Annotated in this window: 45 protein-coding genes and 1 pseudogene (1 of these 46 running past the window's edge); 35 read left to right on the plus strand and 11 right to left on the minus strand. The window is 61.2% G+C overall.

The window, feature by feature from the left end; all coding sequences use genetic code 11:
* From IRZ77_RS10905 to IRZ77_RS10920, 4 genes are all read right to left on the minus strand, one after another.
* Positions 1 to 285: the 5' portion of a fimbrial protein gene (locus IRZ77_RS10905; protein WP_181381610.1), read on the minus strand. Its footprint begins 672 nt before the window's first position; 285 of the gene's 957 nt are visible here — the first part of the coding sequence; it begins with the start codon at positions 283 to 285; its stop codon lies off the left edge, out of view.
* A 116-nt stretch (positions 286 to 401) separates the two neighbouring features.
* The gene (locus IRZ77_RS10910; protein WP_408003937.1) at positions 402 to 2,945 is read right to left on the minus strand and encodes a fimbria/pilus outer membrane usher protein; all 2,544 of its coding nucleotides are present in this window, start codon (positions 2,943 to 2,945) and stop codon (positions 402 to 404) included.
* A gap of 297 nt (positions 2,946 to 3,242) precedes the next feature.
* The gene (locus IRZ77_RS10915; RefSeq protein ID WP_196173493.1) at positions 3,243 to 8,288 is read right to left on the minus strand and encodes an RHS repeat domain-containing protein; all 5,046 of its coding nucleotides are present in this window, start codon (positions 8,286 to 8,288) and stop codon (positions 3,243 to 3,245) included.
* Positions 8,285 to 8,755 carry a hypothetical protein gene (locus tag IRZ77_RS10920; RefSeq protein WP_108480080.1) on the minus strand — a complete coding sequence of 157 codons (471 nt, stop codon included), beginning with the start codon at positions 8,753 to 8,755 and terminating at the stop codon, positions 8,285 to 8,287. Before IRZ77_RS10920 ends, IRZ77_RS10915 begins: the two co-directional genes overlap by 4 nt.
* Before the next feature lie 265 nt (positions 8,756 to 9,020).
* Between IRZ77_RS10920 and IRZ77_RS10925 the strand changes: the two genes are divergently transcribed.
* The 6 genes from IRZ77_RS10925 to IRZ77_RS10950 all read left to right on the plus strand — a co-directional run bounded on the left by IRZ77_RS10925 (position 9,021) and on the right by IRZ77_RS10950 (position 22,339).
* The gene (locus IRZ77_RS10925) at positions 9,021 to 10,844 is read left to right on the plus strand and encodes a hypothetical protein (protein WP_108480081.1); all 1,824 of its coding nucleotides are present in this window, start codon (positions 9,021 to 9,023) and stop codon (positions 10,842 to 10,844) included.
* Positions 10,845 to 11,001: 157 nt separating this feature from the next.
* Positions 11,002 to 13,395, plus strand: a complete 2,394-nt coding sequence (locus IRZ77_RS10930) for a hypothetical protein (RefSeq protein WP_146190363.1) — start codon at positions 11,002 to 11,004, stop codon at positions 13,393 to 13,395.
* The gene (locus IRZ77_RS10935) at positions 13,385 to 16,225 is read left to right on the plus strand and encodes a hypothetical protein (protein WP_108480083.1); all 2,841 of its coding nucleotides are present in this window, start codon (positions 13,385 to 13,387) and stop codon (positions 16,223 to 16,225) included. The genes IRZ77_RS10930 and IRZ77_RS10935 overlap by 11 nt, the downstream gene beginning before the upstream one ends.
* A 208-nt stretch (positions 16,226 to 16,433) precedes the next feature.
* Positions 16,434 to 18,452, plus strand: a complete 2,019-nt coding sequence (locus IRZ77_RS10940) for a hypothetical protein (protein WP_146190364.1) — start codon at positions 16,434 to 16,436, stop codon at positions 18,450 to 18,452.
* A 252-nt stretch (positions 18,453 to 18,704) separates the two neighbouring features.
* A complete protein-coding gene (locus IRZ77_RS10945; protein WP_258229912.1) occupies positions 18,705 to 20,831 on the plus strand; it encodes an autotransporter outer membrane beta-barrel domain-containing protein in 2,127 nt (708 codons plus the stop codon).
* A gap of 50 nt (positions 20,832 to 20,881) precedes the next feature.
* Positions 20,882 to 22,339, plus strand: a complete 1,458-nt coding sequence (locus IRZ77_RS10950; RefSeq protein WP_108480087.1) for a hypothetical protein — start codon at positions 20,882 to 20,884, stop codon at positions 22,337 to 22,339.
* Positions 22,340 to 22,352: 13 nt separating this feature from the next.
* Here IRZ77_RS10950 and IRZ77_RS10955 read toward each other — a convergent pair whose 3' ends face one another.
* The 3 genes from IRZ77_RS10955 to IRZ77_RS10965 all read right to left on the minus strand — a co-directional run bounded on the left by IRZ77_RS10955 (position 22,353) and on the right by IRZ77_RS10965 (position 24,247).
* Positions 22,353 to 23,081, minus strand: a complete 729-nt coding sequence (locus IRZ77_RS10955) for a fimbrial biogenesis chaperone (RefSeq protein WP_108480088.1) — start codon at positions 23,079 to 23,081, stop codon at positions 22,353 to 22,355.
* A gap of 62 nt (positions 23,082 to 23,143) precedes the next feature.
* A complete protein-coding gene (locus IRZ77_RS10960; RefSeq protein ID WP_108480089.1) occupies positions 23,144 to 23,674 on the minus strand; it encodes a fimbrial protein in 531 nt (176 codons plus the stop codon).
* Positions 23,675 to 23,851: 177 nt separating this feature from the next.
* Complete coding sequence (locus IRZ77_RS10965; protein WP_108480090.1) at positions 23,852 to 24,247, minus strand: PA2817 family protein; 396 nt, start codon at positions 24,245 to 24,247, stop codon at positions 23,852 to 23,854.
* A 41-nt stretch (positions 24,248 to 24,288) separates the two neighbouring features.
* Here IRZ77_RS10965 and IRZ77_RS10970 point away from each other — a divergent pair, with 41 nt between their 5' ends.
* The gene (locus IRZ77_RS10970; RefSeq protein WP_108480091.1) at positions 24,289 to 25,278 is read left to right on the plus strand and encodes a hypothetical protein; all 990 of its coding nucleotides are present in this window, start codon (positions 24,289 to 24,291) and stop codon (positions 25,276 to 25,278) included.
* Positions 25,279 to 25,303: 25 nt separating this feature from the next.
* Positions 25,304 to 25,921, plus strand: coding sequence for a hypothetical protein (locus IRZ77_RS10975; RefSeq protein ID WP_146190365.1), 618 nt, complete (start codon positions 25,304 to 25,306; stop codon positions 25,919 to 25,921).
* Positions 25,922 to 25,996: 75 nt separating this feature from the next.
* Here the strand turns inward: IRZ77_RS10975 and IRZ77_RS10980 are convergent, their stop codons facing one another.
* Positions 25,997 to 28,444: an acyl-CoA dehydrogenase gene (locus tag IRZ77_RS10980; RefSeq protein WP_108480093.1), complete on the minus strand. Its 2,448-nt coding sequence runs from the start codon at positions 28,442 to 28,444 to the stop codon at positions 25,997 to 25,999.
* Between the two features lie 285 nt (positions 28,445 to 28,729).
* Here IRZ77_RS10980 and IRZ77_RS10985 point away from each other — a divergent pair, with 285 nt between their 5' ends.
* The 3 genes from IRZ77_RS10985 (at position 28,730) to IRZ77_RS10995 (ending at position 31,206) form a co-directional block, all read left to right on the plus strand.
* A complete protein-coding gene (locus IRZ77_RS10985) occupies positions 28,730 to 29,353 on the plus strand; it encodes a glutathione S-transferase (RefSeq protein WP_046617068.1) in 624 nt (207 codons plus the stop codon).
* Between the two features lie 144 nt (positions 29,354 to 29,497).
* The gene (locus tag IRZ77_RS10990; protein WP_153671226.1) at positions 29,498 to 30,430 is read left to right on the plus strand and encodes an ABC transporter ATP-binding protein; all 933 of its coding nucleotides are present in this window, start codon (positions 29,498 to 29,500) and stop codon (positions 30,428 to 30,430) included.
* On the plus strand, positions 30,427 to 31,206 hold the full coding sequence (locus IRZ77_RS10995; RefSeq protein WP_046617070.1) for an ABC transporter permease: 780 nt from the start codon (positions 30,427 to 30,429) through the stop codon (positions 31,204 to 31,206). Before IRZ77_RS10990 ends, IRZ77_RS10995 begins: the two co-directional genes overlap by 4 nt.
* A 9-nt stretch (positions 31,207 to 31,215) precedes the next feature.
* Here IRZ77_RS10995 and IRZ77_RS11000 read toward each other — a convergent pair.
* A pseudogene (locus IRZ77_RS11000) lies at positions 31,216 to 31,722 on the minus strand (DUF2062 domain-containing protein); the annotation flags it as partial.
* A gap of 143 nt (positions 31,723 to 31,865) precedes the next feature.
* Here IRZ77_RS11000 and IRZ77_RS11005 point away from each other — a divergent pair.
* The 8 genes from IRZ77_RS11005 to murB all read left to right on the plus strand — a co-directional run bounded on the left by IRZ77_RS11005 (position 31,866) and on the right by murB (position 38,838).
* Entirely contained in the window at positions 31,866 to 34,082 is a 2,217-nt protein-coding gene (locus IRZ77_RS11005; RefSeq protein WP_196173494.1) for a DNA internalization-related competence protein ComEC/Rec2, read from the plus strand.
* 217 nt (positions 34,083 to 34,299) lie between these two features.
* Positions 34,300 to 34,935 (plus strand): MotA/TolQ/ExbB proton channel family protein, encoded by a 636-nt coding sequence (locus IRZ77_RS11010; RefSeq protein WP_003259970.1) that lies wholly within the window; start codon positions 34,300 to 34,302, stop codon positions 34,933 to 34,935.
* Complete coding sequence (locus IRZ77_RS11015) at positions 34,932 to 35,366, plus strand: ExbD/TolR family protein (protein WP_046617071.1); 435 nt, start codon at positions 34,932 to 34,934, stop codon at positions 35,364 to 35,366. The genes IRZ77_RS11010 and IRZ77_RS11015 overlap by 4 nt, the downstream gene beginning before the upstream one ends.
* A complete protein-coding gene (lpxK, locus tag IRZ77_RS11020; protein ID WP_196173495.1) occupies positions 35,366 to 36,367 on the plus strand; it encodes a tetraacyldisaccharide 4'-kinase in 1,002 nt (333 codons plus the stop codon). Before IRZ77_RS11015 ends, lpxK begins: the two co-directional genes overlap by 1 nt.
* A 44-nt stretch (positions 36,368 to 36,411) precedes the next feature.
* The gene (locus IRZ77_RS11025) at positions 36,412 to 36,597 is read left to right on the plus strand and encodes a Trm112 family protein (protein ID WP_003247142.1); all 186 of its coding nucleotides are present in this window, start codon (positions 36,412 to 36,414) and stop codon (positions 36,595 to 36,597) included.
* Positions 36,594 to 37,358, plus strand: coding sequence for a 3-deoxy-manno-octulosonate cytidylyltransferase (gene kdsB, locus IRZ77_RS11030; RefSeq protein WP_108480096.1), 765 nt, complete (start codon positions 36,594 to 36,596; stop codon positions 37,356 to 37,358). The genes IRZ77_RS11025 and kdsB overlap by 4 nt, the downstream gene beginning before the upstream one ends.
* Positions 37,358 to 37,822: a low molecular weight protein-tyrosine-phosphatase gene (locus IRZ77_RS11035; RefSeq protein ID WP_153671227.1), complete on the plus strand. Its 465-nt coding sequence runs from the start codon at positions 37,358 to 37,360 to the stop codon at positions 37,820 to 37,822. Before kdsB ends, IRZ77_RS11035 begins: the two co-directional genes overlap by 1 nt.
* Positions 37,819 to 38,838, plus strand: a complete 1,020-nt coding sequence (murB, locus tag IRZ77_RS11040) for a UDP-N-acetylmuramate dehydrogenase (protein WP_108480098.1) — start codon at positions 37,819 to 37,821, stop codon at positions 38,836 to 38,838. Before IRZ77_RS11035 ends, murB begins: the two co-directional genes overlap by 4 nt.
* Positions 38,839 to 39,024: 186 nt before the next feature.
* On the opposite strand, the gene rne is transcribed toward murB, so the two are convergent.
* Complete coding sequence (rne, locus tag IRZ77_RS11045) at positions 39,025 to 42,348, minus strand: ribonuclease E (RefSeq protein WP_196173496.1); 3,324 nt, start codon at positions 42,346 to 42,348, stop codon at positions 39,025 to 39,027.
* Between the two features lie 799 nt (positions 42,349 to 43,147).
* On the opposite strand from rne, the gene rluC reads away from it, so the two are divergent.
* From rluC to sppA, 3 genes are read left to right on the plus strand one after another with little or no spacing between them, the layout of a single operon-like run.
* The gene (rluC, locus tag IRZ77_RS11050) at positions 43,148 to 44,104 is read left to right on the plus strand and encodes a 23S rRNA pseudouridine(955/2504/2580) synthase RluC (protein ID WP_013971570.1); all 957 of its coding nucleotides are present in this window, start codon (positions 43,148 to 43,150) and stop codon (positions 44,102 to 44,104) included.
* Between the two features lie 3 nt (positions 44,105 to 44,107).
* Positions 44,108 to 44,782, plus strand: coding sequence for an HAD family hydrolase (locus tag IRZ77_RS11055; RefSeq protein WP_108480100.1), 675 nt, complete (start codon positions 44,108 to 44,110; stop codon positions 44,780 to 44,782).
* Between the two features lie 6 nt (positions 44,783 to 44,788).
* Positions 44,789 to 45,778 (plus strand): signal peptide peptidase SppA, encoded by a 990-nt coding sequence (sppA, locus tag IRZ77_RS11060; protein WP_046617001.1) that lies wholly within the window; start codon positions 44,789 to 44,791, stop codon positions 45,776 to 45,778.
* A gap of 135 nt (positions 45,779 to 45,913) precedes the next feature.
* Here sppA and IRZ77_RS11065 read toward each other — a convergent pair whose 3' ends face one another.
* Positions 45,914 to 46,492 (minus strand): Maf family protein, encoded by a 579-nt coding sequence (locus IRZ77_RS11065; protein ID WP_196173497.1) that lies wholly within the window; start codon positions 46,490 to 46,492, stop codon positions 45,914 to 45,916.
* A gap of 96 nt (positions 46,493 to 46,588) precedes the next feature.
* Between IRZ77_RS11065 and IRZ77_RS11070 the strand changes: the two genes are divergently transcribed.
* From IRZ77_RS11070 to IRZ77_RS11130, 13 genes are all read left to right on the plus strand, one after another.
* Positions 46,589 to 47,116 carry a YceD family protein gene (locus tag IRZ77_RS11070; RefSeq protein ID WP_012313431.1) on the plus strand — a complete coding sequence of 176 codons (528 nt, stop codon included), beginning with the start codon at positions 46,589 to 46,591 and terminating at the stop codon, positions 47,114 to 47,116.
* Positions 47,117 to 47,129: 13 nt separating this feature from the next.
* A complete protein-coding gene (gene rpmF, locus IRZ77_RS11075; protein WP_010223221.1) occupies positions 47,130 to 47,312 on the plus strand; it encodes a 50S ribosomal protein L32 in 183 nt (60 codons plus the stop codon).
* A 3-nt stretch (positions 47,313 to 47,315) separates the two neighbouring features.
* The gene (gene plsX, locus IRZ77_RS11080; protein WP_196173498.1) at positions 47,316 to 48,326 is read left to right on the plus strand and encodes a phosphate acyltransferase PlsX; all 1,011 of its coding nucleotides are present in this window, start codon (positions 47,316 to 47,318) and stop codon (positions 48,324 to 48,326) included.
* Positions 48,327 to 48,453: 127 nt separating this feature from the next.
* Positions 48,454 to 49,392: an ACP S-malonyltransferase gene (fabD, locus tag IRZ77_RS11085; protein WP_080958534.1), complete on the plus strand. Its 939-nt coding sequence runs from the start codon at positions 48,454 to 48,456 to the stop codon at positions 49,390 to 49,392.
* 15 nt (positions 49,393 to 49,407) lie between these two features.
* The gene (gene fabG / locus IRZ77_RS11090) at positions 49,408 to 50,148 is read left to right on the plus strand and encodes a 3-oxoacyl-ACP reductase FabG (protein WP_003247160.1); all 741 of its coding nucleotides are present in this window, start codon (positions 49,408 to 49,410) and stop codon (positions 50,146 to 50,148) included.
* A 203-nt stretch (positions 50,149 to 50,351) separates the two neighbouring features.
* On the plus strand, positions 50,352 to 50,588 hold the full coding sequence (gene acpP, locus IRZ77_RS11095; RefSeq protein ID WP_013971576.1) for an acyl carrier protein: 237 nt from the start codon (positions 50,352 to 50,354) through the stop codon (positions 50,586 to 50,588).
* 188 nt (positions 50,589 to 50,776) lie between these two features.
* Entirely contained in the window at positions 50,777 to 52,021 is a 1,245-nt protein-coding gene (gene fabF, locus IRZ77_RS11100) for a beta-ketoacyl-ACP synthase II (protein WP_015269411.1), read from the plus strand.
* Entirely contained in the window at positions 52,021 to 52,836 is an 816-nt protein-coding gene (gene pabC, locus IRZ77_RS11105) for an aminodeoxychorismate lyase (RefSeq protein WP_196173499.1), read from the plus strand. Before fabF ends, pabC begins: the two co-directional genes overlap by 1 nt.
* Positions 52,837 to 52,840: 4 nt before the next feature.
* Positions 52,841 to 54,049, plus strand: a complete 1,209-nt coding sequence (gene mltG, locus IRZ77_RS11110; protein WP_085601468.1) for an endolytic transglycosylase MltG — start codon at positions 52,841 to 52,843, stop codon at positions 54,047 to 54,049.
* Between the two features lie 9 nt (positions 54,050 to 54,058).
* Complete coding sequence (tmk, locus tag IRZ77_RS11115; protein ID WP_046616995.1) at positions 54,059 to 54,691, plus strand: dTMP kinase; 633 nt, start codon at positions 54,059 to 54,061, stop codon at positions 54,689 to 54,691.
* Positions 54,684 to 55,670 carry a DNA polymerase III subunit delta' gene (locus tag IRZ77_RS11120; protein ID WP_085601469.1) on the plus strand — a complete coding sequence of 329 codons (987 nt, stop codon included), beginning with the start codon at positions 54,684 to 54,686 and terminating at the stop codon, positions 55,668 to 55,670. Before tmk ends, IRZ77_RS11120 begins: the two co-directional genes overlap by 8 nt.
* Positions 55,671 to 55,700: 30 nt before the next feature.
* Positions 55,701 to 56,483 (plus strand): TatD family hydrolase, encoded by a 783-nt coding sequence (locus IRZ77_RS11125; RefSeq protein WP_046616993.1) that lies wholly within the window; start codon positions 55,701 to 55,703, stop codon positions 56,481 to 56,483.
* A gap of 492 nt (positions 56,484 to 56,975) precedes the next feature.
* On the plus strand, positions 56,976 to 57,611 hold the full coding sequence (locus IRZ77_RS11130) for a TetR/AcrR family transcriptional regulator (RefSeq protein WP_003260720.1): 636 nt from the start codon (positions 56,976 to 56,978) through the stop codon (positions 57,609 to 57,611).
* Positions 57,612 to 57,671 lie beyond the last annotated feature (60 nt).

Genomic DNA, 57,671 nt, shown 5'->3' on the forward strand with positions numbered 1-57,671 from the left:
GTTCGCCGTACCCGTGAAGGGTGGGCCCACGGTGACGATGGCACCGATACCGTCGATGTTGGTGCGTAGCACTCTGTCGGCAAAACGCTGACCCTGAACAGGCACACCCAAGGCCATGGCCGTTGAGGCGGGCATGCTGAAGGTCGTAGGGGGCGAGGCCTCATAAAAACAGTTCAGTGCCGCCCTCGAGTCGTTCGGAACATTCAATCGGATGCTGGCAATCTCGCTCCCGATTGGGGCGTCCCGTGGTACCCAGCGGGTGCCCACGTCAAGATTGAAGCTCATGTAGGTAGCGCCCGTTTCCCAATCGCATCTGGCCTGTGCCTCGCTGCAGAGCAGCCCCAATGCCAAGGCGCAGGCAGCGGTGACGGCAGGGCGCGGTGCCGTGCATCGAAATGTGCTCATGAGGTGTGTTCCTGGTGATTCATGTCGGTTTGGGTTGAAGACGGTGCATGCCGGGGTTGGCACGTTAATGTTTTCAGGCGGTAGCCATTGACCTGGGGAATTTCGCCGGGGTTGACCGTCACCTGGCATTCGCGGGTGGCTTGGTCTGCCCACCGCGCTTGCAATTGCTGGAGCCCCGGTACATCGCTGGCGACCAGCGCCTGGCCGGCCTGGCCGACCACCGCCAAGACATTGCCCTGGGCATCGCTTATCTGTGTGCCGAATGGCAATGGGCGGCCGTCCGCCTGCTGCAGGGTCAGGACCATGCGCATCACCTGGCGGCTGGGGAAGCTGGCTTTGACGATGGCGCCCCGGCGTGGCACAACCTGTTGCGTGGCATTGTCGATGATGGTCTCCGGCGAAAGCTCGTCGGTATCCAGCAACAGCGAATTCAGCCGGTAAGGGCGCAGGTTCGATGCCAGCAGGTAGCCCTGGCGGTTGGCCTGGCTCGACGGCGTGTTTGCCAGGGTGATGCCGGCAACGTCAGGCACGTGCACCAGGGCGCCGGTCTCGCCCATGTAGGGGCCCAATACGATGCCAGAACCGTGGGCCAGCAGAGCACCGCTGGCGTTGAGCGACACACTGCGGTAGTCGGCACCCTGGGTGTAGCCGCCCCCGTAGCTGACGTTGGTCCCTTGATGGGCCAGGGACAGTGCGCCGCTGGTGTTGTTTTGCTGGTCGTTGCTCAGCGATACCTGGTAGCCGAGCTGGTTGTTCATCATCCCGCCGCTGAGGCTGGCACGCTCGCTGTAGCGGCCGTCATAGCGTTGCAGGTCGAAACTGGCGGTATGGCGGCGGCCAAAATCCAGGGGCAGCGACAGGCTCAGGCCGAACATGCGGTTATCGCCGGTGTTGTCGGTCAGGGCCTGGGAGGCGAACAGGTTGATGCTCACGTCACGCCAGCGCGTGTTGTACTGCACCTGGTACTGACGGCGTTGGGCAGTGCTGCCCCAGTAATCATCCTGCGAGAACGTAAGGCTCAGCGAGCCATTGCCGACATTCTGGTAGACCGAAGCTTCCAGTCGGCTGCGGCGGTTGCCCAGGTAATGCGCGGACTGGTTGCGTTCCCGGACGGCCTCGACAAAATCGTGGTAGCCTTCGGTCGAATAACGGTAGCCGGCGAAGCGCAGATTGGTACCGGTTGCGAAGCTCTTGCCATAACGCGTGGTAAAGCTCTGCCCTTGCACCTGGCCTTTCAAGCTGCCGAGGTCGGTGTTTGCGTGGGTGACGTCGAACGACAGCGCACCCAGATCGGCGAAGTCACGGGCGACACCCAAGGCGCCGGCGCGGTAGTAATCGCTGGTGAACACACCGCCATACAGCGTGCTGTCCCAGACCCCGCCCCGGGCCAGCGTGCCCTCCCAGAACCGTGGCCGGTCCAGCTCCTCGGCGCCGTTGTAGCGACCCACGGTTGCGCTGTAGCGCCATACACCCTCGCGCAGCAGGTTGCCCAGTGACGAATAGGGTTGGGTGAAACGGCGTACCTGCCCATCGGCTTCTGTAAGGATCACCTCCAGTTCACCATGGCTGGCACCGACACTGAGGTCATCGATGGCGTATGGCCCGGGTGCCACGTAGGTGGAGTAGATCGGGTAGCCGTTGTGCAGCACCTCCAGTTTCGCGCGGGTCTGGGCTACCCCGCGGATCACCGGGGCGTACTGTTGTTCGGTGTCGGAGTACATGTCCAGGTCCGAAGCCAGCCGTGCGCCGACGAAGGGCACGCTGCGAAACACTTCGTCGCCAGTGGAGGTTTCGCCCAGGGTGATGTTGGCCCGCAGCCCCGGCACATCGCTTTGCGCATAAGTGTCGCTGTGGCGACTGTCGAATTGGCCATCGGTGCTGTCACGAAGCGCCTGGGTGCTGCGCAGGCGCCAGCCGGCGACATTGATGCCGCTGTTCAGGTACAGGTCCTGGCTGCTGCGGCGGCGGCCGCTGTCGCTGCTGTAGTGCTGTGCCGATGCCTGGTAGTTGACGAACGCGGCAGTGATGCCGGCATCCCAGCGCGCTTCGGGTACTGACCCTGCGGTGTGTCGGCGCATGGCGATCTGGGGGATGGACAATGCCAGGTGCAGGCGTTGCGGGTCGAAGTCGGCCTGCGCCTCGGGCACCAGGGTGGCCAGGTCCAGGCAGGTGTCGTCGGTGGGCAATGGCGTATCGAGGGCTTCTTCGCGCAGGTCGAAGGCGCGCAGCAGCTCGCCGGTCAGGCAGGCCTGCAGGCCCTGCCCGTCGTTATTGTGAATGTCGATCTCGCGCGTGTAGGGCGTGGTGTCATTGACCACGACCTGCACGCGGTAGCGCCCGGCTGCCAGAGGGGTTTGCTCGGCCAGCGCTTGCAGGGCAAAGGCACCGGCCTCGCTGGCCTGGCCTGCGGCTTGGTGCATGAACTCGGCCTGGAAGCGCGGCGTAGCGGCGAAGGTTGGCGTGATCGACAGCAGTAGTAATGAACTGCCCACCAACGCGGGCAGTGGAGGTGTCAAGGCAGGCCTGCGGCAGTGAAGCATGGGCATGGAAGGTCCCTATGGCACCCTTGGCTCCTGGGCTGAGGCAGGAGCTGGGGCTTGGCTGTATGCAGAAAGCGGCATGCATCAGGGGGGCTGACGGCGCCGGGTTCGGGACAGACAGGGTAGGGAGGGAGGTCTGAGGTGGATGTAGGAACAGTCTTGCGCGCTGCAGAGAGATATGGACAGGGAAGGGGTGGTGACTCCCGGCGAATATTGCTGCCGGGAGCGCCGTCTGGTTGAAAACCTATGCGTCTTGGAGTGTGAGGGCGGTAAAGCGTGTCGGGTCGGGTTTGAGGATCAAGGCCAAGGCCGGACCGTCGGTTTATTTACGTAAACGGGCGTCCTTACATATCGATAGTCTCCTTGACTACCAGAATTAGACGTTGACAAAGATGACGCGGATACCGGTGCAGATGAAGGCGGTGTTTGCAGCACCGGGGTGTTTCCGGACGATAAGTTACCCATCTCTATGGCCTCATTGTAAGATGGCGGTGCTACTGTTTCGTAAGATGGAGGTGGAAGTCTTGCATTCAAACGAGCTGCCAGTGAACGGTTGTGCGCTGCTGAAAGACGGCTCTGCATGTTTGATGCGTGGTTTGTCGCCATAGGATTGTGGTTCGCTTGAGGAGGGTAGGATAGCCGGCTTGGGAAACTTGAGGGTCCAGAACGATATAGTCGAGGTCTGGCCAGGCCCCCGAAAGTAATCGCAACGCCGATGAGGCTAATTACCATGCCAGCATAATAGAGTGCGTCGGAAACCTTAGGTTTTTCCTTTGCAAGTTTTGCTCCCGCGATTTGCACGCCCAAGCCGATACCTTGTACAGCTATACCGACCCAGGCTATGGGAGATATGGCTGCCAAAGGGATACGCGATTTTGTGGCGATGACCATTCCAATTAGTATGGCAGCAGAAAAAACAACTACAAGCCACTTCAACTCGGTCTTCGTGGCCCCTGTCTCCTCTTCGTACTCAGCCACGCCACTGTCAGCGAGCGGCTGAGCCTTATGCCCGGTAGGGTCCCCCCACTTGACTGGGTTGCCCAGGGCATACAGGTAGGGGTTGATCCCGACCTCTTCCGGTGGCATCGAGTCGGGACTGTTGAAGCCGTGTTCCGGAGTGTAGGCGCGGTAACCGCTGCCCAGCAGGTAGCAGCCCGTGGCCTCCTCGCGAAGCTCGCCGTTGAATGCCAGCAGGCAGTGCATGCCGTTGTCGTCCTGGCGTTCGCCATAGGCGGTGTAGCTGGCGGGGCGGGTGCCTTCGGCGTCCACCTCGGTGACGATGCTGCCGGCATTGTCGGTCAGCAGCAGCAGCGGGTCGGTGGGGGCGTCCGAGCGCTGCACCGCCAGGGCATGGGTGTCACCCAGCAGGTACTGGGTCAGCAGGCTGCCTTCCCGGGTGGCCTCCAGCCGATGGTCCTGGTATCGCCGCTGCACCTTGCGGGCCTCGTCACCGTGCACGCTGGCCAGCAACTGGTCATGGCCGTCGTACAGGTAACGCACCCGTTCACTGCCGTCGGTCTCGCGCACACGCTCCAGGCGGCCTCGCAGGTCGTACTCCAGCGGGCGCCCTTGCTCGTCGTTGAGCCTGTTGCCGCGCAAGTCATAGGTGAAGGCTTGTGTGGCCGGGTAGTCTTCGAGCAGGGTGTGGGCCACCTTGGTCAACTGGAAGCTGTCGTCGTTTGCATAGCTGAATTTCGCGGTGTCCTCGCTGCCATCGGCAAACCGCGTCAGGCAGCGCTCGAGGTTGTCCATGGCATCGAAGGCGTAGGTCTTGCCGCGGATGGCGCGGCCCTTGGCGTTGCGCGGCAAGGCCTGCCAGCGTTCGCTCGTCTTGCCCTCTTTGCCCTCTTTGCCCCAGTCGCCCAGGTAATCCTGGATCACCAGGCGGTTGAGTGCGTCATATTCGAACATTTCCTGGCGCAGGCATTCGTGTTCGCCCGCATCGGTGAGGTTGTAGAGGGTGCGTGACTTCAACGTGGTGCCGTCCAGCCATTGCAGCTCCAGCATTTGCGTCTGGTCGGGGGTTTGCAGCGTGCGCCGGTGCTCACGGCCCAGGTCGTCGTAGGTCTGGGTGGTGCGTACATAGCGGTTTTCCGGGTCGCGGGTGTCACGGGTGGTAAGGGTGTGCAGCCGGCCCATGCTGTCGTAGGCGAGCACGGCCTGCAGGTGGCCCTGGGTGACGCTGGTCAGCCGCGCCAGTGGGTCATGCTCGTACAGGCAGGCGTCGCCGTCGCTGTGCTTGCGATAGAGCAGGCGGCCTTGCAGGGAGTGACGGTTGTCGATGGTGTACTGCTGCGCATCGGTGCCGTTCCATTCTTCCCGGGCCAGGTACCCCTGGTCGGTGTAGGCGTAGACGCGGGCCCCCTGCTCGTTGCCGGCGCTGACCACTTCGGCACTGCTGGGGCGGTAGGCGAACGTGGCTTCGTTGGCGGCCTGTGGCCCTTGCGCGTGTTCCAGGGTGGTGCTGATCAGGGTGGGCTCGGGGGTCAGTGCCGGCTTGTAGTCGTAGCGCTCGACCTGTTTGGGCTTGTCTTTGTGGGCCGGGTCGGTGTTGCTGAAGGTGCGGGTGTCCACCAGGTCGGTCTGGCCGCGGTACTGGTAGGTTTCCACACGCGGGCCAACCGTTACGCTGGTCAGGCGTTCGAGCCCGTCGAAGCTGCGTTTGCACACCGGTCGCGGTGCTGCGCCGCTGTACGCGCGGATTTCCAGCAGGGTGGTGAGTTCTGCGGTACTGCGTTCGTCAAAGGTGCGCGTCAGCACGCTGCCATTGGGGCGCACGGTTTCGAAGTGGCGTTTCCAGGCGTCATACCGGTATTCGGTGACGCGCGGCTTGATGTTGTGCTCGGGCGCGAAGCTCAGGGTTTCCTTCACGGCCTGGCCCAGGCCATCGTAGAGGTAGTCGGTGCGGTCGACTTCCACCGGCTTGGCGCCTGCTTCGGCGTCGACGGGCAGGTGCAGGTTGTATTCGTAGACCGGTTTGTCGAAGCGGTTGTACTCCACCACGCGGTGGTTCTGCCTGATGCCCGGCTGGTCGCGGCTTTCCTGCCACTGCTCGATGTGGTTGCCGTCGGTGCCGAAGGGCGAGAACAGGGTGACGAGCTTGACCCCATCCGTTCTTTGCTCCTCGCATCGATTCCCCCAGGCGTCGTAGCGGTAGTGCGAGGTCAGCGCGATGACCTGCTCGTCGGCGTTGTCGCTGCCGGGCGCGGCGGGCACGTAGTCGAACCGGATCTCGCTGTCGACACGGCCGCGGGTGTCGTAGGTTTTTTCCCAGACCTTGCGGGTGATCCGGGTGCTGGACTGCGGGTCGTCCAGCGCGACCAGGGTGCGCTCTTCGCGCACCGGGCGGTTGAGCCCGTCATGGTAGGTGCGGGTGACCACCTTGTTGACGTCGGTGGTCTCGGCATACCACAGGGTGCGCTGGTTTTCCGTGGCCCGGCCATAGCGATAGGTGCGGCTGGCGGTGTCGGTGTCGCCGGGCGCCACGGTCTCGATGCTCGGCCGGTTGACGATGTCGTAGCCGTAGCGGGTTTGCACGCCGTTGGTGTCTTGCGTTTCGACGGGTTGGTCGCGCAAGGCACTGTGCAGGCTGCTGAGGGTTCTTTCCAGCGTGCCGCCATGGGGCTTGAAGGTGGTGGTGGTGCGCACCCGGGTCGGCTTGCCGTTGTCATCGTTGCTCTGCTGATGGCGCCATTCGGTGCGCGACCAGGTCTTGCCCAGCTCGGTGGTCTTGAAGTCGATGCGCCCATGCAGGAACGCATTGGCGGGCATGTTCAGGTGGGTGATGTCCTCGCGGCGCAGCAGTTTTTCGCCGCCGTCGACGACTTCCAGCTCCTGCACGCTGTCGACCACCAGCCAGCCGTCGGTGGCCAGCCAGCTGTCGGCCTGCCGGGGTGCCTGCGCGGTGGCCAGCCTGGGCAGCGAGCGGTAGGTGTAGCGTGTGCGCAGGACCTTGGCCGGTTCGCCCTCGGCCGGGTAGACGGTGAGGCTCTTGAGGTTGCGCTTGAAGCCATCGGGGTCGGGCGGGCACCCCTTGGCGCCACTGGCGGGGTAGAACTCGCGCAGCATGATCATGCCGTTGGCGAGGGTTTCCCGCACAAGGTTGCCGTCGGTGTCGTAATCGGTTTCGACCCATTCCTTGCGGTGCAACTGGGTGTCTCGCTGGGTCCAGGTCTTGGTCATCTTTTTCGGCAACTGCACCCGCACGTCCTGGGACTCGAAGCTGCCCGCCTTGTCGTGGTACTCGGTGCTGACGGTGAGGATGCAGCCGGCTTCGTCGGTGACCTGCTCGGTCATCAGGTGGAAGCGGTTGAAGGTGTGCCTGACGGTTTTCGACACCTTGCCATCCAGGTAGTGGCTGACCGTGGTGTGGTAGTTGTAGCTGTTGCCGACGAAGCGGTAGAGCTGGTCGCGGTTGGACTCCTTGTCCCAGACCAGGCCGGATGCGCCGTTGCCCAGGAAGTTTTCGCCGCTGTACTGGTAGGTGGTCTTGATCGCGTGGGCTTCGTCCAGCGGGTCGGGGATTTCCAGGTGCTCGATCACATGGGGCAGGTACTCGTCGATGCCGGGGTACTGGTGGCCGCGTTCCTTGTAGCGGATGCGCTCTTCGCCGCCGAAGGGCCGGGTGAGCCGCTGCAGGAAAGGCATGCCGGCCATGCGGTCGTAGTGGAACGTCCAGTCGAGCTGGTCGCTGGCGGGCATCATCAGGGAGCGCAACTCTTCACCGTCGAACTTCAGGGTGAACTGCTGGTGGGCTTCAGTGCCGGGGTGCACGTGCAATTGCACCTGGCTGTTGCCTTCGAATTCGAGGGTGAGCAGCGATTGATCGAAATCGTCCGTGATGGACAGCAGCCGGCCGAGGTCGTCGTAGCGCAAGTTGATGCCGAGGCCGGCGAGGGTCTCGACCCGTGTCGGCAGGAATATCGAGTCATCGGCGCGGAGGGGCTCGAGGATTTCGCGCAGGTGGTGGGTGTGTGTGACGAGGAAGCGCGGGGCATCGTGGCTGCCGATGTGCTCGAAGGTGAAGGCCTTGAACTTCTGCTCGTGGATCACGGCCGGTTGGCCAGGGCCCTGGTCGGAGACGGCGAAGCTTTCGCCGGTGTACAGGCTGAGCCTATGGGTGCTCAGGTCGTAGCGGCTGAACTTGAAGTCCCAGCCGATGCCGTAGCCGGCGTTGAAGGTGTTCAGCGGGTTGAAGGTCAGGTCCACGGGCAGCTTGGGGCCTTGCAGGAAGTTGGCATTGAGCGGTGGCACTTCCAGGGTGAAGCCGTACAGCCCGGTACGCACATCAACGCTGCCATGGGTGTAGCTGGCGAAGTTGGTTGCGTTGCTTTGCAGGGTCATGGTTGTTCTCCATGGACGGGCGCAGCGACAGGAGCGGTTGCATTGGGCTCTCGACGTGGGGCTGAAACCTTGACGATTATTTCGCCGAGTGTGTCTCTGTCTGCAGCATTTTCAGATTTGTCGACGACCAGAATGCCGAGCGCGGTGCGTACGAAGCTGTTCTTTGCGTTGCGAGTGACATACTGATCAATGTCGTTCTTTTCCAGCGATGAAGGCGAATGGGTGGTTTTGAACGTCACCCACCATTTCGGTTTACCGTCCACCCGATCTTTCGATTCCCAGGTAATGGTGGCGGCCGAGGGAATGCCGATCATATGGATCTGCCGTGCTTTAAAGCCGTCTAGCGAAAAGCGAACAGTCTGGTCACTGCCTTCGGCAGGAACTTCGTATGCTCGGTGGTCATCATTCGTGGTGTAAACCGTAATGGTTCCAGCGGTCTTGGCTGTGTCGGGCTGTGTCGGATTCATGGGGCAGTCCTTTCAGGGCTTTTAAATTGACAGGCGCGCCTGTTGCAGGTGCAGAGTAGAAAATCTGGCGTGCGCCGACACCTGGCAAATTTGATAGGTGGATGCACGAGGCCTATGCCTGCGGATGCTGTCCGCGGCGCGAGCACCTGTTATTTCTGCTAGTTGTGAGGCTGGAACATAGCCTCTATAACTTCCTCGCATTCGATTGATTTGACCGCTGCTGCAGGCAGTTGGTCAGCCCGGGTGCGAGAGCGAGGAAGCAGTTATGAGTAAAAAGCTTGACGGGCTGGAAGAGCCTTTCATCCGTTTGCGAAATGACAGGAAAGAGATCGATCTTGAGAAGTTGGGTACGGACAAACTGGAAACTGTCATCAAGTACGACGGCATGGACACGACACATGTAGTTTCTACCGATTGGTGGGGCGTAAACGCTTCCGGCGAGTCTTTTGATGACAAGGGTGACCATTTCCCTTCGGAGGATGACGTAAAGAATGGGCTTAAGGTATTCATCAGAAATGATATTGTTAAGGCGGCCAAAGACGGCGAGTCACTTTATTCCTATACCGTGGACACCGGGACCGAGATCCTGAAGTCACGTCGGGTGTTCTCTTTCATTGGGCTAAGGGCAGCGGAAAATCCCGAGGGCTTGCCTGTCGCTCTCGCGCTTGAATCGCACAAACTGTACATACAACCCGATGATCTGGATGCGGCAGGGGTGACATTTGTCGTGCCTTCTTATCAAACGCAGACAATAGGTGACATCATCAAGTTCACCTTGATGGGGTTCGATGAGGATGGCAATCCGCAAACGCCTATCACCGATCAATTGGAGGTGACTAAAGAGCATCTGGATAACAAGGCCCTGACCTTCACCGTCGGCAAGAATGTGTTTCGGTTTATCGACCCAGGTCGTGCTGAAGTCGATTATGAAATTGATTTCGTTAATGGGAAAACAGCCAAGTCACCCAAGCAGATATTCGAAATCGACTCTGGCGCACCCTTGCCTGGTTACTTGCCTGAACCCATTATCGAAGGCCATGTTCCGGGTGACGAACTGCACCCTGAACACTTCAGGAATGGTTTGACGATCGTCGTGAAGGGTTACCCCGACATGGCGATCGCGGATCGGGTCACGTTGAGCTGGCGTAGCCCTGTGCGCGATTTCCTGCAGACCATTCGCGTGGATGCCAGTACTGAAGTCGTAGGTGATGTCTCTTTTCATATCCCGTTCGATTACCTGGCCGAGAACCAGGGAGCGACCGTCAGGCTTTCCTACCATTATGGTCGTGAAGGCGCCGGGCAGCGTTCACTCGAGCTGTCGGTCAAGATAGGCATCATGCGCGTACTGTCTGCACCGGACGTCATCAAGGCAACCCCGGACGCAAAGGACCGCGGCACACTGGATGCCAACGATGGGCTCAGCGGGGTTTGGGTGAAACTCCCGGACGGCGTGCTGTTGTCGGGCGAACGGGCGGAAGTCGAATGGCGCGGCTGGCCTGAGTACGGCGAGTACATCGCCAAAACGCCTGATGTCGACAATCCGCTTCGCTTCCACATCCCGGCCGAATACGTGCCAGCGAACATGGGCCGGGGCCCGATCGATGAGGGCCGGCGTTTTGAAGTGGTGTACCAGGTATACGGCGATGGCGACCCGAGCGAGTCCGATCCCTATCACCTGCGTATCACACCCGTGCCGATAGGTGAATATCCGCAAATTGCAATTGTGAATCCGTCGATGGCTGGCGGTAACTTGTACTTGTCAGAAGTGCCCGAAGAGGGCGCCGATCTTGAATTGGATAATTGGGCATTTGCTCGCAAAGGCGATTTGATCGAGTTGTCAATAACCGGCGTGACACCGCCTGAAAATCCGGGCGAAGCAGATGGCGAGCTGAAAGAGATTATCCGTGACGCGTCTGAGCCTGTTACCGGGGAGGAGGCAGAAAATGGTATCAAGGCAAAGTTAAACAAGCAAAAAATATTGGAAAGGCTGAAATTCGAAACGCGCTTTACGTTGCATGTACGGTTGAGTCTTGACGGCGGGGCCCATTACATCAATTTGAAGAGTTTGGCGCCTACTTTGCAACCTTGAGTTGATTTATTCATGCCCAGTCGGGTCCAGGGTCAGCTTGAGCCTGAAGGCCTGCACTGGGTGTTCATTATCGGAGGATACAATAATGGCGCGACCCACGAGAGCACAGTTTCGTAAGTATATGGATCAGGGCCCATGCACGTTTGGATGGCATGCAGTGTTGATTTTGGACCGCTGGAGAACCAATGCGATACTGGCGCAGGAACATCTGGAATTTCTCATCGGCGGAGAATGGCTGCCTTTGATCAGTCTGAAAACCGACGTTGAGAATGGTGCTTGGCGTGAAATAGAGAACATGCAGTTGGATCGACCTGTTCTTTCCTTCGCAAACGCTGATCTTGCAACGTCAAAGGCCCGTTTGAGCATGAATGTGCTGGGTGGTCTTATCAAAGAGTATCGGCAATCTCCCGGTAGTGCTCAGCCGGAATTGATCAACTACTCCTTTATGGACCCCTTGACCGCACCCACGGTCCGCATGGATATATGGCTCAAGGAAACCGGTGACGGTTTGGTCAGTGAAGAGGGGGTTGTAATACTCGATCTATCGAATGGTATGGGATACACATTCGAGGCCACCGGCTGGGAAGAGATGAACCAGAAGCTGGGAGCGGCGATTCATAAATATTTTAAAGAAAAATGGCCGAAAGACAAGCAGGTATGGGAACTGAACGTTCTCAAACCTGTTGAGGGTGAGCTCAATCCTGCCAGGTTCCGGGTGCGCACGCACCCGCTGAAGGGGGCGAAGGAACTAAGTCAGGTCAGTGAGGAGGAAGTCCCTGAAGGGGCAATTTACGTGGGTATTTCTTTTTCGCCCTCCGTAGTTGGTAACTTCCCGGACAATAATAGCGATATTCCTTACTATCTGTTCGAACCTAGGGATTCTAGTGACGCCCCCTACTCGATGGGTATCATGTTGTCCAATGAAGCTTGGGTGCAGCAGGTCTTGGTAAAGCGAATCACGGCGATGCCGGAGTTTTCGGGGCTTGAGTACAAGCTGGAGCCTGATGTATCAGGTTTTTATCGGGAGATGACGTTTGATGCCTCTATTTTTAATATTCCCACCGAGGACATCGACTATGGACAGGAACCAGGCTATACGGAAGGAGGGTGGACTTACAGTTATCAGTATCATTCGGGGCTTAGTTTTAATGATGTAAAAATTTATATCAAATTTAGCAATGGTAAGATTTCAATGGGTGTTGCGGTTGACACCCCTGTGCATTTTGAATGTACCTTTCTCAGTTGGGGTAGTGTGTGGACTACAGCTGATCGCCCAGGCAGAGTAAAAATAAACTTCAAAAAAGATTATCCAGTCAAGCTTCTGGAGAATGGTTCGTTGAGAGTTGAAGCTGGGGCCGTTGTAGAAGAGGCGGACATTACAACGGATGTTGAGAGTGGCTTCAATATGGGTGCAGAATACTATGTGCTGACAAAATGTAAAAACGCGTTCATTGACCCTATCCGGGCTACGTTCAGAAGTATGACCAGCGCTTTGGATAAAGCGGGTATAGAGGTGGATGTATTCCGCCTCAATGGTCTGATTTTCAGAAGCGAGGATGTTGCCACGCCTCGTGATGGCGAGTTCGCCGATGATTTCGCGCTGATGGGAGATCTGACCCCGAAATACGCTTTGGCATTGACTCCATTTGAAAAAACGATTGTATCAGGTGACACCTTCAAGTATGACGATTTGCCAGAAGACCTCGGCGAAGTGGTTTGGACGCTCAGGGCATTACCGAATGAGTCGTCCGAGAAACTTGGCACGATTGTAAAAGGGCTTTACACCCCACCATCGGCGAGTGAGATCGAGGGTGCCTACAAGCGAGTGATTGTTACGGCTACTGCTGGAGATAAACAGAGCAGCGCATTGGTGACCGTCGTGCCGGCAAGCATTTCCATATATCCATATTTCTTGGTTGCGCAGTTTGACCCGGATAAAGAAGACGTGCCGACCCCACGCTATCTTCTGGTAGGTGGTGACATCAAGAACGATCTGACCTGGTCCATGGCCGCCGGCAGCAAGGGTTCCCAACGTGAGCCCATGGATGGCGACGGTCTGGATATTCCCGAGGGCAAGAACGTACGCGTTTATCTGTCCCCCAAAAGGGCGCCGGGGGAGCCTGGCGAGGTGGAGGCGCTTGTTCATCTGGACCGGGTGGAGGTTTCGGCCGGTGGGCTGAAACAGAGCATCGATATCATCTTACCTTGGAGTACCGCGTCTGGTTCTATCAAGGCCGTACAGGCTGAACACGGAGGCAAAAGTATCGTTAAGCTGGAACTCTGGTACTTCGATGCCGAGTATGGTGAGGAAGTTTCACTTGAACCTGCGGAAACAAAATGGGCCGTGCTGCGGGGAGAAGGCACCATCGATTCCAGTACGGGTTATTATGAAATACAAGACTCCGAGGGCCCTTATATTATTGTTGCGTCCCGAGAAAGGGTTAATGCACGTAACCCTATCTGGTCATACTCGGTCATAGTGTTGACCAACACCGCCAAGCGCGCCATTGCCGTTGAATCTAATGAGGGGAGGTCTGATCATGGCCGTTAATACTAAATCAGCATTGCTCTCTGAACTTGGCAAGGGGCCGATGAATTACGATTGGGGAGCGGTCCTTGCGCTTGGGCGTGATACGCTCACGGCATTACTGCAGAACACGTTTTCTGACCGCTTGAGCCAAAACGATTTCATTCCTCCCATTGCTGGGTCTTATTATCTTGATGAGCGTCGATATGACCAGTTGATTTTCGAAGGCCTGATGTTCGGCCCGCCGTCCTTGTCCTTTGAACAAGCCTCAGGCCAGACCAACAAGGTCGTTGTGCAGATGGAGCTGATTGCAGGCCGATGCGAGAACTGGTCGGTGGCTCCAGGTACGGTGAAACACCTGCGTAGGATTCATCGGCTGGTACCAGGCCTCGGCCAGCGGCTGGAGTTCTCGGCCAATCTGGTGATATTGCCGGTGGAGGCGCCGGGCGAGAGACAACTCCAGTTCGCACTCGATTTAGGCAGTGCAACGAATCCGAGCTGTAAGCTTTCGTCGGAAGCGGCAGAGCCGATGGGGGAATTCATGCTAAAGCAGCTGATGGCTCAATCAGCGTTCAAACAGCCGTTTGTGTTCTTGACCTCAATGCCGCACTTCAAGGATGCCTTCAGCATTGTTGATATTACCCCTATTACCCAAAGGGCTCCGGAGGGTGCTGGCACCGGAAGTTCACCAGAGAGTGATGGGGCCGCCCTGTTCCTGATGCAAATGTCGGGTACAAGGGAAAGAGGCTTTATCCCTGGTGCGATGCCGTACCTGTTGCCGCGCAAGGTCGACAGCGTGGCTGAAAACGTGGGCGCTGCTTTGCTGGTTAGCAAGCTCAGGGCCCAGATTGCAACGGAGCAAAGCCGCCGGATCTGCTCGCAACTTGTTCTGCCTGGCGGGCAGACCCTGGATGTCTCCGAAGAGTATCGCCCTTACGACCTGATCGGTTTTGGTGATCTGAAGGCAAATGCCAGGATGGCTTGGCTTTCACCGGGCCTGAGCAGCATCGCAGCGGGCGAGCGTGTCACGTTCACGACCAACGGCGCCCAGATGTATGACTGGCAGGCGCGGGACATCTCTTTCCCCCGAGCTGCAGGGTCAGCTACCGACAAGGCCTACCAAGCCAGGCCCGTCGAGGAGAGTGGCAGCGCTCAGCGTGTAACGGTAGTGACGGCCAAGGTGTCGGGGGAGGCTGATGCTGCAGCGCGGTCAGCGTTGGTGATCGAGTCTGTGGAACCGCTGACGATTTCACCGCGCGTGACCACCTGGTATCCCAACTATTCGGACGAGATTGTCCTGCGTGCAACTGGCGGCAGCGGCCTCAATTGGAAATTGCTGGGGACTGAGTTCGGTACCATCGCGTATGACCGCAATGACCCTCGGGAAGCAACCTTCAAGCCAACAAGGTTGGATAAGCCACCCTTCGTCCGTGTGCAGCGTCTCGAAGTCAGCGAAGGCGACAAAACGGGCCATGCCACCATCGTACTGTTTGGGGTTGGCCATGTGCTCGACGTCGAGCCGTACCCTGTCCCGCGCATAGTGCCGGGCGCTATCCAGAGGTTCCGCCTGCCGGGGGATGCACCAGCTGATTGGCGCGTGTTTGGTCCCGGCGAAATCAGTGCTACAGGGGATTACACAGCACCGGCTTCAACCGACGAGGAAGCGAGTGTCGTCGTGGCATTTGACGGGCCTTCCGCCGGCGCGGTCATCATCGAGCACCAAACCCCTGCTCCGGCACAAGCGTTGGCGCTGAGCGAACGGTGGAAAACCCTCAAAGAGTTCAGCCTGCGGCTCAACAATAACAGTAGAAACCAAGTGTACGCCAACAGGCTTGGGCAGGTTGGCATAGATGTTATTCTGCAAACCCAGTCGTTCAATGACGACTATGGCAACGAGGTGTGGGACCCGGTGGATGAAACGGAGCTCAATACACTGGTACTCCTGGATGAGGCTAACAACCCGGTGCCTTACTTGACGGGAGATCAACTAGGTATTCCGGAAGACAGCCCGAACAAGTGGATGTTCACCAGGCGGCGTCAGGACAGGTATGACTATATCCCAATCAAGCCTGGACATGAGGTGGAGCCCAAGGACGAAGGCGTGGAGCGCATTCCGGGGGAAGATGAAGGTAGACGTGTCGTCACGTTCTATGTGCACTCACGCGTCGCGGAAACGGCGTATTTCAGGGCGAGATTCCAGGCGCATACCAAGAAAACGCATTACTCGATCGATACTACGGTAGGTTTCGGTGAAATTCAGTTGGAGGGCATCAAGCCACTCGAAACAAGCCTGGAGCTGTTCAGTTTTCCAGAACTGGGCAAGCGCGTGGCGAGTGGCCCCGGTGAGGACATCAAAGACGATCGCTTCAATTATTACCACTCGACCACCGATTACTGGGAGTTGACCGGTAGAGGGATTCACTTCGTCGATGTCAAATTTGACACCTATTCGATGATCAAGTGGGAGTCGGAGCAACTCGATGAGACCTTTGTCAGTTTTACTGGCTGCGCGTTCAAACCATGGCGGCCTGATGATACAGCGGAGATACCACCAGGCGTGAATTACCAGGCTGAACTGCAACTGCTGGCTGCGGAGCCAACTGTCAACTTCAAGGGGCTTGATTATGACTTCAAAGGCCAGGAGGAGGTGACATCCGGTGCGCTGCTGTTTAGCTTGGAGCGCACTTCGAACCTGATCTATTGGGACGACTACCACGGTACTGAATACCGCAAGGTGTTGCAGGACGCCGTGAAGTTTACCGTAACGGACAATTACGGCAATCAACACAAGCTCAGGCTTCTGTTTTCAGGTTATGTAGACCCGCGAAATTACCTTGAGCTGAAAATGCAATAGTTACCCGTTGGCGCAAGCAGGTCTGCTGGTTTGCTTGTTCAGCGTGGCGCGGGCAGAGGGGCTGCATGGCAGCCCCTTTTTTATTGCGCAGGCAGGGGCATGCCTGCTTCGGTACCTGGTAAAAATGCTAGTTGTCACAGGTAGGGCAAGGACTTAGTTTTTTCGTCGAGCAGGTTCGGTTTCAGCTTTCCAACGAAGAGAGAAAATCATGAGCAGCTCCACAAAGAAACACTCGCCATCCGAATGGCTTCGTATCCAATCCCGGCGTGCAATTGCGGCATGGCAACGTGATCGTCTTCCAGGGCTGCAAGGTGGTCTGGGTGACCTGATCATTCATGAGGCACTGCTGGCCGATGAAGACACTGGTCTGGTATACAGTGAATACTTGAAGGAAGACGCGCTCGATTTTATCTTGAGCGTGCCCAAGTGGATTTATTCCGAAAAGGACACGCTGCGTATCGAACATTCGCGCGATGAGCGAGTCTGGACGACGCTTTATGAGGAAGTGAAAGATTTCTACAATAACCCTGTCCCTGATCCTTATCCTATAAAGCTGGATAAAAACCATGATCAGATGCGCTTGGAGGGCACTCATTATTTTAGAACGTGGATCATGAACGACTTTGGTGAATCTTCGACATCGGATTCGTTGGTCTTGATTTTCGACACAGTACCGCCTTACAAGCATCTGCCACCCACTCCATTCGCCCCTGTTTCGGCGGTGACTGATGCGTCCTTGGCGGCTGACGGTGACAAAGTGACCCTTCAGTTGCCGGGGCATTCAGATTGGAAGGAAGGGGATACCGCCTATGTGTACTGGATGAACCGTATTCCCGAAAAGTTCGAGGATCTTGACGAGTACGTTGCGGAGGTTGTAACAACCGGCAAAGGACAGCCCGTAGTTATCGATGCGAGCATTGTTCGCGCGGTGGGCGACGGTGGCGTGTTCATTTTATATGTTCTGGTTGACCGGGCTGGCAACGTCAGTCTCCTTTCCATCTACCAGAGCGTGGCAGTGGCACTTGGCACGCTGCCCACGGTTTTTGAAGATCCCATTGTACCGCTTGCCAAGGCAGAAGACGGTTACCTGATCGACCAGCTTGACGCCGAGGCAGGTGTTGAAGTCTGGGTGAAGGCGGATGTCGCTTTGAAAAGCACCGATCTCGTTGTAGTCACATGGCAGGGAGCGGAACTGCCGGCCGAAACGGTTGGCTCTGCTCCAGGCGAGTACATTCGGATCAGGGTGCCCGATGATGTCTTGTTGAAAGAGTACGGCTCGGGCCCAGGCAATGTGGCTACCAAGGTCAGCTATACACTGCTGCGGGGTACCCACCCGATGGGCGGTGCCGATACCGATATCGTCGTCAATTTCGAAACCCTGTATCCGGGAGGCCCTGACCCGGAGTGGCCGCTGCCCATTCATCCAGATGCGACAAAGCCAGTTGTTACCGGTCAGGGGAGTGGCCTGCGTGATGAACTGGATGGCAAGGATACTGGCCTGGATGCCTCGCTGGAGTTTAAACTTTTCAGTTTTGCTCAAAAAGACGACAAACTGTTCTTTTATTGGGGTGGAGAAGAAGCAGGTACTTATACAGTAAAAGAAACTGATACACCCGGTGACTCGATCACGGTGGATGATGTGCCTTGGGACACTATTCTCAATGTGGGCAATCACCCCGCTGTTCCTGTGTATTACGAGGTCTGGCGATCCGGTGTGCCTAACCCCGTGCGGTCTGTCGTTACCGAGGTCAAGGTCGATGCGATTGTCATTAAGGCGCCCGACGCAACATTTGATCATTTGAACAGCGGTGCGGTCACCTGTGCCAGTATTCAGGCAACAAAAGATCACCCTGACGGGGCTGCGGTCGAAGTGCTGATTCCGGATCTCAGCGAATACCTGAAATATGGTGAGTTCAGCAAAATAAGAGTTCATTGGTGGGTCTATCGCGGTCGCACGCCTGTTGACCCTGAGGAGATCATTGAAAAGGTGACGATTGAAGAGGAGGTTGATCTCGATGAGGATCATCCCGTTACTGGTTTCACCTACCGTATTCCTTACGCTACAAACGTGCTTCCCACTTACGAAGGATCAGACAACCCGGAATACACAAGGTCGAGAGCGAATTTCGAATATACGATTTTAACGGATGAAGAGATCCCTTCCGGAGTGACCAAGGTTCTGCTTGCTTTCGTTCCACCATCGGGCGTTTGCGATCTCAGTCGCTGATCCGTTACTGGGTGGGTCGCGCATTGTGCACGAAGCGCTTTGCGCGATATCAGTCTTTTCTCTGGTATTTGTAGGACTTTTCCTATGCATCGGTGTTTTTCTTCCCTGTAGCTTGGCCGAAGTAGGTACTTGCCTGGGGGGTTCCCTGTGTTCGCCAAGGTTGTGCCTGAACTTGAGCCGCATGAGAGCTTTGATATGAAGAGCACGTTTAGTGTGCAGAGGTTTTACCGAAGCGTGGCCTGTTGCGTAACAGTGCTGCCCTTTGGTTTGTACGGTGCCAATCTCCTGGCAGCCCAGCAGATCATCGAGCGTGACACGGTCATTGACGCTTCCAGTCCCCTGGTCGGCTATCAGGTGTTGGATGGGGCGAAGCTGACCGGTAATGGCGCATCTACCCAGCACATTTTCTTGCGTGAGGGAAGTGAACTGGAGTTAAACGGCAGTTCGATCGTTGCAGCGGACGATGGTGTGTTGATGGAGGGGGGCTCGCTAGCCCGGATCAATGGCAGCACCATCGCCAGCGAGAGTACCGGCCTGACCGTGGCGCGCAGCAGTGCTGGTGGTTCGGCGGCCTGGCTGAACGGCAGCACCGTCACTGGCAAGCTGAGGGGCGCGCAGGTCGCCAGCATGTCGGAGCTGCACCTCGCTGGCAGCAGGGTGCAGGGCTCGGGCAGTGCTGGCGTGCGGATATTCAATGGCTGGCTCGACGCGCAGGGTAGCCAGGTCATCGGTGCCCAGGAAGGCATTCTGGTCAATGCCGACGGCACCACGGGGCAAGCTCGCATTGACCTGGACGGTTCGCAGGTCGTCGGGCAGGATGGGGCCGCCATCGTGGTGGAAGGCGGCAGGCTGGGCGCGGCGACCGCGAAAATCACGGTCAGCAACGGCTCGCAACTGAGCGGTAGCAATGGCAGCCTGCTTGAAGTGCGTAACCAGTCGAATGCCGAACTGGTTGTCGAGAACAGCAACCTCGAGGGCAACGTTCGGGCTGAACAAGGCTCCAGCGCTACCGTCACGCTCGACAAGCAGGCCACCCTCACCGGGCAGTTGGAAAATGTCGGGAAGCTGACCATTGGCAATCAGTCACGCTGGACAATGGTCGATGACGCCGCCGTGGGTGACCTGGCCCTCGACGGCGGCACGGTGCAGTTCGGCAAACCCACCGAGTACCAGCGCCTGACACTCGGCAGCCTGCAAGGAAGTGGCAATTTTGCCATGGATGCCGACTTTGCCGAAGGGAAAACCGACTTTCTCGATGTCACGGGCACATCCAGCGGCAACCATGGTTTGTTGATTGGCAGTAGCGGGGAAGAGCCACAGCAGGAAGGCAAGCTGAAAGTGGTACAGACGGCAGATGGTGGCGCCTCGTTTTCGTTGATCAACGGGCCGGTGGATCTGGGGGCATTTTCCTACGAGCTGACCAAGCAGGGCAACGATTGGTGGCTGGATGGCTCGCGCAAGATCATCAGCCCGGGCACCCGTTCGGTGCTGGCTTTGTTCAACACAGCGCCCACTGTCTGGTATGGCGAGCTGACCAGCTTGCGCAGCCGTATGGGGGAATTGCGCCTGGATGATGGCAAGGCCGGTGGCTGGATGCGTGCGTACGGCAACAAGTATGACGTGGCCGCCAGCTCGGGCGTCGCCTACAAGCAAACCCAGCAGGGCTTCTCGCTGGGGGCCGACGCACCGCTGCCCATTGGGGGCGGTCAATGGCTGCTCGGTGTGCTAGCCGGCCATAGCCGCTCGGACCTGGACCTGAGCGGTGGCACCAGCGGCGAGATCGACAGCTACTACCTGGGGCTGTACAGCACCTGGCTGGACCGTAGCAGCGGCTATTACTTCGATGGCGTGCTGAAATTCAACCGCTTCGATAATGATTCGAAAGTGGCGCTGAGTGACGGCACACGCACCAAGGGGCATTACAACAACCATGGTGTTGGCGTGTCGGCCGAATTCGGGCGGCATATCGAATGGGAGCACGGTTATTTCTTCGAGCCATTCACCCAGTGGGCTAGCGCCTACATACAAGGCAAGAAATATCAGCTGGATAACGACCTGCAGGCCGAGGGTGATGCCGTGCGCTCGATGCTGGGCAAGGCGGGGGCAACGTTTGGCCGTAACTTCGAAATGCAACAGGGACGAGTCATTCAGCCCTACCTGCGGGCGGCCTACGCGCATGAGTTCATCAACAACAACGATGTGAAGGTCAACCAGAACCGTTTCGCCAATGACCTGTCGGGGTCGCGCCTGGAACTGGGGGCGGGGCTGGCGGTTACGGTTGCAGAGCGCCTGCAAATGCATGTCGACCTCGACCACAGCCGTGGCGAGCACGTCGACCAACCCTGGGGTGTGAACCTGGGCGTGCGTTACAGCTGGTAAACACCAACCGTGGGGGCCGTCGAGGCCTCCACTTCGGGAGAGCGAAGCCGATGAGTACCCTGCCAAGCGAGCCTGGGGCGTTGCTGAAGCCTGTAGATGTCCCGGTGCTGCTCGAAGATATCGACGGCGGCGAGAAAAACCTGCTGCCGGTCACCGCAACGCAGCAGCCCCTGCGCGTCAAAGTACCCATGTGGCCGATATCCGATCCGCGACCTGGAGAGCCCGAATGGCTTACGCTGTTCTGGGATGAGTTCCCGGTTGTGAAAGACAAGAAGTGGGAAACCCCGGTACAGCCCGAGGATCTCATACTGAGCGTTCCAAAAGAACGACTTGTCGCTGGGCCCCATCAATTGCGTTATGAGGTGACCAACGCCTTTTGTGATATGAGCCCATCGGATACGCTGACCGTGTCGATTGACCTCACCCCGCCTGAACTGGGCGCGGACCAGGGCAGGCTGACGGTGTTGGAAGACCCGGACGAGATCGAGCGTGACGGCCTCACCGAGCGCTACCTGAGAAACCACGGCCAGCGCCTGCGCACCGAGGTAGCCCGCTACACAACGCCTGCTGTCGGTGACAGGATCATCTACTACTGGGATACCGAGCCATTTGAAAAGAACGATGTCGGTGAATTCGGCATTGACGACACTGGCGGGCCGTTCTACATCGATTTCGACGGCGAAATGATTGTCCGGTTCGGCGATGGGTACCGTTACTTGTACTATGCGATCAAGGATAGGGCAGGCAACCTCAGTGCGTTTTCCGAGCCTCTGAAGTTGCGGGTCTCGGCCGCCACGCGAACCTTTCCGCTGGCGAGCATTCCCCAGGCGGAGGGAAGAGATGATGATTTGCGCCTTGCGCTCGATGACCTGGAGCCCCCACTGTTGGTCGTGGTGCCGGCTTCGGCTGTGGTCTACCCGGATGAGCGGCTGCGGGTGGAGTGGGGGAAACCCGGCGATCCTGGTTACTACTCAGCCACGACTGGTTATCAGGGGCGTGAGCGTGAGTTCGAGATTCCGCTGCAAAACGTCTTGGCTCAGGGGGCACTCAGCCTTGAGGTAAGGTTTGTGGCGTCTGGTGACAAGCGTCTCGATTACCCGTCGCCACCGGTCAATCTGTACATTTCGCGAGTAAGCGAAGGGTTGCCCAGGGTCGAGTTGGAAGGCGTCAGCAATGCCAGCCTGGAACTTTCCAGGGCGCCAGCCCGTATTCCGGTAAAGTTGAATACCTGGCCGTTGATGCTTGAAGGGCAATTGGTCGACATATGGGTGACTGGGGTCTTGGCTGATGATAACGAAGCAGAGCCATTCCAGGTGCTCAAAGACTACGTAGTCAAGACCGCTGATCTATCCGTAGGCATAGGTATGGGTAACGACGTCGTCCTGCCCAGGTCCTTCCTGGAGACGCTGAAAATCGACTTGAAATTCACTTTGCACGTTGAGGTCAGGTTTTTCGCGCAAGGCGTTCCGGTGCCGTTCCCGAAGGTGAGCCCGCTCTTGTTACCCTGAGCCGGGATACCTTTCACAAGCCGGAAACCGGCGCCGTCACTTCTTTCGTGATACCGCCGTAATCGTTGATGGTTGTGAAGAATACCTTCATGCCTGGGGCCAATGCCGACGTTGGCAGGTCGTAGGCCTGGGTGCTTTTGGGGGCTACCATCTCTCGTGCTTGGATGCTTTTGCGCGCAGTGGATTGGCCCACCTCTAGGCTCCTGAAGGAGTAGTGGTAGGGCGAGGGGTTGTGCACGGCCAGCTGTGCCTTGCCGTCGTTGTGTTGTACCGACCATTGCAGGGCGTTCAAACCGTCCTGCACAGAACCCTGCAGGCCCACAGGGCGGTAGAACAGCTTGATCCGGGTACGCAGTGCAATGGTCAGGGTGTTCGCCTGTTCATCCTGCACCTGGGGGATTTCCTGCACATTGAAGAAGAACAACGACTCTCTGTCATCTGGCAGGTCATTGGGCAGGCGATTGATCTGTACGGTCTGTTCTTTGCCCGGGTCAAGTCGGAACAAGGCGGGTGAGGCTATCAATGGAACGGCGATGCTACCGTCGTCCACGTCGGTATTCACCCAGCTTTGCACTGCGAACGCCTGGGTGCTGGGGTTGGCAACGGTGATCGAACTGCTTTGCTTGTCGCTTGCCTGCACGATGCGTGTGGCGCTGATGGTGAGCGCCGCCTGGGCCGAGGAGATGAATGCGCTAGTGACGGCTGTGGCAAGGACAATCTGACGCAATAGGGAAGTAGGCATGAAAAGTGATCTGACAAAGGCATGGAAACAAGCGCAGCGAGCCGCGCTTGTCGTGTTCGGGTTTAAGGAATGGCAACCGTGAAGCTCACGCTGGAAGCGATTGTTCCCTCGGTCACTTTCTTTGTAGTGTGGAGATTGGTGTTGAAATTCATTTCAGTGGGTTTTGCAGGGTCCAGAGTGTAGCTGGCAGACGGGGTGCCAGGATCGAGCTGAGCGCCGCTCGCGTCGTAGATGGCAATCGCAAAGCCCTCACTGTAGCCGACGCCCGTTTGCAGGCCATACAGCTTGCCCGATGGGTCGGGATAGTTGGCATTGAAGGTGACGGTCGTGTCGGACGGCATGCTGGCGCATGTAGCAGGGTCGATACTCAGCACGAACCGTTTCTTCGCCGTTTGTAGGCCGGCGCTAGCGTAGTCCTTGGCCTGGAAGTCGCCAAAGTTGATCATCGGCAGGGGAGAGCCGCCTGGGTTGACGATGCTGATTGGGCAGGTGCCGCCATCCGTCACGGTGCCTTCGAAGTTGATGACGCCAGTATTGGCCATGGCCGAACTGCAGGCCAGGCCAAGCGTGCAAAGTGCAAGGATACGTTTCATGGTGCGATCCAGATAGGGAGTTGACGTGTTGGTGTATGTCGAGCCGGCGTCCAGGGGCTGGAAGTCGGCTCGGCATGCGTAAGCCTATCGTCGATCGCAAAAGGCAAGCTGTAAGGGAAGTCGCATTGCTGCGTGGAGAACGCGCCGCGACAGGTGTCGTAAGGGGTTGATGGGATATTACCGGGCCGCCGTCATCAGCTGTTTTTGTACATTCCAGTCGAAGGATTCGCCGTTCTGCTCGGCTTCATGGCGCCGCTCTTCAAGTTGCTGATAGAGGTTCAACTCTTCATCGGGCATGAAGTGCAGGCAATCACCGCCAAAGAACCAGAGCAGGTCGCGGGGGACAAGGTGGGCGATTTGCGGATAGCGCTGGATGACCTGGCAAAGCAGGTCCTGCCCCAGGTACTGGCTATGCAGTGGATCCTGAGGCAGCAGGTTCAGCAGTTCGTCGAAGCGCTCGAGGAACAATGCATGGCTTTCTTCTGGTACCTGCTCGGCCTCGGCCACAGCCACCAGAATGGTGCGCAGATGCTGCAGCAACTGCAGGTGATATTGCAGGTGGGGGGTGGCCATGATGCGGTCCTCGACTAGCTCAAAAGTACGAGTATACCCCAATGAGGTTCGCCTACCTGGACAGCGTGCAGTTGGTTTGCGTGCTTGGAGGCCTGTCATTTTTGCCAGTGGAAAGAAAAAGGCGAAGCGATTTCAAATGGTGCCAGGTCATCTGGCCTGAACTGGAGAGCATCATGTATCGCGCAAATTATCTGGTACCGAATGCGGCGTTTCCCATTGCCTATGGTCAGGTGTGGTACACCCTGCTGAACGATTGCTGGAAGGCATATTACGCAAAGCATCAGTTTACGCCGGGCGAAGCACTCCTGCTCGACAGGCAGGCCGATGCCCATGTGCGTAAAGTGGCGTCCGTGGTTTTTGGTCATCCGCAACTGGCATGGTCGGACAACTTTGTCGTCATGAAAAAACGGCTGCTGAGCGAGCGTGAGGTTGCGTTTCGCCTGGAGCCGGGGCGCAGTGTCGGGTGGTTGAGTGAAATCAGGGATAACGGCTATGACGGCAGCCATGTCCTGACGATCAAGGCCGACACGCTTGGCAGCTCTGTCGCTTATCGCGTTGATGGCTCTGTTCGCCTGGGGTGGGGAGTAGAACCGGATTTTTCGTTTACCGGCGAAGACACGCTGCGGTTGAAACTGAAGCGGGGTTATCAAACCAAGCGCGGTGTCGACCTTTATTCCTTTGAGCAGCCTATAAAAAACACCTTGCGTGAGTTGAGTGTTTTCTTCCAGCCGTACAATCAGGGAACGGCAATGGCCTTCCAGTATTTCACCCCAGGTTTGCTGGCTGGGCAGGAACCGGTCCCGCTGCCTTCGTCCGAAACCGTGCTCGTGGATAACGTCGTGGTGTTCCTGTTCAGCGAGCAAGCATTTCCTGAAGTGAAGCAGGGCAAGGCTCCTGAAGATGAAACCTGGCTTCCCACTCTGGTTTTCCCGCCTCCCCGGCTCAGGAGGAAAGATGGTTCCTACGAATCCTCATTAGGTGCCTATGGCACGGAATACCATTCCCCCCGGGGAGCAATTCTCTCAGGGTGAAGGCGTTCGGCAACAAAAGCTTGCATTGACGCTCGACCCGTTGGTGCGTGTCGTTACGAATGGCGAAGATAAACAGGCTGTGCTGCTACTGCCAGGTCCCGATACGGCGGCCTGGGTTCTGGAAGGCGAGCGGCTGGGGCGCCTGGAGACAGAAGGTAGCACCCGGTACTATTACCCTCCTGCTGGTCCTGGATCTGGTGCGGTTCTGAGTACGAAAAACAAGACCGGTCGCCCGGCCGCTGTTATTTCCAGCGTCCCTAAATGGTTCACGGTTGATATGGTCAAAGCCACGCAAAATGGCGAAAGCGCATACTCGACATTTGCTACATACCATGCGCCGCAAACGCATTATTTGAAGGCTTCCCTGGAAAACGGCAAGTTCAAACTTGAACTCTGGTACTACGACGTTGAGGCGCGCAAAGACCTGCCGGTCCCGGAAGGTGATACCGAGTGGGGTGTCGTTTCGGGTAATGGCACTTTATCGCCTTCGGGTGTGTTCAACCCGGCCGCCAGCAATCCATCTTCCTTCTCTGTCGTCTGGGCGCGGGACACGAGCGACCCCCGCCTTCTGTTATGGGCGTTCACCGTTATCCCCATGCCGCTCTACTCGCCCGAGGAGGCTGTAGCGCTATATAACGGTTGATACTTTGTTCCTGCTTGCAACTTCCCGACAGAGCCGTTTTGCGGCTCTGTCGGCACTCTGACTTTCTGCCTAAGCTCAGCGAATGCATCCTGGCTTGGGGTTCAGCTGATCTTTGTCGAAGGCGTCCACATCGATTACTTTCCGGCGCGCCTGTTCAGCTTCCACCAGGTGTTGCCCCTCAGCCGGCTGCAGAAGGCCCACTTCGATGGCGGCTTCGACCGTGGCCTGACCATGGCCTGGCGTGAACTTGCCGTCCTTGATGGCCTGATGCAGCCTTTTTTGCACAGGGGCGGTTTCGTCCAGCAAATCACTGGCCCGCTGCAACGCCGCAACCGGGTCGCCTTCGGCCTGTGGCCTGAAGCATCCCGCTAACAGCTCCTCCAGTGCCGGGTCGCCTTTGCGGCGGCCGATCAGTGCGGCGACTTCGGCATCCAGTTCATCGCTCGGCCCGGTATGGCGGCGGCCGAAGGGGAATACCAGCACGCGCAGGGCACAGCCGACGAAGCGGTTGGGGAAGTTGTCCAGCAGGCGGTCCAGGGCGTTTTCCGCCTGGCCCAGGCTTTCTTCCACGGCCCAGCGCAACAGTGGCTGCATGTGCTCCGGTGAACCCAGGTCGTGATAGCGCTTGAGGGCGGCGCTGGACAGGTACAGGTAGCTGAGCACGTCACCCAGCCGTGCGCTCAGGCGTTCGCGGCGCTTGAGCGCGCCGCCCAGCAGCATCATCGACAGGTCAGCCAGCAGGGCGAAGGCCGCGGCCTGGCGGTTGAGCGCCCGGAAGTAACCTTGGCTCAAGGCATCGCCTGGTACGCTTTCCAGGCGGCCCAGGCCGAGGTTCAACACCAGCGTGCTGGCCGCGTTGCTCGTGGCGAACATGATGTGTTTCATCAACAGGTCGTCGAATTCCCTCAATGCCTGATCGCGGTCCTCGCGCCCGGCCAGGGTCATTTCCTTGAGCACGAACGGGTGACAGCGGATGGCACCCTGGCCGAAGATCATCAGGTTGCGCGAAAGAATGTTGGCGCCTTCGACGGTGATGAAGATCGGCGCCCCTTGCCAGTTGCGCCCCAGATAGTTGTTTGGCCCCATGATGATGGCCTTGCCGCCGTGCACGTCCATGGCGTGCTTGATGCACTCGCGGCCACGCTCGGTGAGGTGGTACTTGAGGATCGCCGACAGCACCGAAGGCTTCTCGCCCAGGTCCACGGCCTTGGCGGTCAGCAGCCGTGCGCTGTCCATCAGCCAGGCATTGCCGCCGATGCGTGCCAGCGACTCCTGGATACCTTCGAAGGCAGCCAGGGGAACATTGAACTGTTCGCGTATGTTGGCGTACTGGCCAGTGACCAGGCTGGTGTACTTGGCAGCGCCGGTACCCACTGCGGGCAGGGAGATGGAGCGGCCGACCGACAGGCAGTTCATCAGCATCATCCAGCCCTTGCCGAGCATGGCCTGGCCACCGATGAGGAAATCCAGCGGCACGAATACGTCCTTGCCGCTGTTGGGGCCGTTCATGAACGCGGCGCCCAGTGGCAGGTGGCGTTTGCCGATTTCGACGCCGGGCGTGTCGGTAGGGATCAGCGCCAGGCTGATACCCAGTTCTTCCTGCTCGCCCAACAGGTGGTCCGGGTCGTAGGCCTTGAACGCCAGGCCCAGCAGGGTGGCGACGGGCCCGAGGGTGATATAGCGCTTTTCCCAGTTCAGGCGCAGGCCGATGACCTCTTCGCCGTTCCATTGCCCCTTGCAGACCACCCCGGTGTCAGGCATGGCGCCAGCGTCGGAGCCGGCCAGCGGGCCAGTGAGGGCGAAGCAGGGGATTTCATCGCCACGCGCCAGGCGTGGCAGGTAGTGGTTGCGTTGTTCGTCAGTGCCGTAATGCAACAGCAGTTCGGCCGGGCCGAGCGAGTTGGGCACCATCACGGTGGAGGCCAGGTCGCCGCTGCGGGTGGCCAGTTTCATCGCCACCTGGGAGTGTGCGTAGGCTGAAAAGCCCTTGCCGCCGTATTCCTTGGGGATGATCAGGGCGAAGAAGCCATGCTGCTTGATATGTGCCCAGGCTTCGGCCGGCAGGTCCATGTCCTGGCCGATCTGCCAGTCGCTGACCATGGCGCACAGCTGTTCGGTCGGGCCATCGATGAAGGCCTGTTCTTCTTCGGTCAGCTTCGGCGCCGGGTAGTCGAGCAAGGTGTGCCAATCGGGACGGCCGCTGAACAGTTCGCCATCCCACCATACGGTGCCGGCGTCGATCGCTTCGCGCTCGGTTTGCGACATCGGCGGCAGGGTGCGCTGGAACCACTTGAACACGGGGCCTGTGAATACCTTTCGGCGCCATTCCGGCAGCGCCACCAGGGCGACCTTCAGTGCCAGCACTATCCAGAGCAGGGTCAGCAGCCAGCCAGGAGCGCTGCTGAAAATGCCCATCAGCAGTACATAGCCCGCCATGATGCCGAGAATCTGCAAGGGCGCCAGGCGCCGGTGCGTGAGGTACGCCGCGCCGATCACCAGCACTACCAACCACAACAGCAACATAATCGGTCCTCCTTGGAACCAGGGGGGCTTGAGCCGTCCCAGACAGCTTAGACGCAACGCTGTGAACGGCAGGGTCAGAACAGTGACAGGGTGTAGCGGTGGGAGTTTCAGTCCGATGTTTGCCTGTACCGGCCTCTTCGCGGGTAAACCCGCTCCCACAGGTACTGCACCGCTCTGAGATCGGGTGGGATCCTTGTGGGAGCGGGTTTACCCGCGAAGAGGCCGGTACAGGCGATAAAACTCTGGAGTAGACTGTGCCTCCTCCGCATTCATAAGGACGTTGCCATGCTGAAGATCTGGGGCCGCAAGAATTCGAGCAATGTACGCAAGGCGCTGTGGATCGCCCACGAACTGGGCCTGGACTTCGAATCCATCGACGCCGGCGGCGCCTTCGGCGTGGTCAACGAGCCACACTACCGTGCCCGCAACCCCAACGGCCTGGTGCCGATGCTGGAAGACGGCGACCTGACCCTGTGGGAGTCCAATACCATCGTCCGCTACCTGTGCGCCGAATACGGTGCGGAGCAGGGCTGGTACCTGGACGACCCGCGTCAGCGCGCCCTGGCGGACAAGTGGATGGACTGGACCACCTCGTCCTTCGCCACGCCGTTCCGCCCACTGTTCTGGGGCCTGTTGCGCACCCCGGAGGACCAGCGCGACTGGGTGGCGATCAACGCTGCGCACAAGCAATGCGCCCAGCTGCTGGCCATTGCCGACGAAGCCCTGGCCAAACAACCGTACCTTTCCGGTGACCAGATCGGCATGGGTGATATCCCGCTGGGTAGCTTCATCTATGCCTGGTTCGAAATGCCCATCGAGCGCCCGGCGATGCATAACCTGGAGGCCTGGTACGAGCGCCTGAAAGCCCGCCCTGCTTACCAGGCAGCGGTAATGACTGCGCTGACCTGATCGAACACCACGGCTACTTCGATAGTCATTATCAATACACATGACTGTACTTGTGCGGCCAGGCCAAGCACCATTGGCCGCACTCACTGCGCCAGTGCCTTTACCTGGCGTGTCCTGCACCTTTTTCTCGGTAAGTGACCCGCTATGAGTTCCGCCCTGTCCATCCGACAGCTGACCAAGACCTACGGCAACGGCTTCCAGGCCCTCAAGGGTATCGACCTGGATGTTGCCGAAGGCGACTTCTTCGCCTTGCTCGGCCCCAACGGCGCGGGCAAGTCCACCACCATCGGCATCCTCTCCACCCTGGTCAACAAGACCAGCGGCACGGTCAACGTGTTCGGCCACGACCTGGACCGCGAGCCGTCGCCGCTAAAACGCTGCCTGGGCGTGGTGCCGCAGGAGTTCAACTTCAACCAGTTCGAGAAAACCTTCGACATCGTCGTGACCCAGGCCGGTTACTACGGCATCCCGCCCAAGGTGGCCAAGGAGCGTGCCGAGCAGTACCTGACCCAGCTTGGCCTGTGGGACAAGCGTGACGTACAGTCGCGTTCGCTGTCGGGGGGCATGAAGCGCCGCCTGATGATTGCCCGCGCGCTGATCCACGAACCGCGCCTGCTGATTCTCGACGAGCCCACCGCCGGTGTGGACATCGAACTGCGCCGTTCGATGTGGAGCTTCCTCACCGAGCTGAACCAGAAGGGCATCACCATCATCCTCACCACCCACTACCTGGAAGAGGCCGAGCAGCTGTGCCGTAACATCGGCATCATCGACCACGGCACCATCGTCGAGAACACCAGCATGCGCCAGTTGCTGGGCAAGCTGCATGTCGAAACCTTCGTGCTCGACATCAAGCAGGACCTGGCCACTGCACCGGTGCTGCAGGGCTACCCGTGCCGGCTGCTGACCCCGCACACCCTGGAAGTGCAGGTGGACAAGGACATTGGCATCACGGCGTTGTTCGGCCAGCTGGCGCTGCAGAACATCGAGGTACAGAGCCTGCGCAACAAGACCAACCGACTCGAGGAGCTGTTCGTGTCCCTGGTGGAAAAAAACCTGTCGAAGGTGGCCGTATGAGTGTGGAACTGCGCACCAACTGGGTCGCCCTGAACACCATCGTCTACCGTGAAGTGCGGCGCTTCCTGCGTATCTGGCCGCAGACCCTGCTGCCGCCGGCGATCACCATGGTTCTGTACTTCGTCATCTTCGGTAACCTGATCGGCCGGCAGATCGGCGACATGGGTGGCTTCACCTACATGGAGTACATCGTGCCGGGGCTGATCATGATGTCGGTGATCACCAACTCCTACGGCAACGTGGTGTCGAGCTTCTTCGGCAGCAAGTTCCAGCGCTCCATCGAAGAGCTGATGGTGTCGCCGGTTTCGCCACACACCATCCTCGTCGGTTACGTGCTGGGTGGCGTGCTGCGTGGCCTGGCGGTGGGCGTGATCGTGACCTTCCTGTCGCTGTTCTTCACCCACCTGCAGGTGCACCACCTGGGCGTGACGGTGGTCGTGGTGCTGCTGACCGCCACCATCTTCTCGCTGCTGGGCTTCGTCAATGCGGTGTTCGCGCGCAACTTCGACGACATTTCGATCATCCCTACCTTCGTGCTGACGCCGCTGACCTATCTGGGCGGGGTGTTCTACTCGATCAACCTGCTGCCGCCGTTCTGGCAGACCGTGTCGCTGGCCAACCCTGTGCTGCACATGGTCAACTCGTTCCGCTACGGCATCCTAGGGGTGTCGGATATCAGCATTGGCACGGCGATTACCTTCATGCTGGTCGCTACCGCTGTGCTCTACGTGGTGTGCGTTCGCCTGCTGGTCAGCGGCCGCGGCATGCGTGCCTGAAGCCTTGCACCGGCATTGGCGCAGACGCCACTGCCGGCCCACCCACCAGCGCCAGTAGAGCATGGTGGTGAAGTAGCCAAGGATACCCAGCACCACCCCGCACACCACCGAGCCGAGCAGGAAAGGTTGCCACAACGTCGACAACTGGTCGGTGATCCACTGGAAAGTCAGTTCGTCGGGCAGGGTGCGCGGCGGCACCTGCATCAGCCAGGCGCCGGTCATGTAGGTGACGAAGAACACCGGCGGCATGGTCAGCGGGTTGGTCAGCCAAACCAGGCTGACCGCGATCGGCAGGTTGCCGCGCAGCGGAATGGCCAGTGCGGCGGCCAGCAGCATCTGCGCTGGCATCGGGATCAGCGCCGCGAACAGGCCAACGCCCATGGCCCTCGCCACCGAATGGCGGTTCAGGTGCCAGAGGTTCGGGTCATGCAGCAACTTGCCGAAAAAGCGTAAGGACTTGTGTTCCCGAATACTGGTCGGGTCCGGCATGTAGCGTTTGAAAAGTCGGCGCGGCATGTAGGCTCCCGGAGCGTTGACCTGGGCAGTATGCCCTGATTCCCGTTCAGCCTCGTTTAGAGTTTGTGACAATTGTTGAGCAAGCGCTGCCGGCAATTGGGCTATGCCTCAGAAGGTGATTTCGCTTCTGGAGCTCTACTTCTATGCGCACAGGGATGCTTGCGCTCGCGCTCGGGCTGTTGTGCCTGGGCTTTCTCCCCGCATTGCCATCGGTCGGATGGCTGGTGCTGCTGGCTATAGCCGGTGGCGTCGGCCTGTTCACCCGGCTGTGGCCGTTGGGCTGTTTTCTGTTGGGTTTGTGTTGGGCCTGCTGGTCCGCGCAGCAGGCGCTGGATGACCGCCTGGCCGCCGGGCTGGATGGCCGCACCCTGTGGCTTGAAGGCCAGGTGGTCGGCCTGCCGACCCGGACTGCGCAAGGTGTGCGCTTCGAGCTGGATGCGCCCCGCTCGCGGCGGGCAGAACTGCCGCAGCGCCTGCAACTGAGCTGGTTCGACGGGCCGTCGCTGCGGGCGGGCGAGCAGTGGCGGCTGGCGGTGACCTTGCAGCGCCCGGACGGGCTGCTCAATCCGTATGGGCCAGACCGGGAGGCGCAACTGCTGGCGCGCCGGGTTGGGGCCACCGGCACGGTCAAAGCCGGGCAGTTGCTGGCGCCTGCAACCGGCGGTTGGCGCGATGCGCTGCGCCAGCGCCTGCTGGCAGTCGAGGCCCATGGCCAGCAGGCAGCGTTGGTAGCGCTGGTTATTGGCGACGGGGCGGGTCTGGCCCGGGAGGACTGGCAAACGTTGCAGGCCACCGGCACGGTGCACCTGCTAGTGATTTCGGGCCAGCACATCGGCCTGGTTGCCGGCTTGCTGTATGGCCTGGTTGCCGGGCTGGCGCGTTGGGGGCTGTGGCCCGCTCGGCTGCCCTGGCTGCCCTGGGCGTGCGGCCTGGCCATGGCTGCGGCACTGGCCTACGGTTGGTTGGCTGGTGGCGGTGTACCGGTGCAGCGTGCCTGCCTGATGCTGGCCGTGGTGTTGCTCTGGCGCCTGCGTTTTCGCCACCTTGGTGCGGCCTTGCCGTTGCTGCTGGCGCTGGTTGCCGTGCTACTGGTGGAGCCGTTGGCCGCGCTGCTGCCCGGGTTCTGGCTGTCGTTCGCGGCCGTGGCCACGCTTGGCTATTGCTTCAGTGCACGCCTGGGCGGCTGGCGGCCCTGGCAGGCCTGGACGCGGGCGCAATGGGGGATTGCCATCGGTTTGCTGCCGGTGCTGCTGGCTACGGGCTTGCCGGTGAGCCTGAGTGCGCCGCTGGCCAACCTTGTTGCGGTGCCGTGGGTCAGCCTGGCGGTGCTGCCGTTGGCATTGCTGGGGGCCTTGCTGCTGCCGCTGGGCGAGGTAGGGGAGGTGCTGTTGTGGCTGGCGGGTGGTTTGCTCGACGTGCTTTTCCGGCTGCTGGAGTTGGTGGCCCAACAGCAGTCGGCGTGGCTGCCAGCCGTTCTGCCATTGTGGGCCTGGCTGCTGGTGTGCCTGGGTACGCTGCTGGTTTTGATGCCCCGTGGCGTGCCACTGCGCGGGTTGGGGGGCGTGATGCTGCTGGCGCTATGGGTACCCCGGGAGACGCTGCCGTTCGGCCAGGTCGAGGTCTGGCATCTGGATGTCGGCCAGGGGCTGGCGGTACTGTTGCGCACCCGGCATCACAACATGCTGTACGACGCAGGGCCGGCCAGGGGAGAGAGCGACCTGGGCGAGCGGGTGGTGTTGCCGACCTTGCGCAAGCTGGGGGTGGGTAGCCTGGACCTGATGCTGGTCAGCCACGCTCATGCCGACCACGCCGGTGGTGCTGGCGCAATCCTGCGTGGCTTGCCGGTCAAACGGGTGATCGGCGGCGAAGTGCCGGATGACATGCAACTGCAACCTTGTGCCAGTGGCGAGCAATGGATATGGGATGGCGTGCGCTTTTCGCTATGGCGCTGGGCTGATGGGCAGAGCAGCAATGACCGCTCCTGTGTGTTGCTGGTCGAGGCGCAAGGTGAGCGATTGTTGCTGGCGGGTGATATGGAAGCCGCTGCCGAACGGGCCTGGCTTGCGGCCACAGAAGCGCCGTGGATCGACTGGTTGCAGTCGCCGCACCATGGCAGCCGCAGTTCATCCAGCGAGGCCTTCATCCGCGCCACGGCGCCGCGCGGGGTACTGATTTCGCGCGGGCGCAACAACAGCTTCGGGCACCCGCACGCGCAGGTGGTCGAACGTTATCGGCGGCATGGGGTGGTGATGCATGACACGGCGGAGCAGGGGGCGTTGCGGTTGGTGCTGGGGAGGCTGGGGGAGGTCGAGAGTGTGCGCCGACAGAGGCGTTTCTGGAGGGATGCGGTCGGTGGCTGAGTTGGCCCTTTCGCGGGTAAGCCCGCTCCCACAGGTACTGCACCGAACCGGAGGGTGGTACAAAACCTGTGGGAGCGGGTTTACCCGCGAAAGGGCCAGTTCAGCCACCCGACAGCTCAAGGTAGAAACCGGGTAGGGGAATTCCCTGACCTCCGGCAGATGAGCCCCCGACGTGCCTATGGTAGAGTGTCGGCCTTTTTCCGAAGGGGCGTTTACTGTGTGGGAATTGGTCAAGTCCGGTGGTTGGATGATGCTGCCGATCATTCTGAGCTCCATCGCTGCCATGGCTATCGTCGTCGAGCGCCTGTGGACCCTGCGCGTCAGTCGCGTCACCCCGCCGCACCTGCTCGGCCAGGTGTGGATATGGATCAAGGACAAGCAACTGACCAGTGACAAGCTCAAGGCCCTGCGCGCCGATTCGCCACTGGGCGAAATCCTTGCCGCCGGCCTGGCCAACTCGCGCCATGGCCGTGAAATCATGAAGGAATGCATCGAGGAGGCCGCTTCGCGCGTCATCCACGAACTGGAACGCTACATCAGCACCCTCGGCACAATCGCCGCCATGGCCCCGCTGCTGGGCCTGCTGGGTACCGTGCTGGGCATGATCGACATCTTCAGCGCCTTCATGGGCTCGCAGATGACCGCCAACGCCGCAGTGCTGGCCGGTGGTATCTCCAAGGCCCTGGTCACCACCGCGGCCGGCCTGATGGTCGGTATTCCGGCGGTGTTCTTCCACCGCTTCCTGCTCCGCCGCATCGATGAGCTGGTGGTGGGCATGGAGCAGGAGGCGATCAAGCTGGTAGAAGTGATCCAGGGCGACCGTGAAGTGGAAGTGGCCGGAGGCAAGGCGTGAAGTTCCGGCGCAATCGCCAGCGGGAGAACGTCGATATCAACCTGGCGTCGCTGATCGACGTGGTATTCGTCCTGCTGTTGTTCTTCGTGGTCACCACCACCTTCACCCGCGAGACCCAGCTGCGTGTCGAGCTGCCCGAAGCAGCCAGCGCCGAACAGGCGCCGCCCGACCAGGGCAAGCTGGTGGAAATCACCATCAGCGCAGAAGGCGTGTACTCGGTGAACAACCACCTGCTGCCCAAGAGCGACCTGGCCACCCTGAGCGAAGCGATCGAGCGTGAATCGGGCGGCGACAACAAGCTGCCGCTGGCCATCAGCGCCGACGGCAAGACTCCGCACCAGGCTGTGGTCACCGCGATGGATGCCGCCGGCAAGCTCGGTTTCAGCCAGTTGCGCATGACCACCGTCGAGGCGGCCCAGGGCACGCCTTGATGGCCTTCGCCGACCGTCTGCTCGCCGCCTGGTACGCCGGGCACCCGGCCCTGGCGCTGCTGCGCCCGCTGGAGGCGCTGTATCGCCGCGTGGTCACGCGCAAGCGGGCGCGTTTTCTCAGTGGCGAAAGTGCCAGCTACCGGGCCCCGGTGCCGGTCATCGTGGTGGGTAACATCACTGTGGGCGGTACCGGCAAGACGCCGATGATCCTCTGGCTGATCGAGCACTGCCGTCAGCAGGGGCTGAAGGTGGGCGTGGTCAGCCGTGGCTATGGCGCCAAGCCGCCGCAATTACCCTGGCGCGTGCAGGCCGACCAGGCTGCCGGGCAGGCCGGTGATGAACCACTGCTGATCGTGCAGCGCACCGGTGTGCCGCTGATGATCGACCCCGACCGCTCCCGCGCCGTGCAGGCGCTGCTGGCCAGCGAACCCCTCGACCTGATCCTGTGTGACGACGGCATGCAGCACTATCGCCTGGCCCGCGACCTGGAGCTGGTGCTGATCGATGCCGCCCGCGGCCTGGGCAATGGCCGCTGCCTGCCGGCGGGGCCGTTGCGTGAGCCGGCCGAGCGCCTGAACGAGGCTGACGCGGTACTGTTCAACGGCGCCAGCGCAGACCGCGCCGATGGCTTCGCCTTCCGCCTGCAGCCGTCCGCCCTGGTCAATTTGCGCAGTGGCGAGCGCCGTGCGCTTGACCATTTCCCCGCAGGCCAACGCCTGCACGCAGTGGCCGGTATCGGCAACCCGCAACGTTTCTTCAATACCCTGCTGGGGCTAAACTGGCAGCCGGTGCCGCATCCCTTTGCCGACCATGCGCAGTTCAGCGCCCAGAGCCTGGCCTTCAGCCCGCCGCTGCCGCTGGTCATGACCGAGAAGGATGCGGTGAAATGCCGGGCCTTCGCCGCTGACGACTGGTGGTACCTGGCCGTCGAGGCGCAGCCCACGCCGGCTTTCAGCGCCTGGTTCGACAACCAGTTGCAACACTTGCTGCGCAAGCCCTGAGCCCTTTTTCAATTCCCGGCCACCTGGCCTAAAGGAAGCCTCCAATGGACACCAAACTGCTCGATATCCTGGCCTGCCCGATCACCAAGGGGCCGCTCAAGCTCAGTGCCGACAAGACCGAGCTGATCAGCAAGGGCGCCGGCCTGGCCTACCCGATCCGCGACGGCATCCCGGTCATGCTGGAAAGCGAGGCGCGTACCCTGACTGACGACGAGCGTCTGGACAAATGAGCCTGGATTTCACCGTGGTGATCCCCGCCCGCCTGCGCTCCACGCGCCTGCCGGGCAAGCCATTGCTGCCGATCGCCGGCAAGCCGATGGTGCAGCATGTATGGGAGCAGGCCCGCAAGAGCGGCGCCAGCCGCGTGGTCATCGCCACCGACGACACCAGCATTCTAGAGGCCTGCCAGGCCTTCGGCGCCGAAGTGCTGATGACTCGTGCCGACCATGAGTCCGGCACCGATCGCCTGGCCGAAGTGGCCACGCACCTCGGCCTGCCCGCTGATGCCATCGTGGTCAACGTACAGGGCGACGAACCGCTGATTCCGCCGGTGATCATCGACCAGGTGGCAGCAAACCTGGCAGCGCATCCGGAAGCCGGCATCGCCACGCTGGCCGAACCGATCCATGAGCCGGAAACCGTGTTCAACCCCAACGCGGTCAAGGTAGTCAGCGACAAGAACGGCCTGGCCCTGACCTTCAGCCGTGCCCCGCTGCCCTGGGCTCGCGATGCATTCGCCAAGGACCGCAACCTGCTGCCAGAGGGCGTGCCTTATCGCCGCCACATCGGCATGTACGCCTACCGCGTCGGCTTCCTGCATGGCTTCGTCAGCTGGGGCCCGTGCTGGCTCGAGCAGACCGAAGCGCTGGAGCAGCTGCGGGCCCTGTGGCATGGCGTACGCATCCACGTCGAAGACGCCATCGAGGCGCCTGCCGTGGGCGTGGATACCCCTGAAGACCTGGAGCGCGTACGGCGCTTGCTGGAGGCCTGATGCGCGTCCTGTTCGTCTGCCTCGGCAATATCTGTCGCTCGCCCACCGCCGAAGGCGTGCTGCGCCATCAATTGCAGGCTGCCGGGCTTGCCGACCGCGTGCATGTCGCCTCGGCCGGCACTGGCGACTGGCATGTCGGCAAGGCGCCTGACAGCCGCACCTGCAAGGCAGCGCTGGCGCGTGGCTATGACCTGTCGCAGCAACGCGCCCAGCAGGTCACGGCGGCGCACTTTGCCGAATATGACCTGATCCTGGCCATGGACGAGAGCAATCTTGGCCATTTGCGTGCGATGCGCCCGCATACGGCAGTGGGGGAGCTCGACCTGTTCCTGCGCCGCTATGGCGCAGCGCTGGATGAAGTGCCAGACCCTTACTACGGCGGCACCGATGGCTTCGAGCAGGTGCTCGATCTGGTCGAAGCGGCGTGCCAGGCACTGGTCCTGGAAATCAAGGGGCGGCTATGACAGCGCAGTGGCAGAAGCAGGTATCGCTCAAGCCGTACAACACCTTTGGTATCGACGTGAAGGCGCGGTATTTCAGCCAGGCACATGATGATCAGGAGGTGCGCCAGGCGCTGGCCCAGGCGCAGCAGGGCGGCTTGCCGGTGCTGGTGATTGGCGGAGGCAGCAACCTGCTGCTGACCCGCGATATCGATGCGCTGGTGCTGCACATGGCCAGCCGTGGCCGGCGCGTGCTCAGCGACGATGGCGAACGTATCGTGGTCGAGGCCGAGGCCGGTGAGCCATGGCACCCGTTCGTGCAGTGGACATTGGCGCAGGGGTATTGCGGGCTGGAGAACCTCAGCCTGATCCCCGGCACCGTGGGCGCCGCGCCGATGCAGAACGTGGGCGCCTATGGCGTGGAGATCAAGGACGTGTTCGTAGGCCTTACCGCCCTGGACCGCGAGACAGGCGAGCTGCGTGACTTCGGCCTGGCGGAATGTGCGTTCGGGTATCGCGACAGCCTGTTCAAACGCAACCCCGGACATTGGTTGATCCTGCGGGTGCGCTTTGCCTTGAGCCGTACGCTGCGTGCTCACCTGGATTACGGTCCGGTGCGCCAGCGCCTGGCAGAGCAGGGGGTGACCGAGCCGACCGCGCAGGCGATCAGCGAGGCGATCTGCAGCATTCGCCGCGAGAAGCTGCCAGACCCGGCAGAGCTGGGTAATGCCGGGAGCTTCTTCAAGAACCCGGTGGTCTCGGCGGAACAGGTCGAGCGAATCCGTGCGCAGTACCCGGGGGTGGTGGCTTATCCGCAAGCCGATGGCCAGGTGAAGTTGGCGGCAGGCTGGTTGATTGAGCAGGCAGGCTGGAAGGGCCATCGCGAAGGGGATGCCGGGGTGCATCGTTTGCAGTCGCTGGTGCTGGTCAACTACGGCCAGGCGAGCGGGGCGCAGATGCATGCGCTGGCGCGACGGATCCAGGCCGATATCCTCGAGCGGTTCGGGGTCGAGCTGGAGATGGAGCCTAACCTCTACTGATTCAGTGCCTGGGCTGGCCCTTTCGCGGGTAAACCCGCTCCCACAGGGACCTCGCAGGGCCTGAGGGTAGTGGGGCCCCTGTGGGAGCGGGTTTACCCGCGAAGAGGCCGGTACAGAAAAAAAGCCCAGCCAAGAAAAAGCCCCGCCAGTTTGCACTGGCGGGGCTTTTTCATTCAGCCTTGGCTATCAACCGTGATGAGGCTTTTGCTCATCGGTGGCTTCCAGGGCTGGCTCCTCGGTGGCTGCAGCAGCTTCCTGTGCGGCTTTGGCGGCAGCCTCGGCCTCACGCTTGCGGCGACGCACTTCACGCGGGTCGTTCGGCGCACGGCCGTTGGCCAGGATAACAGTGGCGGGTTCCACCGCCGCAGGGGCTTCGACCGGTGCAGGTTCGACGGCCACTGGTGCAGGCTCGGCCACCACTTCTGGCTGGGCTTCGACAACCGGGGCAGGTTGCTCGGCAACCGGAGCGGCTTCGGCCACGGCTGGGGCCTGCTCGATTTCACCGGCCTCGACGGCAGGTGCTTCTACCGCTGCTTCGGCAACCACTACCGGTTCGGCAGCAGGTGCTTGCTCGACCACTGGCTGCGGAGTGACTTCGACCACTGGCTCGGCAGTTGCCTCGACCACGGCCACAGGCTCGCTGACCGGCAGCTCGACCACGGGGGCCACGGCCACTTCTTCAGCTTTGGCAGCAGCTTCGATCTTCTCGACCGGCTGGGCGACTTCGCTGTTGTCGGTTTCCGCTACGGCGGCGACCTCGGCAGTGGCAAGCTCGGCCTGCTGGTTGGCCTGTGCTTCAGCGTCGGCACTGATGTTGCTGCTGGCGACAGCGGCAGTCACGGCCAGGCCGGCGGCCAGTTCGGCACCCAGCTCGGTGGCCTGATGCGGTTGAGGCTGCTCTTCGCTGCCTTCTTCCTCGCTGCCATCGATCAGCTCGCCGTTGGCGTTGCGCTGACGCTCACGACGGTTGCTGCGACGACGCTGGCCACGGGAACGGCGGCGTGGGCGCTCGCCATCGTTGCCTTCCTGTTCGTCCTGCAGCAGCTCTTCGTTCGGCAGTTGCTCTTCGGCCAGCTCGGCAGCCTGCTCGGCGGCTTCTTCGGCTGCGCGTGGCTGACGCTCTTCACGTGGTGGGCGAGGGGCACGTTCTTCGCGTGGAGCACGTTCTTCACGAGGTGCGCGCTCTTCACGTGGGGCACGTTCTTCGCGAGGTGCGCGTTCTTCACGCGGTGCGCGTTCTTCACGCGGTGCGCGTTCTTCACGCGGTGCGCGTTCTTCACGCGGTGCGCGTTCTTCACGTGGAGCACGCTCTTCACGCGGGGCGCGTTCTTCGCGAGGTGCGCGCTCTTCACGTGGGGCGCGTTCTTCGCGTGGAGCACGTTCTTCACGGGCCACACGTTCCTCGCGCGGCTGACGTTCCTCGCGCTCGGCAGGGGTAGCGTCCAGTGGTTCACGCAGTTCACGCACGCGCTCTTCGCCACGGTTGCCACGGCGGTCTTCGCGTGGCTGGCGTGGTGCACGTTCTTCACGCGGTGCACGCTCTTCGCGTGGGGCGCGTTCTTCACGTGGTGCACGCTCTTCGCGTGGGGCTCGTTCTTCGCGTGGCGCTCGTTCTTCACGAGGTGCGCGCTCGGCACGCTCTTCACGTGGTTTGCGCTCTTCGTCGCGGCGGCCGTTGCGGTTGCGGCTCTGCTGGCGGCCGTTGCGGCGTTCTTCGTTGCGTGGGCTACGCTCGGCGGCTGGCTTCTCGGCGGCGGTGACAACCGGCGCGGCGGCAGGCTCTTCCTTGCCGGCGAACAGGCTTACCAGCGACTTCACCAGGCCCTTGAACAGGCTTGGCTCCGGGGCGACCGGGGCAGGGGCGACCGGTGCGGCAGGCTGCTGCTCTTCGACAGTGGCCGGCACCGGCGCGTTGGCGCGGGCCGGGGCGGTCTTGACTGCGGCTTCCTGGCGAACCAGGGTGCGGGTGGCGGTCGGTTGCGGTGCTTCTTCGGCTTCGGCGGCGGCGATCTCGTAGCTGGACTGGTTGTTCAGCACTTCCGGGTTGTCGTCGCGCAGGCGCTGGACTTCGAAGTGCGGGGTTTCCAGGTGATCGTTCGGCAGGATGATGATGCGCGCACGGGTGCGCAGTTCGATCTTGGTGATCGAGTTGCGCTTCTCGTTGAGCAGGAAGGCAGCCACCGGGATCGGCACCTGGGCACGAACTTCGGCGGTGCGGTCCTTCAGGGCCTCTTCTTCGATCAGGCGCAGGATGGCCAGCGACAGCGATTCGACGTCACGGATGATGCCGGTGCCGGAGCAGCGTGGGCAGACGATGCCGCTGCTTTCGCCCAGCGACGGGCGCAGGCGCTGACGGGACATTTCCAGCAGGCCGAAGCGAGAAATGCGGCCGACCTGGACGCGGGCACGGTCGGCTTCCAGGCACTCGCGAACACGTTCTTCGACGGCGCGCTGGTTTTTCGCCGGGGTCATGTCGATGAAGTCGATGACGATCAGGCCGCCGATGTCACGCAGGCGCAGCTGGCGGGCGATTTCCTCGGCCGCTTCCAGGTTGGTCTGCAGGGCGGTTTCTTCGATGTCGCTGCCTTTTGTGGCGCGCGCCGAGTTGATGTCGATGGACACCAGGGCTTCGGTCGGGTCGATCACGATCGAACCGCCGGACGGCAGGTCGACCACGCGCTGGAAGGCGGTCTCGATCTGGCTTTCGATCTGGAAACGGTTGAACAGCGGCACGCTGTCTTCGTACAGCTTGACCTTGCTGGCGTACTGCGGCATCACCTGGCGGATGAAGGTCAGGGCTTCTTCCTGGGCATCGATGCTGTCGATCAGCACTTCACCGATGTCCTGGCGCAGGTAGTCGCGGATGGCGCGGATGATGACGTTGCTTTCCTGGTAGATCAGGAATGGCGCGGCGCGGTCCTGGGACGCTTCCTTGATGGCGGTCCACAGTTGCAGCAGGTAGTCGAGGTCCCACTGCATTTCTTCACTGCTGCGGCCAAGGCCGGCAGTGCGCACGATCAGGCCCATGTCGCCCGGCACGGTCAGGCCGTTCAGGGCTTCACGCAGTTCGTTGCGCTCTTCGCCTTCGATGCGGCGGGAAATGCCGCCAGCGCGCGGGTTGTTCGGCATCAGCACCAGGTAGCGGCCGGCCAGGCTGATGAAGGTGGTGAGGGCGGCGCCTTTGTTGCCACGCTCTTCCTTCTCGACCTGGACGATGACTTCCTGGCCTTCGCTCAGTACTTCCTTGATGTTGACCCGCCCTTCGGGGGTTTTCTTGAAGTATTCGCGGGAGATTTCTTTCAGCGGCAGGAAGCCGTGACGTTCGGAACCGAAGTCGACGAAGGCGGCTTCGAGGCTGGGTTCGATGCGGGTGATCTTGCCTTTGTAGATGTTGGCCTTTTTCTGCTCGCGCGCGCCGGACTCGATGTCCAGGTCGTAGAGACGTTGGCCGTCCACCAGGGCTACACGCAACTCTTCGGGTTGAGTTGCGTTAATCAGCATTCTTTTCATGTTGTACCGTCGGTTTCCGGGCTGCCGGAAACGGCGTTCGGCACACACGACGTCTCATGGTCGGTGCCAAGGTGCGCAAAGGGTGGCCGGGCCACCCCCGTGTCGAGCGACGTTCGGCACCAGCCGGTTGCCCAGCCTGCCGTTGTCGCGACGACGCGTCCTGTTTGCTGCGGTGCCAACAAGGCCCCGGTGGCTTCGAATTGGAATCCGAATCAACCAAGCGGGCCTTGTGCACTCAGTCAGGAGGAGGAATCAACCGTCAGCCGTGGACGCCCGGGGGCATCTGTTCAGGACCTTATCCGCTCGCCAGCCGTTCAGTGGGCTGGTGGGCCGGACGCGGTGCTACACGGTCCGAGGGCTGTGCATCTCCACCCTGCACGTATCCCTGATAATTCGGGTGCTGCCGCGCGCTGAATCCGCAACGGGTTGCATTTTTCGCCAGCGCAGGTTCTGCGCTGGCGCCATTCATGTCCAAGGCAGGTATTTCCGAAGCATTCGCCGGGCGTTGCGTGGAAGCGACGGGGCGGGCAGAGGTGCAGCGAAAAGAATCGGGTAAGCAGGTGAAACACCGCACTTGTCGTTTTTTTTCGGTCTTCTCTACACAGCGCTGGTGGCGATTCCAGGCAATTCGGTAAACTGGCGAAAACCCCGTAGGACGGCCTCGCGTCCTGCAGAATTGCGTTGGTCAGGGGCCGGCTAGGAGCCTGGTGCCGCTGGCCTGCCGCTTTTGGCGGCGTTCGCGACTATAGCAGCAATGATTAAGTGCTTCAATTCCATAAAAAATTGTTATGATCCCGCCATGACGACCAATACCCCTCCGACTTCCGGCGTTCAGCTGATCGAAGTCGCGCCGGAGCTTGCCGGCCAACGCATCGACAATTTTCTCATCACGGCCCTCAAGGGCGTGCCCAAGACCCTGGTGTACCGCATCCTGCGCAAGGGTGAAGTGCGGGTCAACAAGGGCCGCGTCAAGCCGGAGTACAAGATCCAGGCCGGTGACATAGTGCGGGTACCGCCCGTCCGCCTGCCGGAACGTGACGAACCGGCGCCGGTGGCCCAAGGCCTGCTGCAGCGCCTGGAAGCGGCCATCGTCTACGAAGACAAGGCGCTAATCGTGATGAACAAGCCGGCGGGCATCGCCGTGCATGGCGGCAGTGGTCTGAGCTTCGGCGTGATCGAGGCGCTGCGCCAACTGCGCCCGGATGCCAAGGAGCTGGAACTGGTGCACCGACTGGACCGTGACACCTCCGGCCTGCTGATGATCGCCAAGAAGCGCAGCATGCTGCGTCACCTGCATGCCGCGCTGCGTGGCGACGGTGTCGACAAGCGCTACATGGCGCTGGTGCGCGGCCATTGGCCGACCTCGAAGAAGCAGGTCAGTGCGCCGTTGCTCAAGAGCAACCTGCGTTCCGGTGAGCGCATGGTCGAGGTGAACGACGAGGGCAAGGAGGCACTGACCCTGTTCCGCGTGCTGCGCCGCTTCGGCGAGTTCGCCACCATTGTCGAGGCGCGCCCGATCACTGGACGTACCCACCAGATCCGCGTGCACACCCTGCATGCCGGGCATATGATCGCTGGCGACAGCAAGTACGGCGACGAAGATTTCAGTCGTGAAATTCGCGACTTGGGCGGCAAGCGCCTGTTCCTGCATGCCTACGCGCTGACCGTGCCGCTGCCGGATGGTGGCGAATTGAAGCTCGAGGCGCCGGTGGATGAAGTCTGGGCGAAAACCGTTGAACGTCTGAGTGCGTCCTGATCCATGAAAAAAGGCTACGAGCTACTGATCTTCGACTGGGACGGCACCTTGGCTGACTCGATCGGGCGTATCGTCGAGGCGATGAATGCCGCCGCCGAGCGTGCTGGTGAGGTGCAAAGCAGCGAGGATGCTGTCAAGGGTATCATCGGTCTGGCCCTGGGCGAGGCGATCCACACCCTGTACCCGCACCTGGCGCCTGCTCAGGTCGAAAGCTTTCGTCAGCACTATGCAAATATCTACATGGCCCTGGATCAGCAGCCCTCGCCGCTGTTCGAGGGGGTGGTCGAGTCGCTGGATGCCTTCCGTGCCGAGGGTTACCGCCTGGCGGTGGCCACCGGCAAGGCGCGTCGCGGGCTGGATCGGGTGCTCAAGGCCAATGGCTGGGAGCAGTTTTTCGACATCACTCGCGCCGCCGACGAGACCCGCGGCAAGCCGCACCCGCTGATGCTCGAGGAAATCCTCGGCCATTGCGGTGTCGAACCGGGGCGTGCGCTGATGGTTGGCGATTCGGCATTTGACCTGCAGATGGCCAGTAATGCCGGCATGCATTCGGTGGCCGTGGGCTATGGTGCCATGTCGCTGCAGGCGCTGGCCGAGTTTGGCCCGCAGGTATGCATCGATCATTTTTCCCAGTTGCGCGAGTGGCTGGGTGGTTCCGCAATTCCATTTCCAAGGTAGGTAAGCATGGCAGACGAATGGAAAGCCCCCGAGGCCGAACCCGAGGAGCGCGAAGAGCGCAAAAGCTGGAAGCTACTGGAAAAGACCCTGCTGGCAGGTGTTCAGGAGCAGCGCCGGGCGCGACGCTGGGGGATCTTCTTCAAGTTGCTGACCTTCGTCTACCTGTTCGGCATCCTGATTCTGTTCACACCGTTGATGGACATGGACAAGGCTGCGTCGCGCAGTGCCAGCCATACCGCGCTGGTCGAGGTGCGCGGGGTGATTGCCGACCAGGAGCCGGCCAGTGCCGACAATATCGTCAAGAGCCTGCGCGAGGCGTTCAAGGACAGCAAGACCAAGGCTGTGGTGATGCGCATCAACAGCCCGGGAGGCAGCCCGGTACAGTCGGGTTACGTGTATGACGAAATCCGCCGTCTGCGGGCCGAATACCCGGCCATCAAGCTGTATGCGGTCATCGCCGACCTTGGCGCTTCCGGTGCCTACTACATTGCCAGTGCGGCGGACGAGATCTATGCCGACAAGGCCAGCCTGGTGGGCTCGATTGGTGTGACCGCAGCCGGTTATGGCTTTGTCGGCACCATGGAGAAGCTGGGTGTGGAGCGGCGTACCTACACTGCAGGGGAGCACAAGGCCTTTCTCGATCCGTTCTCGCCGCAGAAGCCGGAAGAGACCGAGTTCTGGCAGGGCGTGCTGAATACCACGCACCAGCAGTTCATCGCCATGGTCAAGCAGGGGCGGGGCGAACGCCTGAAGGACAAGGAGCATCCGGAGCTGTTCAGTGGCCTGGTCTGGTCGGGCGAGCAGGCCAAGGAGTTGGGCCTGGTGGATGGGCTGGGCAGTGCCAGCTATGTGGCGCGCGAAATCGTGGGCGAGAAGGAACTGGTGGACTTCACCGTGCAGGAGTCGGCGTTCGATCGCTTCTCCAAGCGTGTGGGGGCCAGTGTGGCCGAGCGCCTGGCGATGTGGATGGGGTTCCAGGGGCCGCAGTTGCGCTGATCCGGAAGTGCCGGGGCGCTTTGCGCCCCTTCGCGGGCATGCCCGCTCCCACGGGGATCGCGCAAAACTCGCAGGCTGCGACACGCCTGTGGGAGCGGGCGTGCCCGCGAAGGGCCGCAGCGCGGCCCCAAAATCTCAGGGAATCACCACCCCTTCCCTGGTCAACATATCCACCAATCTAATCAACGGCAGCCCGACCAGGCTGGTCGCATCGCACCCGTGCGTGCTCTGGAACAGGCTCACTCCCAGCCCCTCGGCCTTGAAGCTGCCGGCACAGTCCAGAGGCTGTTCTGCCGTCACATAGCGTTCCACTCGCTCCCGGTCCAGTTCGCGCAGGGTCACGGTAAACGGCACGCAGTCCACCTGGCAGTGCCCGGTGGCGCTGTTCAGCAATGCCAGCCCGGTCAGAAAGCTTACCTGCTGCCCGCTGCACTCCAGCAACTGCTCGCAGGCCCGCTCGAAGGTGTGCGGCTTGCCCAGTACCTGCTCGCCCAGCACCGCAACCTGGTCCGAGCCGATGATCAGGTGCCCGGGGTGGCTGCCCGCCAGGGCCTCGGCTTTTTGCCTGGCCAGCCGGCGCACCAGTTCCACCGCCGGTTCGTCGTCCAGGCGCCGCTCGTCTATATCGGGGCTTGCCCAGGTGAAGGGCAGGCGCAGGCGCGCGAGCAGTTCGCGGCGGTAGGCAGAGCTGGAAGCCAGTAACAGAGGAAGCATGGTAGACTCCTGATTCGGTTGAACAAATTCTATCACGCACGATGCCGCCGAATTTCCTTTGACAGGGGCGGGGGGCATCCCTAGAATGCTGCGCCTATGTTGAATGACCCGATTCCACCTCACGTTGACCCGCGCAAATTAGCCGATCGTGGCGTAACCCTTAACGGTTCGCTGCAGCTCGCTGATTTGGAAAGACTCTGCGACCCGCTTTCCGACAATGTCGGTACGGTGCAGGCGAAGTTCGATTTTGAACGAGATGAACAGCACGTGGTGGTTATCCACAGCGAGCTGGATGTCGAAGTCAAGATGGTTTGCCAGCGTTGTCTTGAGCTGGTCACCCTGCCGATCCACAGCGAATGTACATACGCTGTGGTGAAGGAGGGTGCGAATACCCAGTCGTTGCCGAAAGGCTATGACGTGCTGGAACTGGGCGAAGATCCTTTGGATCTGCAGGCATTGATCGAAGAGGAGCTTTTGCTCGCCTTGCCAATCGTGCCTGCTCATCATCCGGAAGAATGCCAGCAGCCGGCGGGCGCAGACGAGCCCGAATCGAGCAAGGACGAGGTATCGCGGTCCAACCCGTTCAGTGTTTTGGCGCAGTTAAAGCGTGACCCAAACGTTTAGGAGTTAATCAATTATGGCTGTTCAGCAGAACAAAAAATCCCGCTCTGCCCGTGACATGCGCCGTTCGCACGACGCCCTGTCGGAAAACGCGCTGTCGGTAGAGAAAACCACCGGTGAAGTACACCTGCGTCACCACGTTTCGCCAGAAGGCGTATACCGTGGTCGCAAAGTGATCGACAAGGGCGCTGACGAGTAATCCTTGTCCGCTCAGATCATCGCGATCGACGCAATGGGCGGGGACTTCGGTCCCCGCAGCATTGTCCAGGCTAGCATTGCCTGCCTTTCGGCTACCCCCTCGCTGCACCTGACCCTCGTCGGTCAACCCTCCCTCCTTGAAGATCTTGTCAGCGGCCTTGCGGCTGCGGATCGCGCGCGCCTGCAAATCGTGGCCGCCAGCGAGGTGATCGGCATGGACGAGCGGCCATCCCAGGCGTTGCGCGGCAAGCCGGACTCGTCGATGCGCATCGCCCTCGAACTGGTACGTGACGGCAAGGCGCAGGCTTGCGTCAGCGCCGGCAATACCGGGGCGCTGATGGCGCTCTCGCGTTTCGTGCTCAAGACACTGCCGGGTATCGACCGGCCGGCCATGGTGGCGGCGATCCCGACCCAGACCGGTTACTGCCAGTTGCTCGACCTTGGTGCCAACGTCGACTGCAGCGCCGAGAACCTCTACCAGTTCGCGGTGATGGGCTCGGTGGCCGCCCAGGCCCTGGGCGTGCAGCGGCCGCGCGTGGCACTGCTGAACATCGGTACCGAGGACATCAAGGGCAACCAGCAGGTCAAGCTGGCGGCCAGCCTGTTGCAGAATGCCCGCGGGCTCAACTACATAGGCTTCGTCGAAGGTGACGGGTTGTATCGCGGCGAAGCTGATGTGGTTGTGTGCGACGGGTTCGTCGGCAACATCCTGCTCAAGTCGAGCGAGGGGTTGGCGACGATGATCGGCGCGCGCATCGAGCAGTTGTTCAAGGGGGGCGTGTTGTCGCGGGCAGCCGGAGCTGTGGCCATGCCGCTGCTCAAGCGCCTGCAGGCCGACCTCGCACCGGCGCGGCACAATGGCGCGAGTTTCCTGGGGTTGCAGGGCATCGTCATCAAGAGCCATGGTTCGGCGGGGGTGCAGGGCTTCCAGAGTGCCATCCAGCGGGCGTTGATCGAGATCCAGGAAAACCTGCCGCAGCGCTTGCATGGGCGGCTCGAAGACCTGTTGCCTTAGGCATTTTGCCCATGAAGTGCTTAAATGTGACCGCTTGGTCCGCGTCTCCATCCAAGTTTTCAGATTCCGCGCCTGGCCCAGGGCCTGGCGCACCCTATCCGACGACAAGATCATAAGGGCTTGTTCAATGTCTGCATCTCTCGCATTCGTCTTTCCCGGTCAAGGTTCCCAGTCGCTGGGCATGCTCGCCGAGCTCGGCGCCGAGAAGCCAGTGATCATCGAAACCTTCAAGGAAGCGTCCGAGGCACTCGGTTACGACCTGTGGAAGCTGGTCCAGGAAGGCCCGGAAGAGCAACTCAACCAGACCGACAAGACCCAGCCGGCCATCCTCACCGCGTCCATCGCGCTGTGGCGCCTGTGGCTGGAAGAGGGCGGTGCCAGGCCGGCCTTCGTCTCTGGCCACAGCCTGGGTGAATACAGTGCCCTGGTTGCCGCCGGCAGCCTGAGCCTGAAAGATGCCGTGCGCCTGGTCGAGCGCCGTGGCCAGCTGATGCAGGAAGCCGTGCCGGCCGGCCATGGCGCCATGGCCGCCATTCTCGGCCTGGACGACGCCGTGGTCGTGGAAATCTGCGCCGAAGCGGCCGAAGACCAGGTGGTCAGCGCGGTCAACTTCAACTCGCCAGGCCAGGTGGTCATCGCCGGCAACAAGGCCGCCGTCGATCGCGCCATCGAGCTGTGCAAGGCCAAGGGTGCCAAGCGCGCCCTGCCGCTGGCGGTCAGCGTGCCGTCGCACTGCGCGCTGATGAAGCCTGCTGCCGAGCGCTTTGCCGACGCGGTCAACGCCATCGAGTGGAAGGCCCCGCAAATTCCGGTGGTGCAGAACGTTACTGCCGCAGTAGCTGCCGACCTCGATGCTCTCAAGCACGACCTGCTGGCGCAGCTGTACCAGCCAGTGCGCTGGGTCGAGTGCGTGCAGACCCTGGCCGCCAACGGTGCGGTCAACCTGGTCGAGTGCGGCCCGGGCAAGGTCCTCGCCGGCCTGAACAAGCGTTGCGCCGATGGCGTGACCACCTACAACCTCAATACCCCTGACGCCGTCGCCGCCACCCGCGCGGCACTGGCCTGATTTGGAGAAGCTTGCATGAGCCTGCAAGGTAAAGTTGCACTGGTCACCGGCGCCAGCCGTGGCATTGGCCAGGCCATCGCCCTCGAGCTGGGCCGCCAGGGCGCGACCGTGATCGGCACCGCCACTTCGGCTTCCGGCGCCGAGCGCATTGCTGCCACCCTGAAAGAACACGGCATCACCGGTACCGGCATGGAATTGAACGTGACCAGCGCCGAATCGGTTGAAGCTGTGCTGGCCGCCATCGGCGAGCAGTTCGGTGCACCGGCCATCCTGGTCAACAACGCCGGTATCACCCGTGACAACCTCATGCTGCGCATGAAGGACGACGAGTGGTTCGACGTGATCGATACCAACCTGAACAGCCTCTACCGTCTGTCCAAGGGTGTGCTGCGTGGCATGACCAAGGCACGTTGGGGTCGTATCATCAGCATCGGCTCGGTCGTCGGTGCCATGGGCAACGCTGGCCAGGCCAATTACGCGGCCGCGAAGGCCGGCCTGGAAGGCTTCAGCCGCGCCCTGGCGCGTGAAGTGGGCTCGCGTGGCATCACTGTCAACTCGGTGACCCCGGGCTTCATTGACACCGACATGACCCGCGAGCTGCCAGAGGCGCAGCGCGAAGCCCTGCAGACCCAGATCCCGCTGGGCCGCCTGGGCCAGGCCGACGAAATCGCCAAGGTGGTTTCGTTCCTGGCATCCGACGGCGCAGCCTACGTAACCGGCGCCACCGTGCCGGTCAACGGCGGGATGTACATGTAATACTGCAACTCAATGTGACGGATTTCGTAAAAAAAGAGTCATACTGCGAGCCTAAAATCCGTTATAAAGCTGCAACCAGATTCCAGGCAGCGGGTGTGGTGACTGGTGTGAAGGTGCGTTTAGCTTGAAAAGCGAACGTCTTTCTATAAAATTAGCCACCGGCCAGCTGCCTGACATATGTCCATTAGGAGTGAAAACTAGGTATGAGCACCATCGAAGAACGCGTCAAGAAAATCGTCGCCGAGCAACTGGGCGTCAAGGAAGAGGAAGTGACTCTCGAGAAGTCCTTCGTCGATGACCTGGGTGCCGATTCGCTTGACACCGTTGAGCTGGTGATGGCTCTGGAAGAGGAATTCGAGACCGAAATCCCTGACGAAGAAGCCGAGAAGATCACTACCGTTCAAGCTGCCGTAGACTACGTCAAAGCCCACCAGGCCTAAGACGCTGTAGTCGACGCTTCTTGTCGGGAAAAACCGCACTGCCTTTGCCGGCGTGCGGTTTTTTCTTTGCGAGCACCCTGCGTTTTGCAGGTCGGTCTCGTTCACCGGGTACCAAGAGCTTGTTGCCATTTCATTCCATTGCTTGAATGCAATGGCAAGAAACTCTGTCATTAGAAAAGGAGAGTACTGTGTCGCGTAGACGCGTCGTGGTCACCGGTATGGGTATGCTGTCGCCACTGGGTACTGATGTACCGAGCACCTGGCAGGGCATTCTGGCTGGCCGCAGTGGCATCGGTCCGATCGAACACACGGACCTGTCTGCCTACTCCACCCGTTTTGGCGGCTCGGTGAAAGGCTTCGAGGTCGAGCAATACCTGTCGGCCAAAGAGGCCCGCAAGCTCGACCTGTTCATCCAGTATGGCCTGGCGGCCGGGTTTCAGGCGGTGCGTAATGCCGGCCTGGAGGTCACCGACGCCAACCGCCAGCGTATTGGCGTGGCCATGGGCTCGGGTATCGGCGGCCTGACCAACATCGAAGAAACCAGCCGCACCCTGCACGATTCGGGGCCGCGTCGTATTTCGCCGTTCTTCGTGCCGGGCTCGATCATCAACATGATCTCCGGGTTCCTGTCGATCCACCTGGGGCTGCAGGGGCCGAACTACGCCATTGCCACTGCCTGCACCACTGGTACGCACTGCATCGGCATGGCCGCGCGCAACATCGCCTACGGTGAAGCCGATGTGATGATCGCCGGCGGCGCCGAAATGGCCGCCTGCGGCCTGGGCATGGGCGGCTTCGGTGCCTCCCGCGCGCTGTCCACTCGCAACGACGAGCCGACCCGGGCCAGCCGTCCGTGGGACAAGGGCCGTGACGGCTTCGTGCTTTCCGACGGTGCCGGTGCCCTGGTGCTCGAAGAGCTGGAGCACGCCAAGGCCCGCGGCGCGACCATCTATGCCGAGCTGGTCGGCTTCGGCATGAGCGGTGACGCCTATCACATGACTTCGCCACCCGACACCGGCGAAGGCGCTGCCCGTTGCATGGCCAACGCCTTGCGTGATGCCGGCATCCAGCCGGAAGAGGTCAGCTACATCAACGCCCATGGCACCTCGACCCCTGCTGGCGACGTGGCCGAAGTGGCGGCGATCAAGCGTGTGTTCGGTGAGCATGCCTACAAGCTGGCGGTCAGCTCGACCAAGTCGATGACCGGTCACCTGCTGGGCGCCGCCGGTGCCGTGGAAGCGATCTTCAGCGTGCTGGCGATCAACAGCCAGATGGCTCCGCCCACCATCAACCTGGACGAGCCGGACGAGGGCTGCGACCTCGACTTCGTACCGCACCAGGCGCGCAGCATGCCGATCGATGTGGTGCTGTCCAACTCGTTCGGCTTTGGCGGTACCAACGGTTCGCTGGTATTCCGCCGGTTCGCCGGTTGATGCAAAGCTGGATCGATGGCCAGCCGGCGGCTGCAATCAACCTGCAGAACCGCGGCCTGGCCTACGGCGATGGGCTGTTCGAGACCATCGCCGTGCGCGGCGGCCGGCCCAGCCTGCTGGACGGCCATCTCGCACGCCTGGCGCTGGGCTGCCAGCGCCTGGCGATCAATGCCGACCTGGCGCTGGTGCGCGACGAACTCCTGCGCTACGCCAACCAACTCGGTGATGGCGTAGCCAAACTCATCCTTACTCGTGGCGACAGCCAGCGCGGTTACGCGCCGGTTGCCGGTGCCGCGCCGCGTCGTATCCTGCAGGGCAGCCCGTTGCCCAGCTATCCTGTCGAACATGCCGAGCACGGCGTGTGCCTGTTCCCCTGCCAGACCCGGCTTGGGGAACAACCGCTGCTGGCCGGCCTCAAACACCTCAACCGCCTGGAGCAGGTGCTGGCCCGTGCCGAATGGCAGGGCAGCGAACATGCCGAGGGCCTGATGCGTGATGGGCAGGGCAGGGTGATCGAAGGGGTGTACAGCAATCTGTTCCTGGTGCGTGATGGCGTGCTGTTCACGGCCGACCTCAGCCGCTGTGGCGTCGCTGGCGTGATGCGGGCCGCGTTGCTGGAACAGGCAGCGCTGCTGGGCATCCCGGTGCAGGTCTGCGACCTGCCGTTCGACGCGCTGGAGCAGGCAGATGAAGTATTTGTCTGCAACAGCGTCTACGGTGTCTGGCCCGTGCGTGGCTTTGCCGCGCTAAACTGGTCGCCGGGCCCGCTCACCCGTAAACTGCAGGCCGTTGCCCGTACGTTACTGGAAACCTGAATTCGTGAGACGTAAATTCCTGCTGCTGCTGGAAATGGGCTTGATCCTCGCCGGCCTTGCCGTGGGCTGGTCGGCCTGGAAGGTCAACTCGGTGCTGGAGCAGCCCCTGCACGTGACGCAGGAGCGCCTGCTCGACGTGCCCAATGGCACCACCCCCAACCGCATGTTCTATCGCATGCAGAACGAAGGGTTGCTCGACGACGCCGTCTGGTTGCGCCTGTACTGGCGCTTCAACATGGCCGGCACCCCTCTGCACACCGGCGAGTACCGCCTGACCCCCGGCATGACCGTGGAGCAGTTGTTCGATGCCTGGCGTCGGGCCGACGTGGTGCAGTACAACCTGACCCTGGTCGAAGGCTGGACCTTCCGCCAGGTGCGTTCGGCCGTGGCCAAGCATGAAAAGATCAAGCACACGCTGGATGGGCTGTCCGATTCGGAAGTGATGGACAAGCTCGGCCATACCGGTGTGTTCCCCGAGGGGCGCTTCTTCCCGGACACCTACCGCTTCGTGCGCGGCATGAGCGACGTCGAATTGCTGCAGCAGGCCTATATGCGCCTGGATGAAGTGCTGGCCAAGGAATGGGCCGAGCGCACAGCCGACCTGCCATACCGTGACCCGTACCAGGCGCTGATCATGGCCTCGCTGGTAGAAAAGGAAACCGGCATTCCCCAGGAGCGCGGGCAGATTGCCGGCGTTTTCGTGCGGCGCCTGCGCCTGGGCATGATGCTGCAGACTGACCCGACGGTGATCTACGGCATGGGTGAGCGCTACAACGGCAAGATCACCCGCGCCGACCTGCGCGAGCCGACGCCCTACAACACCTACACCATCACCGGCCTGCCGCCGACCCCGATCGCCATGGTCGGTCGCGAAGCGATTCACGCGGCGCTCAACCCGGCCGATGGCACAAGCCTGTACTTCGTCGCCCGTGGCGATGGCAGCCACGTGTTTTCCGACGACCTCGACGACCACAACTCGGCGGTGCGCGAGTTCCAGCTCAAGCGCCGTGCGGACTACCGTTCCAGCCCCGCGCCGCAATCGCAGTCAGAGCCACAGCCACAAACACAACCAAGTGTCGACGAGGCCGAACAGCCCGAGGCGCCTGCCGATGAATCTACAGCGCAGCCAGCGCCCGACCAGCCGCCTGTGCAGGACGCTCCTGCCGGTGGCGCGCAAGCGGCCGAACGGCCGCTGCCTGACGAACAACATTAAGGACTGCCTGTGAGCGGCTTGTTTATTACTTTGGAAGGCCCCGAAGGCGCGGGCAAGAGCACCAACCGCGACTACCTGGCTGCGCGCCTGTGCGAGCAGGGTTTGGACGTGGTGCTGACCCGTGAGCCCGGCGGCACGCCGCTGGCCGAAAAGGTGCGCGAGCTGCTGCTGGCGCCCAGCGATGAAAGCATGGCGGCCGACACCGAACTGTTGCTGGTGTTCGCTGCGCGTGCCCAGCACCTGGCGCAGGTGATCCGGCCGGCACTGGCCCGCGGGGCGGTTGTCTTGTGTGACAGGTTTACCGATGCCACATACGCCTATCAGGGCGGCGGGCGCGGTTTGCCTGTCGAGCGTATCGCCACCCTGGAGCAATTCGTCCAGGGCGATTTGCGCCCGGACCTGACCCTGGTCTTCGACCTGCCGGTCGAAGTGGGCCTGGCCCGCGCAGCCGCGCGCGGCCGCCTGGACCGTTTCGAGCAGGAAGGCCAGGCGTTCTTCGAAGCGGTGCGTCAGGCCTACCTGCAGCGCGCCAACCGCGAACCACAGCGCTATAGCCTGCTCGACGCCGCCCAACCTCTGGAGGCCGTGCAACGCTCCATCGATGCGTTGCTACCAGGCATCGTGGAGCGTTGCCGTGGCTGAGGCCTATCCCTGGCAGCAGGCCCTCTGGCAGCAACTGGCCGGTCGCAGCCAGCACGCTCACGCCTACCTGCTGCATGGGCCGCAGGGTATCGGCAAGCGGGCCCTGGCCGAGCGCCTGATGGCCCGCCTGCTGTGCCAGCAGCCCCAGGGTATGGAGGCCTGTGGCGGGTGCAAGTCCTGCCTGCTGCTCAAGGCTGGTAGCCACCCGGACAACTTCGTCCTCGAGCCCGAAGAAGCCGACAAACCGATCAAGGTCGACCAGGTGCGCGAGTTGGTGGCCTTTGTGGTGCAGACCGCGCAGTTGGGTGGGCGCAAGGTGGTACTGATCGAGCCGGTGGAAGCGATGAACGTCAACGCCTCCAACGCCCTGCTCAAGAGCCTCGAAGAACCCTCCGGCGATACCGTGTTGCTGTTGGTTACCCACCAGCCCAGCCGCCTGTTGCCGACCATCAAGAGCCGTTGCCAGCAGGTCGCCTGCCCCCAGCCCAGCCTGGCCCAGAGCCAGGCCTGGCTGGCCGGCGCGCTGCCCGACAGTGACGAGGCCGAGCGCGACGAGTTGCTGACCCTGGCTGCCGGTTCGCCGCTGATGGCGGTCAGCTTGCAGGCCCAAGGCGTGCGCGAGCAGCGCGCGCTGGTCACCGACGGGGTGAAGAAGCTGCTGAAGCAGCAGCAATCGCCCAGCCAGCTGGCCGATGCCTGGAACGGCGTGCCGCTGTTGCTGCTGTTCGACTGGTTCTGCGATTGGGCGCATCTGATCCTGCGCTACCAATTGACCCAGGACGAGGAGGGTCTAGGCTTGGCCGATATGCGCAAGGTGGTGCAGTACCTGGCGCAGAAGAGCCGTCAGGCCAAGGTGCTGGAGGTGCAGGCGTGGATCCTGGAGCAGCGCCAGAAGGTGCTGGGCAAGGCCAACCTCAACCGCGCCCTGCTGCTTGAATCGCTGCTGGCCCACTGGCTGCAGTTGCCGGGCGCCCGCTGATTTTCATTTTTTCATGTGTGCCGTTATCCCATGCTTGTAGATTCCCATTGCCATCTTGACCGTCTGGACCTGAGCGCCCACCAGGGCTCCCTCGATGCTGCCCTGCAGGCGGCGCGTGAGCGCGGGGTCGGGCATTTCCTGTGTATTGGCGTCAGCGCCGAGAATGCTGGTGCGGTTAAGGCGCTGAGCGAGCGCTACGCCGATGTCGATTGCTCGGTGGGCGTGCACCCGCTGGATCTTGCGCCGGGCGAAACGCCGGCGCTGGAATGGCTGCTGCGCGAACTCGCTCACCCACATGTGGTGGCGATTGGTGAAACCGGGCTGGATTACCACTACGAGCCGGAAGCAGCCGAGCTGCAGCAAGCCTCGTTCCGCCTGCATCTGGAGGCCTCGCGGCAGACCGGCAAACCGGTGATCGTGCATACCCGTGCGGCGCGTGCCGATACCCTGGCGCTGCTGCGCGAGGCCAACCTGCCGCAGGCCGGCGTGCTGCACTGCTTCACCGAAGACTGGGACATGGCCAAGGCGGCGCTGGACCTGGGGTATTACATTTCGTTGTCTGGCATCGTTACCTTCCGCAATGCCGATGCCCTGCGTGAAGTGGCGCGGCAGGTACCGGTCGATCGGCTGCTGGTGGAAACGGATTCGCCGTATCTGGCGCCGATCCCGCATCGGGGCAAGCCGAACCTGCCGCAGTACGTGCGTGAGGTGGCCGAGTATGTGGCTTCGTTGCGCGGGGCCAGTTATGAGCAATTGGCCGAACAGACCACTGCCAACTTCAAGCGCTTGTTCCCGTTGGCGCGGGTGGCCTGACAGCAACTATTCACAATACAACGCCTGAGCGCTCTTGCTCTTGCTTCGGCTTTTGCTTTTAAGCGCGCGATAGTTCAGACGCCGCCGAAGATCAAGATCAAAAGCAAGATCAAAAGCCAGAGCAAGATCAAAAGCTCAGCACGAGCCTCGAGTGGGCGGCCCGTCACGTAAGCAAAAAAAACCCGGGTTCTGGGGGGGGAATCCGGGTTAAGACCATTAGGAGTAAAACAAAGGTACGCGGTCCCTGAGCACCTTTATCGGCGCGCCACTTGGGGGGATGCGCCGCGCCAACACTTCAAGTATTGGCCAGCTTTGGCGCAGTGCCAGTGCATATTGATCGTTTTTTAAACAGATTTGGAATACGCCAACGTTTCATTCCTCCCGCATCGCATGGCCGTAAGCATCGTGAAACACAGACATGCGTGGATGATCCGTGCAATTTCTTGCAAGTTAGGCATAATAAACCGCTTCGATTGTCATCCAGTCCTTCCTATGCAGAAAGAACCTCGTAAGGTCCGTGAGTTTCGCCGTCGCGAACAGGAAATCCTCGACACCGCGCTCAAACTGTTTCTCGAACAGGGGGAAGACAGCGTCACCGTCGAGATGATCGCTGACGCCGTGGGCATCGGCAAAGGCACGATCTACAAGCACTTCAAGTCCAAGGCGGAGATCTACCTGCGCCTGATGCTCGATTACGAGCGCGACCTGAACGCGCTGTTGCATTCGGCCGACGTCGACCGCGACAAGGAAGCCCTGTCGCGAGCCTACTTCGAGTTCCGCATGCGCGATCCGCAGCGGTACCGGCTGTTCGACCGCCTGGAAGAAAAGGTGGTCAAGGGCAACCAGGTACCGGAAATGGTCGAACAGCTGCACAGCATCCGTGCCTCCAACTTCGACCGCCTGACCCAGCTGATCAAGGGCCGTATCAGCGAAGGCAAGCTCGAGGACGTGCCGCCGTATTTCCATTATTGCGCTGCCTGGGCGCTGGTGCACGGCGCCGTGGCGCTGTACCACTCGCCGTTCTGGAGCAATGTGCTGGAGGATCAGGAAGGCTTCTTCCAGTTCCTGATGGACATCGGCGTGCGCATGGGCAACAAGCGCAAGCGCGACCCGGAACCTTCCAACTGAGATAGTGCAGGCTTTCCCTGAAGCCTGCCAGTCAGCGTTATTGGGGCCGCTTTGCGGCCA

The sequence above is a fragment of the Pseudomonas pudica genome, from assembly GCF_015680405.1.
Lineage (GTDB): Bacteria > Pseudomonadota > Gammaproteobacteria > Pseudomonadales > Pseudomonadaceae > Aquipseudomonas > Aquipseudomonas pudica.

Coding starts and splice junctions, on each gene's coding strand:
- IRZ77_RS10965 (WP_108480090.1), bottom strand. CDS start 24,247: ATGGCCACCCCCCACCTGCAATATCACCTGCAGTTGCTGCAGCATCTG.
- pabC (WP_196173499.1), top strand. CDS start 52,021: ATGCAAAGCTGGATCGATGGCCAGCCGGCGGCTGCAATCAACCTGCAG.
- IRZ77_RS10925 (WP_108480081.1), top strand. CDS start 9,021: ATGAGTAAAAAGCTTGACGGGCTGGAAGAGCCTTTCATCCGTTTGCGA.
- IRZ77_RS11025 (WP_003247142.1), top strand. CDS start 36,412: ATGGACACCAAACTGCTCGATATCCTGGCCTGCCCGATCACCAAGGGG.
- IRZ77_RS11055 (WP_108480100.1), top strand. CDS start 44,108: ATGAAAAAAGGCTACGAGCTACTGATCTTCGACTGGGACGGCACCTTG.
- rne (WP_196173496.1), bottom strand. CDS start 42,348: ATGAAAAGAATGCTGATTAACGCAACTCAACCCGAAGAGTTGCGTGTA.
- IRZ77_RS11130 (WP_003260720.1), top strand. CDS start 56,976: ATGCAGAAAGAACCTCGTAAGGTCCGTGAGTTTCGCCGTCGCGAACAG.
- IRZ77_RS11065 (WP_196173497.1), bottom strand. CDS start 46,492: ATGCTTCCTCTGTTACTGGCTTCCAGCTCTGCCTACCGCCGCGAACTG.
- murB (WP_108480098.1), top strand. CDS start 37,819: ATGACAGCGCAGTGGCAGAAGCAGGTATCGCTCAAGCCGTACAACACC.
- IRZ77_RS11070 (WP_012313431.1), top strand. CDS start 46,589: ATGTTGAATGACCCGATTCCACCTCACGTTGACCCGCGCAAATTAGCC.
- IRZ77_RS10915 (WP_196173493.1), bottom strand. CDS start 8,288: ATGACCCTGCAAAGCAACGCAACCAACTTCGCCAGCTACACCCATGGC.
- fabG (WP_003247160.1), top strand. CDS start 49,408: ATGAGCCTGCAAGGTAAAGTTGCACTGGTCACCGGCGCCAGCCGTGGC.
- IRZ77_RS11125 (WP_046616993.1), top strand. CDS start 55,701: ATGCTTGTAGATTCCCATTGCCATCTTGACCGTCTGGACCTGAGCGCC.
- IRZ77_RS10955 (WP_108480088.1), bottom strand. CDS start 23,081: ATGCCTACTTCCCTATTGCGTCAGATTGTCCTTGCCACAGCCGTCACT.
- IRZ77_RS10920 (WP_108480080.1), bottom strand. CDS start 8,755: ATGAATCCGACACAGCCCGACACAGCCAAGACCGCTGGAACCATTACG.
- rluC (WP_013971570.1), top strand. CDS start 43,148: ATGACGACCAATACCCCTCCGACTTCCGGCGTTCAGCTGATCGAAGTC.
- rpmF (WP_010223221.1), top strand. CDS start 47,130: ATGGCTGTTCAGCAGAACAAAAAATCCCGCTCTGCCCGTGACATGCGC.
- acpP (WP_013971576.1), top strand. CDS start 50,352: ATGAGCACCATCGAAGAACGCGTCAAGAAAATCGTCGCCGAGCAACTG.
- lpxK (WP_196173495.1), top strand. CDS start 35,366: ATGGCCTTCGCCGACCGTCTGCTCGCCGCCTGGTACGCCGGGCACCCG.
- IRZ77_RS10985 (WP_046617068.1), top strand. CDS start 28,730: ATGCTGAAGATCTGGGGCCGCAAGAATTCGAGCAATGTACGCAAGGCG.
- IRZ77_RS10970 (WP_108480091.1), top strand. CDS start 24,289: ATGAGGTTCGCCTACCTGGACAGCGTGCAGTTGGTTTGCGTGCTTGGA.
- IRZ77_RS10980 (WP_108480093.1), bottom strand. CDS start 28,444: ATGTTGCTGTTGTGGTTGGTAGTGCTGGTGATCGGCGCGGCGTACCTC.
- IRZ77_RS10995 (WP_046617070.1), top strand. CDS start 30,427: ATGAGTGTGGAACTGCGCACCAACTGGGTCGCCCTGAACACCATCGTC.
- IRZ77_RS11035 (WP_153671227.1), top strand. CDS start 37,358: ATGCGCGTCCTGTTCGTCTGCCTCGGCAATATCTGTCGCTCGCCCACC.
- IRZ77_RS10990 (WP_153671226.1), top strand. CDS start 29,498: ATGAGTTCCGCCCTGTCCATCCGACAGCTGACCAAGACCTACGGCAAC.
- IRZ77_RS10935 (WP_108480083.1), top strand. CDS start 13,385: ATGGCCGTTAATACTAAATCAGCATTGCTCTCTGAACTTGGCAAGGGG.
- IRZ77_RS10960 (WP_108480089.1), bottom strand. CDS start 23,674: ATGAAACGTATCCTTGCACTTTGCACGCTTGGCCTGGCCTGCAGTTCG.
- kdsB (WP_108480096.1), top strand. CDS start 36,594: ATGAGCCTGGATTTCACCGTGGTGATCCCCGCCCGCCTGCGCTCCACG.
- fabD (WP_080958534.1), top strand. CDS start 48,454: ATGTCTGCATCTCTCGCATTCGTCTTTCCCGGTCAAGGTTCCCAGTCG.
- sppA (WP_046617001.1), top strand. CDS start 44,789: ATGGCAGACGAATGGAAAGCCCCCGAGGCCGAACCCGAGGAGCGCGAA.
- IRZ77_RS10950 (WP_108480087.1), top strand. CDS start 20,882: ATGAGTACCCTGCCAAGCGAGCCTGGGGCGTTGCTGAAGCCTGTAGAT.
- IRZ77_RS11005 (WP_196173494.1), top strand. CDS start 31,866: ATGCGCACAGGGATGCTTGCGCTCGCGCTCGGGCTGTTGTGCCTGGGC.
- IRZ77_RS10910 (WP_408003937.1), bottom strand. CDS start 2,945: ATGCTTCACTGCCGCAGGCCTGCCTTGACACCTCCACTGCCCGCGTTG.
- IRZ77_RS10940 (WP_146190364.1), top strand. CDS start 16,434: ATGAGCAGCTCCACAAAGAAACACTCGCCATCCGAATGGCTTCGTATC.